General features: G+C 59.9%; 51 protein-coding genes (2 of these 51 cut by a window edge). 9 read left to right on the forward strand and 42 right to left on the reverse strand.

The window, feature by feature from the left end; translation table 11 throughout:
• Window positions 1-2,950, reverse strand: the 5' portion of a protein-coding gene (gene metH / locus ACW5XC_RS14105; RefSeq protein ID WP_042052576.1) for a methionine synthase. Its footprint begins 746 nt before the window's first position; the window shows 2,950 of its 3,696 coding nt (coding positions 1-2,950); the start codon lies at window positions 2,948-2,950; the stop codon falls past the left edge of the window.
• Between the two features lie 216 nt (window positions 2,951-3,166).
• Between metH and ACW5XC_RS14110 the strand changes: the two genes are divergently transcribed.
• Both ACW5XC_RS14110 and ACW5XC_RS14115 read left to right on the forward strand, forming a co-directional pair.
• Window positions 3,167-4,444, forward strand: a complete 1,278-nt coding sequence (locus ACW5XC_RS14110) for a cation:proton antiporter (protein WP_021231596.1) — start codon at window positions 3,167-3,169, stop codon at window positions 4,442-4,444.
• A 505-nt stretch (window positions 4,445-4,949) separates the two neighbouring features.
• The gene (locus ACW5XC_RS14115; RefSeq protein ID WP_005340085.1) at window positions 4,950-5,126 is read left to right on the forward strand and encodes a hypothetical protein; all 177 of its coding nucleotides are present in this window, start codon (window positions 4,950-4,952) and stop codon (window positions 5,124-5,126) included.
• A gap of 153 nt (window positions 5,127-5,279) precedes the next feature.
• Here ACW5XC_RS14115 and ACW5XC_RS14120 read toward each other — a convergent pair whose 3' ends face one another.
• The gene (locus ACW5XC_RS14120; RefSeq protein ID WP_042052574.1) at window positions 5,280-5,777 is read right to left on the reverse strand and encodes a GNAT family N-acetyltransferase; all 498 of its coding nucleotides are present in this window, start codon (window positions 5,775-5,777) and stop codon (window positions 5,280-5,282) included.
• Window positions 5,778-5,905: 128 nt separating this feature from the next.
• Complete coding sequence (locus tag ACW5XC_RS14125; protein WP_042052573.1) at window positions 5,906-6,727, reverse strand: HDOD domain-containing protein; 822 nt, start codon at window positions 6,725-6,727, stop codon at window positions 5,906-5,908.
• Window positions 6,728-6,896: 169 nt separating this feature from the next.
• Here ACW5XC_RS14125 and ACW5XC_RS14130 point away from each other — a divergent pair, with 169 nt between their 5' ends.
• A complete protein-coding gene (locus ACW5XC_RS14130) occupies window positions 6,897-7,163 on the forward strand; it encodes a hypothetical protein (protein ID WP_005348674.1) in 267 nt (88 codons plus the stop codon).
• 73 nt (window positions 7,164-7,236) lie between these two features.
• On the opposite strand, the gene aphA is transcribed toward ACW5XC_RS14130, so the two are convergent.
• Window positions 7,237-7,956, reverse strand: a complete 720-nt coding sequence (aphA, locus tag ACW5XC_RS14135) for an acid phosphatase AphA (RefSeq protein ID WP_005342927.1) — start codon at window positions 7,954-7,956, stop codon at window positions 7,237-7,239.
• A gap of 106 nt (window positions 7,957-8,062) precedes the next feature.
• Complete coding sequence (locus ACW5XC_RS14140) at window positions 8,063-8,737, reverse strand: Dph6-related ATP pyrophosphatase (RefSeq protein ID WP_042052571.1); 675 nt, start codon at window positions 8,735-8,737, stop codon at window positions 8,063-8,065.
• A 166-nt stretch (window positions 8,738-8,903) separates the two neighbouring features.
• Here ACW5XC_RS14140 and ACW5XC_RS14145 point away from each other — a divergent pair, with 166 nt between their 5' ends.
• From ACW5XC_RS14145 to ACW5XC_RS14155, 3 genes are all read left to right on the forward strand, one after another.
• The gene (locus ACW5XC_RS14145) at window positions 8,904-10,223 is read left to right on the forward strand and encodes an MFS transporter (RefSeq protein ID WP_042052570.1); all 1,320 of its coding nucleotides are present in this window, start codon (window positions 8,904-8,906) and stop codon (window positions 10,221-10,223) included.
• 138 nt (window positions 10,224-10,361) lie between these two features.
• On the forward strand, window positions 10,362-11,084 hold the full coding sequence (locus ACW5XC_RS14150) for a MarC family NAAT transporter (RefSeq protein WP_042052568.1): 723 nt from the start codon (window positions 10,362-10,364) through the stop codon (window positions 11,082-11,084).
• A 159-nt stretch (window positions 11,085-11,243) separates the two neighbouring features.
• Window positions 11,244-11,447, forward strand: a complete 204-nt coding sequence (locus ACW5XC_RS14155) for a hypothetical protein (protein ID WP_005340062.1) — start codon at window positions 11,244-11,246, stop codon at window positions 11,445-11,447.
• Between the two features lie 132 nt (window positions 11,448-11,579).
• Here the strand turns inward: ACW5XC_RS14155 and tldD are convergent, their stop codons facing one another.
• The 26 genes from tldD to ACW5XC_RS14285 form a co-directional block, all read right to left on the reverse strand.
• Window positions 11,580-13,028: a metalloprotease TldD gene (gene tldD, locus ACW5XC_RS14160; protein ID WP_042052567.1), complete on the reverse strand. Its 1,449-nt coding sequence runs from the start codon at window positions 13,026-13,028 to the stop codon at window positions 11,580-11,582.
• A gap of 133 nt (window positions 13,029-13,161) precedes the next feature.
• On the reverse strand, window positions 13,162-13,995 hold the full coding sequence (locus tag ACW5XC_RS14165; protein WP_042052566.1) for a carbon-nitrogen hydrolase family protein: 834 nt from the start codon (window positions 13,993-13,995) through the stop codon (window positions 13,162-13,164).
• A gap of 25 nt (window positions 13,996-14,020) precedes the next feature.
• Window positions 14,021-14,341 (reverse strand): Dabb family protein, encoded by a 321-nt coding sequence (locus ACW5XC_RS14170; protein WP_042052565.1) that lies wholly within the window; start codon window positions 14,339-14,341, stop codon window positions 14,021-14,023.
• Window positions 14,342-14,375: 34 nt separating this feature from the next.
• Complete coding sequence (locus ACW5XC_RS14175; protein ID WP_042052563.1) at window positions 14,376-18,269, reverse strand: YhdP family protein; 3,894 nt, start codon at window positions 18,267-18,269, stop codon at window positions 14,376-14,378.
• Window positions 18,270-19,739: a ribonuclease G gene (rng, locus tag ACW5XC_RS14180; RefSeq protein WP_005340056.1), complete on the reverse strand. Its 1,470-nt coding sequence runs from the start codon at window positions 19,737-19,739 to the stop codon at window positions 18,270-18,272.
• 95 nt (window positions 19,740-19,834) lie between these two features.
• Complete coding sequence (locus ACW5XC_RS14185) at window positions 19,835-20,422, reverse strand: Maf family protein (RefSeq protein WP_005340055.1); 588 nt, start codon at window positions 20,420-20,422, stop codon at window positions 19,835-19,837.
• Window positions 20,423-20,424: 2 nt separating this feature from the next.
• Entirely contained in the window at window positions 20,425-20,910 is a 486-nt protein-coding gene (mreD, locus tag ACW5XC_RS14190; RefSeq protein ID WP_005340054.1) for a rod shape-determining protein MreD, read from the reverse strand.
• Window positions 20,910-21,800 carry a rod shape-determining protein MreC gene (gene mreC / locus ACW5XC_RS14195; RefSeq protein ID WP_005340053.1) on the reverse strand — a complete coding sequence of 297 codons (891 nt, stop codon included), beginning with the start codon at window positions 21,798-21,800 and terminating at the stop codon, window positions 20,910-20,912. The genes mreD and mreC overlap by 1 nt, the downstream gene beginning before the upstream one ends.
• Before the next feature lie 42 nt (window positions 21,801-21,842).
• Window positions 21,843-22,883 (reverse strand): rod shape-determining protein, encoded by a 1,041-nt coding sequence (locus ACW5XC_RS14200; RefSeq protein WP_005340051.1) that lies wholly within the window; start codon window positions 22,881-22,883, stop codon window positions 21,843-21,845.
• Between the two features lie 204 nt (window positions 22,884-23,087).
• Window positions 23,088-26,771 carry a DUF6701 domain-containing protein gene (locus ACW5XC_RS14205; protein ID WP_042052562.1) on the reverse strand — a complete coding sequence of 1,228 codons (3,684 nt, stop codon included), beginning with the start codon at window positions 26,769-26,771 and terminating at the stop codon, window positions 23,088-23,090.
• Window positions 26,771-27,196, reverse strand: coding sequence for an MSHA biogenesis protein MshP (locus ACW5XC_RS14210; protein ID WP_408649414.1), 426 nt, complete (start codon window positions 27,194-27,196; stop codon window positions 26,771-26,773). The genes ACW5XC_RS14205 and ACW5XC_RS14210 overlap by 1 nt, the downstream gene beginning before the upstream one ends.
• Window positions 27,197-27,233: 37 nt before the next feature.
• Window positions 27,234-28,163: a PilW family protein gene (locus ACW5XC_RS14215; protein ID WP_178378377.1), complete on the reverse strand. Its 930-nt coding sequence runs from the start codon at window positions 28,161-28,163 to the stop codon at window positions 27,234-27,236.
• The gene (locus tag ACW5XC_RS14220) at window positions 28,163-28,723 is read right to left on the reverse strand and encodes a prepilin-type N-terminal cleavage/methylation domain-containing protein (RefSeq protein WP_042052557.1); all 561 of its coding nucleotides are present in this window, start codon (window positions 28,721-28,723) and stop codon (window positions 28,163-28,165) included. Before ACW5XC_RS14220 ends, ACW5XC_RS14215 begins: the two co-directional genes overlap by 1 nt.
• Window positions 28,710-29,201, reverse strand: coding sequence for a prepilin-type N-terminal cleavage/methylation domain-containing protein (locus tag ACW5XC_RS14225; protein ID WP_042052556.1), 492 nt, complete (start codon window positions 29,199-29,201; stop codon window positions 28,710-28,712). Before ACW5XC_RS14225 ends, ACW5XC_RS14220 begins: the two co-directional genes overlap by 14 nt.
• A gap of 58 nt (window positions 29,202-29,259) precedes the next feature.
• On the reverse strand, window positions 29,260-29,718 hold the full coding sequence (locus ACW5XC_RS14230) for a prepilin-type N-terminal cleavage/methylation domain-containing protein (protein WP_042052555.1): 459 nt from the start codon (window positions 29,716-29,718) through the stop codon (window positions 29,260-29,262).
• Window positions 29,719-29,732: 14 nt separating this feature from the next.
• Window positions 29,733-30,404: a prepilin-type N-terminal cleavage/methylation domain-containing protein gene (locus ACW5XC_RS14235; RefSeq protein WP_005348617.1), complete on the reverse strand. Its 672-nt coding sequence runs from the start codon at window positions 30,402-30,404 to the stop codon at window positions 29,733-29,735.
• 77 nt (window positions 30,405-30,481) lie between these two features.
• Entirely contained in the window at window positions 30,482-30,943 is a 462-nt protein-coding gene (locus tag ACW5XC_RS14240; RefSeq protein ID WP_042052553.1) for a hypothetical protein, read from the reverse strand.
• Window positions 30,944-31,031: 88 nt separating this feature from the next.
• Window positions 31,032-32,252, reverse strand: a complete 1,221-nt coding sequence (locus ACW5XC_RS14245) for a type II secretion system F family protein (RefSeq protein ID WP_042052551.1) — start codon at window positions 32,250-32,252, stop codon at window positions 31,032-31,034.
• A 3-nt stretch (window positions 32,253-32,255) separates the two neighbouring features.
• The gene (mshE, locus tag ACW5XC_RS14250) at window positions 32,256-33,965 is read right to left on the reverse strand and encodes an MSHA fimbrial ATPase MshE (RefSeq protein WP_005348611.1); all 1,710 of its coding nucleotides are present in this window, start codon (window positions 33,963-33,965) and stop codon (window positions 32,256-32,258) included.
• A gap of 74 nt (window positions 33,966-34,039) precedes the next feature.
• Entirely contained in the window at window positions 34,040-35,119 is a 1,080-nt protein-coding gene (locus ACW5XC_RS14255) for a tetratricopeptide repeat protein (RefSeq protein ID WP_042052549.1), read from the reverse strand.
• The gene (locus ACW5XC_RS14260; protein ID WP_042052548.1) at window positions 35,116-36,006 is read right to left on the reverse strand and encodes an ExeA family protein; all 891 of its coding nucleotides are present in this window, start codon (window positions 36,004-36,006) and stop codon (window positions 35,116-35,118) included. The genes ACW5XC_RS14255 and ACW5XC_RS14260 overlap by 4 nt, the downstream gene beginning before the upstream one ends.
• A 92-nt stretch (window positions 36,007-36,098) precedes the next feature.
• The gene (gene mshL, locus ACW5XC_RS14265) at window positions 36,099-37,766 is read right to left on the reverse strand and encodes a pilus (MSHA type) biogenesis protein MshL (protein ID WP_042052547.1); all 1,668 of its coding nucleotides are present in this window, start codon (window positions 37,764-37,766) and stop codon (window positions 36,099-36,101) included.
• Window positions 37,767-37,836: 70 nt separating this feature from the next.
• A complete protein-coding gene (locus ACW5XC_RS14270; protein ID WP_005342886.1) occupies window positions 37,837-38,166 on the reverse strand; it encodes a SctD/MshK family protein in 330 nt (109 codons plus the stop codon).
• Window positions 38,159-38,806 (reverse strand): hypothetical protein, encoded by a 648-nt coding sequence (locus tag ACW5XC_RS14275; protein ID WP_005340017.1) that lies wholly within the window; start codon window positions 38,804-38,806, stop codon window positions 38,159-38,161. The genes ACW5XC_RS14270 and ACW5XC_RS14275 overlap by 8 nt, the downstream gene beginning before the upstream one ends.
• On the reverse strand, window positions 38,806-39,399 hold the full coding sequence (locus tag ACW5XC_RS14280) for a PilN domain-containing protein (RefSeq protein ID WP_005348605.1): 594 nt from the start codon (window positions 39,397-39,399) through the stop codon (window positions 38,806-38,808). The genes ACW5XC_RS14275 and ACW5XC_RS14280 overlap by 1 nt, the downstream gene beginning before the upstream one ends.
• Window positions 39,399-40,262: a hypothetical protein gene (locus tag ACW5XC_RS14285; protein ID WP_005340015.1), complete on the reverse strand. Its 864-nt coding sequence runs from the start codon at window positions 40,260-40,262 to the stop codon at window positions 39,399-39,401. Before ACW5XC_RS14285 ends, ACW5XC_RS14280 begins: the two co-directional genes overlap by 1 nt.
• 87 nt (window positions 40,263-40,349) lie before the next feature.
• Here ACW5XC_RS14285 and ACW5XC_RS14290 point away from each other — a divergent pair, with 87 nt between their 5' ends.
• Window positions 40,350-41,273 carry a 1-aminocyclopropane-1-carboxylate deaminase/D-cysteine desulfhydrase gene (locus tag ACW5XC_RS14290; RefSeq protein ID WP_042052545.1) on the forward strand — a complete coding sequence of 308 codons (924 nt, stop codon included), beginning with the start codon at window positions 40,350-40,352 and terminating at the stop codon, window positions 41,271-41,273.
• Window positions 41,274-41,337: 64 nt separating this feature from the next.
• On the opposite strand, the gene ACW5XC_RS14295 is transcribed toward ACW5XC_RS14290, so the two are convergent.
• Window positions 41,338-43,266 carry an EAL domain-containing protein gene (locus ACW5XC_RS14295; RefSeq protein ID WP_042052544.1) on the reverse strand — a complete coding sequence of 643 codons (1,929 nt, stop codon included), beginning with the start codon at window positions 43,264-43,266 and terminating at the stop codon, window positions 41,338-41,340.
• A gap of 504 nt (window positions 43,267-43,770) precedes the next feature.
• Between ACW5XC_RS14295 and ACW5XC_RS14300 the strand changes: the two genes are divergently transcribed.
• Both ACW5XC_RS14300 and ACW5XC_RS14305 read left to right on the forward strand, forming a co-directional pair.
• Entirely contained in the window at window positions 43,771-45,297 is a 1,527-nt protein-coding gene (locus tag ACW5XC_RS14300) for an EAL domain-containing protein (protein ID WP_042052543.1), read from the forward strand.
• A gap of 300 nt (window positions 45,298-45,597) precedes the next feature.
• Entirely contained in the window at window positions 45,598-46,695 is a 1,098-nt protein-coding gene (locus ACW5XC_RS14305) for a calcium:proton antiporter (protein ID WP_042052542.1), read from the forward strand.
• A gap of 145 nt (window positions 46,696-46,840) precedes the next feature.
• Here the strand turns inward: ACW5XC_RS14305 and hutH are convergent, their stop codons facing one another.
• The 10 genes from hutH to ftsY all read right to left on the reverse strand — a co-directional run.
• The gene (hutH, locus tag ACW5XC_RS14310) at window positions 46,841-48,373 is read right to left on the reverse strand and encodes a histidine ammonia-lyase (RefSeq protein WP_042052541.1); all 1,533 of its coding nucleotides are present in this window, start codon (window positions 48,371-48,373) and stop codon (window positions 46,841-46,843) included.
• 4 nt (window positions 48,374-48,377) lie between these two features.
• Window positions 48,378-50,087 (reverse strand): urocanate hydratase, encoded by a 1,710-nt coding sequence (gene hutU, locus ACW5XC_RS14315; protein WP_042052540.1) that lies wholly within the window; start codon window positions 50,085-50,087, stop codon window positions 48,378-48,380.
• Between the two features lie 54 nt (window positions 50,088-50,141).
• A complete protein-coding gene (gene hutG / locus ACW5XC_RS14320; RefSeq protein WP_042052539.1) occupies window positions 50,142-51,086 on the reverse strand; it encodes a formimidoylglutamase in 945 nt (314 codons plus the stop codon).
• Window positions 51,079-52,314, reverse strand: a complete 1,236-nt coding sequence (gene hutI, locus ACW5XC_RS14325) for an imidazolonepropionase (RefSeq protein ID WP_042052538.1) — start codon at window positions 52,312-52,314, stop codon at window positions 51,079-51,081. The genes hutG and hutI overlap by 8 nt, the downstream gene beginning before the upstream one ends.
• A gap of 154 nt (window positions 52,315-52,468) precedes the next feature.
• Window positions 52,469-53,173: a histidine utilization repressor gene (gene hutC / locus ACW5XC_RS14330; protein ID WP_026035093.1), complete on the reverse strand. Its 705-nt coding sequence runs from the start codon at window positions 53,171-53,173 to the stop codon at window positions 52,469-52,471.
• 11 nt (window positions 53,174-53,184) lie between these two features.
• Window positions 53,185-53,844, reverse strand: coding sequence for a carbonate dehydratase (gene can / locus ACW5XC_RS14335; RefSeq protein WP_005339998.1), 660 nt, complete (start codon window positions 53,842-53,844; stop codon window positions 53,185-53,187).
• A 125-nt stretch (window positions 53,845-53,969) separates the two neighbouring features.
• Window positions 53,970-54,824 carry an RNA polymerase sigma factor RpoH gene (rpoH, locus tag ACW5XC_RS14340; protein WP_005339997.1) on the reverse strand — a complete coding sequence of 285 codons (855 nt, stop codon included), beginning with the start codon at window positions 54,822-54,824 and terminating at the stop codon, window positions 53,970-53,972.
• Between the two features lie 451 nt (window positions 54,825-55,275).
• The gene (ftsX, locus tag ACW5XC_RS14345; protein WP_042052537.1) at window positions 55,276-56,229 is read right to left on the reverse strand and encodes a permease-like cell division protein FtsX; all 954 of its coding nucleotides are present in this window, start codon (window positions 56,227-56,229) and stop codon (window positions 55,276-55,278) included.
• Window positions 56,229-56,897, reverse strand: a complete 669-nt coding sequence (ftsE, locus tag ACW5XC_RS14350) for a cell division ATP-binding protein FtsE (protein ID WP_005339995.1) — start codon at window positions 56,895-56,897, stop codon at window positions 56,229-56,231. The genes ftsX and ftsE overlap by 1 nt, the downstream gene beginning before the upstream one ends.
• An 89-nt stretch (window positions 56,898-56,986) precedes the next feature.
• Window positions 56,987-57,671, reverse strand: partial view of a signal recognition particle-docking protein FtsY gene (gene ftsY, locus ACW5XC_RS14355; protein ID WP_052451188.1) — the 3' portion only. It continues 1,178 nt past the right edge of the window; the window shows 685 of its 1,863 coding nt (coding positions 1,179-1,863); its start codon lies beyond the right edge, outside the window — the gene reads right to left on this strand; its stop codon occupies window positions 56,987-56,989.

Raw genomic sequence — 57,671 nt, forward strand, 5'->3', positions numbered from 1 at the left:
GTTTGGTTGCCTCCTCGCCGATGATCTCGTCCTCGAGGATGCGCGGATACTTGCCCGCCAGCTCCCAGCTGAGGAAGAACGGCGTCCAGTCGATGTAGGGACGCAGCACCGAAATGGCCACATCTTCGAACTTCTGCACCCCGAGCTCGCGGGGCTTGGGGGGCTGGTAGCCAACCCAATCCAGCTGGTGCCGGTTGGCGCGGGCATGGGCCAGACTGACCGGGCGGGAGCGCGGCTGCTTGCGGGCATGCTGATCCCGGGCGATCTCGTACTCCTTGTCGATGCGGGCGACAAACGCCTCCTTCAGATCCGGGCTGAGCAGGCTCTGGGCCACCCCCACCGCGCGGGAGGCGTTGGAGACATAGACCACAGGCTCCGAGTAGTTCTGCTCGATCTTCACCGCAGTGTGCGCCTTGGAGGTGGTAGCGCCGCCGATCAGCAACGGCAGCTTGAAGCCTTGACGCTCCATCTCTTTGGCCACGTGCACCATCTCGTCCAGCGACGGAGTGATAAGGCCCGACAACCCGATGATATCGGCGCCGACCTCCCGCGCAGTCTTGAGAATCGTCTCGCAGGAGACCATTACCCCGAGGTCGACAATCTCGAAGTTGTTGCACTGCAGCACCACCCCGACGATGTTCTTGCCGATGTCGTGCACATCCCCCTTCACGGTCGCCAGCACGATTTTGCCGTTGCTGGAGCCGCCCGATTTTTCCGCCTCGATATAGGGCTGCAGATAGGCCACCGCCCGCTTCATCACCCGGGCCGATTTCACCACCTGCGGCAGGAACATCTTGCCCGCGCCGAACAGGTCGCCGACCACGTTCATGCCATCCATCAACGGCCCTTCGATGACGTGCAGCGGCTTCTCGGCGCCAGCGCGTGCCTCTTCGGTATCCTCTTCGATAAAGTCGGTGATCCCCTTGACCAGCGCGTGCTCCAGCCGCTTGCCCACCGGCCAGCTGCGCCACTCCTGATCCCGCGGATCCTCAGCCTGGGCACCGGCACCGCGATACTTCTCGGCGATGGCCAGCAGCTCCTCGGTGGCATTGTCATTGAGGTTGAGCACCACCGCCTCGACCTTCTCTTTCAGCTCCGCCGGAATGTCTTCATAGATGGCGAGCTGACCGGCGTTGACGATCCCCATGTCCATGCCGTTCTTGATGGCGTGGTAGAGGAAGACGGCGTGAATGGCTTCGCGCACCGGCTCGTTGCCGCGAAACGAAAACGAGACGTTGGAGACGCCGCCGGAGATCATGGCATGGGGCAGGTGCGTCTTGATGTCCTTCACCGCCTCGATAAAGTCCACCGCGTAGTTGTTGTGTTCGTCGATGCCGGTCGCCACCGCGAAGATGTTGGGATCGAAGATGATGTCTTCCGGCGGGAAACCGACCTGATCCACCAGGATCCGGTAGGCACGCTGGCAGATTTCGAACTTGCGGGCGCGGGTGTCGGCCTGCCCCGCTTCATCGAACGCCATCACGATGACGGCGGCGCCGTAGCGACGCAGCAATCTGGCCTGCTGGATAAACTTCTCCTCCCCCTCTTTCATGGAGATGGAGTTGACCACCGGCTTGCCCTGCACGCACTTGAGGCCCACCTCCAGCACCTCCCACTTGGAGGAGTCGATCATCACAGGCACCCGGGCGATATCCGGCTCACCGGCGATGAGGTTCAGGAAGCGCACCATGGCCGCTTCGGCGTCCAGCATCCCCTCGTCCATGTTGATGTCGATGATCTGGGCGCCGTTCTCTACCTGCTGCTTGGCAACATCGAGCGCCTCGTCGTAGAGCCCCTCCTTGATCAGCCGCTTGAACTTGGCCGAACCGGTGACGTTGGTGCGCTCCCCCACGTTCACGAACATGGATTCAGGGGTGATGATCAGCGGCTCGAGACCCGACAGGCGGCAGGCCACCGGCAGTTCGGGTAGCACACGCGGCTTGATGCCCGCCACGGCATCGGCCATGGCGCGAATATGGGTCGGGGTAGTGCCGCAGCAACCGCCCACCAGGTTGAGGAAGCCGCTTTGGGCCCACTCGCGGATATGCTCCGCCATCTCGACGGCATCGAGATCGTACTCGCCGAACGCATTGGGCAGACCGGCGTTGGGGTGGGCGCTGACATGGGTCTCGCTAATGCGAGACAACTCCTCCACATACTGGCGCAGCTCGTCCGGCCCCAACGCACAGTTGAGGCCGAACGATACCGGTTTGACGTGGCGCAGCGAGTGATAAAAGGCTTCGGTGGTCTGGCCGGAGAGGGTACGACCGGAGGCATCGGTAATGGTGCCGGAGATCATCACAGGCAGGCTGTAACCCAGCACCTCGAACACCCCTTCCACCGCGAAGGCGGCGGCCTTGGCGTTGAGGGTGTCGAAGATGGTCTCGATCAGGATGATGTCGGCGCCGCCCTCGATCAGGGCGTGGGTCGATTCGGTATAGGCGGCCACCAGCTGGTCATAGGTGACGTTGCGCTTGCCGGGATCGTTCACATCCGGCGAGATGGAGGCGGTGCGGTTGGTGGGGCCCAACACCCCTGCCACGAAACGCGGCTTGGCGGGATCTTTTGCCGTCCACTCGTCGGCCACGGCGCGGGCCAGACGGGCGGCTTCCCGGTTGATCTCGGCCGAGAATTCTTCCATCTCGTAATCGGCCATGGCGATGCGAGTGGCGTTGAAGGTGTTGGTCTCGAGAATGTCGGCCCCGGCAGCGCAATACTGCTCGTGGATCTCGCGGATCACCGCCGGACGGGTCAGCACCAGCAGATCGTTGTTGCCCTTGATGTCGGTATGCCAGTCGGCAAACCGCTCACCCCGATAATCCGCCTCCCCGAGTTTGTAGCCCTGGATCATGGTGCCCATGGCCCCGTCGATGATCAGGATCCGCTCCCTGAGGCAGGCTTCCAGCTTCTTTGTTACGTCCGACTGCTTGCTCGGCTCTCTGCTCGACATTACGTTCGACACCGCGTGTTCCTCTTACATCCATGCAACTGCGTAAACAGCATCCTAACAGCAAACAAATAAAATGGAAATCTAGCCGTCTATCAGTCCAAATGCGCCACCATATACTCATTTATGGGTAATGAGTAACATAGGGCCCGAGAGTAACCTATGCCCGTCCTGCATAGGGATACGTGCTTGCTGTCTACCAACGAGAAAAAAATAACTATGAGCGTCTACTACACACTCTGTTTTCTGGCAGCGTTGGCGATTTTTATCGCCTTTGCCAACCAGTATGTTGTGAAGATCCAGACCACCATCGCCATTACTGCGGGCTCCATGCTGATCTCCGCACTGCTGGTGCTGTTTGGCAAACTGGGCTGGTTCAACCTGGAACCTCTTGCCGTCAAGACCATGGAGAGCATCGACTTCCAGAACTTCCTGCTGAAGGGGATTCTGGGCTTCCTGCTGTTCGCCGGTGGCCTTGGCATCAACCTCAAGGCGCTGCGTAGCCAGAAGTGGGAGATCACCATTCTGGCCATCATTGCCACCCTGCTCTCCACCTTCCTCATCGGCTACGGCTTCTGGTTTATCGCCAAGCTGCTGGGCTGGGAGTTGCCGCTGGTCTACTGCATGCTGTTCGGCGCGCTGATCTCCCCCACTGACCCGATTGCCGTACTGGCCATCGTCAAGAAGATGAAAGCGCCACCCCAGATCGCCATCCAGATCGAAGGGGAATCCCTGTTCAACGACGGTGTTGGCCTCGTCATCTTCGCTACCGTGTTTGCCGTCGCCTTTGGCGGTGTCGAGCCCACCTTCGGTAGCGTGGCCGGTCTGTTCCTGCACGAAGCCCTCGGTGGCATCCTGTTTGGCGCCGTGCTGGGCCTCATCGCCCACGTGATGATCAGCGCCACCGATGACGGTTCATTGGAGCTGCTGCTGACCCTCTGTATCCCGACCGCCGGTTTTGCCTTTGCCAACATGATCGGCGTCTCCGGCGCACTGGCCATGGTGGTCACCGGCATCATGATCGGCAACTGGACCCGTCACTCCGGCTTCTCCGAGCAGAGCAGCCATCACCTGGATCACTTCTGGGAGTTGATGGACCAGTTCCTCAACGCCCTGCTGTTCCTGCTGATCGGTCTGGCGCTGGTACTGCTGGATCTCGCCTGGCGTGACTGGATCCTGCTGGTCATTGCGGTGCCGCTCTGCCTGGGTGCCCGCTTTATCAGCGTGTCGCTGCCCTATGTGGCTTTCCGCCGATTCCGCAATTACAACACCTTCTCGGTGCGGATCCTCACCTGGGGTGGCCTGCGCGGTGGTCTGGCGATGGCGATGGCACTGGCACTCCCCTCCGGCGTCATGATGATCCCGGAACATGGCGTCGACCTGCGTCAGGTCATCCTGGTGATGACCTACTCGGTGGTGATGTTCTCCATCGTGGTGCAAGGCATGACCATCACCCCGATGATCACGGCTGCCAAAAAGGCCTGTGGCGACTACTGAGTCGGTCCACAGTGCTGATTGCAGAATGAGAGAGGGCTCCCGTCGGGAGCCCTCTTTTTATGACTGATAGCTGCGGATATTTGCTGCTGATAGCACCTTGATTACACAGAGGAAAAGCGTACTGACTTCAACATCGGCAAATTATTGTTTGCTTTTTATTCATTTCGAGGAGAGAATGCGCGTCGGCTAGTTAATCAGCCTGTTTATGTTTGCCCTGCAATGCTTCACCTCACGATGAATCCTGCCAGTACCCGCATAACCTTCTTCTGATTTACTCGCCTTGAGAACCGTCAGGCTGTCTGCCTGCGTTGCCCGGCTCTCACGGTGCAGACCCGATCTGCCCACCCAATTTGATTTATGCATCAGCATATTCCTTGAAAGTGCAGACGCCCCTTAACCGGGCTGGGTATTCCTGCGCGCTTGTCGTTCACCCAATCGACCGCGCCCATTGACCTGACATTTGCCAATACAAGGAGCAAACACCTAATTTATATAGAGAAATACCATGATGAAAGCAGTACAAACACACAAGCCCCTGCGTCGCAGCAAGCCCATCAACCTGCCTGTGCAAGAGCACGACAATGATGCGTTTCTGATCCAGTTCAGCACCCGCTTCAGCGGCGGTTTCGCCATCTCCTGTGATGGTATCGCTGGCGAGTTCTCCATCGAAGACCTCAACTGATCCTGCCTGCCCTCCGGCAGCGCCCGATGCAGACAGGCCGCAACTCACGGCGGCCTCTTTGCTTCTCTCACGCCTTTAGCCAGATCCAGCCTCTTGCTTGTCACTCAGCCTGACAGCTACCTCGCCATTTGCTTTTCAGCTCTCTGACCTTGATCACTGCTCCAGCAGCAGGCATTCGTCAGCATCTTCGCTCAATTTGACCAATCGACTGCGCACCAACCCCAGCTTGGCCAGCAGGCCGATGGATCGCTCGTTGCCCGGAGTGACGATGGCAACTACCTGCCCGATCCCCAATCGGCTTTTGCCATCGGCAAGGGCGGCCTGCGCCGCTTCGATGGCGTAGCCCTGACCGCGATATTGCGGCAGGAAGGCATAACCGATATCGACCTGCTCCAGGGTATCTCGCTTGATCAAACCGCAGATACCGAGGCTGGCACCGTCCTCCTTGCGCTCCACCAGATAGAGCCCGTGACCATAGCGGGCATAGCTGACCGCCGGTCCCTGCTGGATATACTCCTGCGCCTGCTCCAGGGTGCGAATGCCCCGATCACCGATGTAGCGATAAAAGTCGCCGTCATTGAGCAGCTCAAGGATGAAGGGGGCGTCGGTGACGATCATTTCGCGCAGGATCAGGCGGGAGGAGGTAATCATGGCAAGAGCTCTCAAACGGAAAGTGAAGGGCAAAGAGTGCCCCGTCACTCCCGGGCTGGCAAGCCAGTGGCACCATCGGCCATGAAAAAGGGGCCGCGTTGGCCCCTGATGAGATGGGATAAACGGGCTCAGGCGGCCAGCAACCCAGCGTAGCCATTACCCTGCTCGCGCAGCGCAGTGAACTGGGCGGCGCAATCGGCCCAGCTCAACCCCAGCGCATCTGCCACCTTGTGGGGCCACTCGGGGGGCGCCTCTTCCCCCACATCGGATTGCGCAGCCAGCACGATCGCCAGATGGATCAACCCGGCCTCGGCGGAGAACTCCTTGGCCAGCATGGGGTTGTAGTGATACTCCACCGCATTGCTGATGGTCTCGGGGAACTTCCAGTAGCGTGCCATAGCCGCCCCGACCTGGGCATAGTTGAAGCCGACCACCAGCTCTTCCGCCTTGGCCCGTCCCTTGTGCAACTCCAGATCGTGGATGTGATGGACGGTGTTTTCCGGCAGGCCCACATGCATCACCAGTCGGCCAAGATCGTAGAGCAGGGCGCAGGTAAAGACCTCATCCCCCTTCATCCCCTTCTTCACCGCCAGACGACGGGCCAGCTCCGCCACGTTGAACACGCTGCCCCAGAAGTGTTTGAGGTCAATGCCGGGCACCGCAGTGACCGATTCGGTGAGCCCGCAGGCCAGCACCATGTTGCGCACCATCGCCAACCCCAGCCGCACCGCGGCTTCATTGACGGTGCCGATCTGACGACTACTGCCGAATTTGGCCGAGTTGGCCAGCCGCAGCAACTTGGCGGAGATGACAGGGTCCTTGTTGATCAACTTGCTGATCTTGAGCAGATCCGGATCCTTTTCATTGAAGGTCTGGATCAAATCGCGCATCACTTCCGGGATCTGGGGCAGTAGCTTGGGCTCGGCCAGCAGGGAATCTATCGTGGGCATAGGCGTGTCCATCCATGTTATCTGTGTTCCAACCTGTTTGCCTTGGCAAACTCCTCCTAATTATGGGTAACAAATGGCCTCCCCATCGGATTGTTTATTCGCAGGCTGTTCAAGGTGTTAGCCCCATTCAGGCTATACTGGCCGCCACATTCACTGTTGCGGATATCCCATGAACGACACTCAGGAATTTTTTGATGAAGACGCGCTGCTGGAGATGGTGGAGAACCAGCTCAACGACGGTCACCCGCCCCATGTGAAGGCGACCCTGATGCGGCTGGTAATGAAGGGCACCCCGCGGGAAGAGGCACTGCAATATATCGCCTGCGCCCTCGGGGCCGAGCTGATGGCGATGGAGGCCGATCAGGGCCCCTTCAATCTGACCCGTTACGGCGAGTTCCTCGACAGCCTGCCCGAGATGCCGTGGGCAGACGACTGACCCGAGCTGGATGACGGATGCAAAAAGGGCGGGTGCCAATGGCCCCGCCCTTGTTGCATGGATCCGCTCCGGATCAGAACTGGGAGTTGATGATCACCTCTTCCCCCAGCGCCCCTGCCAAAGGCAGTGGCCGATAGCTGGAGTTGGCGGCCCGCAGCAGACGAATGCCGCGAATGCCGACCTCCTGCGCCGCCTTGATATCCCCGTCGGCGTCGCCGTAGAAGAGCTTCATCTGCTTATCCTTGAGCCACTGCACCTTGGTGTTCTGACCCGGCTGATCACCGGCGAAGATCACCGGATTGAGCTGGTCGGCCGGAATATTCATGGTCTGCTGCAAGGTCTGGCTCACGGTTTCGGTCTTGGTGGCCGAGCGGCCGGTGACGAAATAGATGTGGTCTCCGCGCTTGAGATGCATGGCGATGAGCGCCTTGCCCACCTCTTTCGGCATGCTGAACGCATCCCAGCCATTGTTCATCTTCTCCCAGAAGGCGGGGTTCTTCAGATAGCTCTCGTCGTTGGGCGAGAACTCCTGTTTGCCGCGATAAAAACCCGGGCTGGAGAAGAGCAGGGTATCGTCGATATCAAACCCGACTGCCATCGGGGGCAGGCCATCCAGACTCTTGGCAATCTGCTCCACCGACACCCAGTGGATTGGCGCCTGCTGGGCCAGAGTGACGGTGGTGACACCGGCAGGGATAGGCTGAACGGTAGCGGCTTGACCCGCCACGGCAGGCAGAGAGAGGGCGGCAGCCAGCAAGGAGGCAAGCAGCGCCGGACGAGAGATGTGTTTCATAAGGCAGGTTGTCATCTTCAATCAAAAGAGGGGGCCAATAGTGCCCCCATCCCGCCTCTCAAATCTGTGAATGCTCCAGCAAAAGGGAGCATTTGACGCCCGATAATTAATCTTCGATTGGCAGCAAATCGGTAAAGACAAAGCCGTCGCGCACCACTGTCTCGCCGACCCGAATGCCGAGCGGACGGGAGAACATGGGGCCATCATAGGCCAGGGTGTGAAACTCGCCGTTCTCGCCGCACGGATCGACCCCCTCCGGCAGCGCCGCCAGCAGTGCCTCGTCAAAATCGTGCCCCCCCAGGCTGGCATCCAGCTTGTTCGGGTCGAGAGCACTGATCCGCGCCTTCAATCCAGCGGCCACCATCTGCGGCGCCAGTTCACGGGTATTGCTGCCCCACAGCGGGAACAGTGGTTCGATGCCGGTACCTGCCAGCTGCTTTTCACGGTAGGCGCGCACATCCTCGAGGAACAAGTCGCCAAAGGCCATATGGCGGATCCCTTGTGCCACCACATCGGCGATAAAGCCGGTCATGATGCGGGCGTAATCCTCGTTGCTACAGGGCCAGGGCAGATCGATGGTGATAAGGGGCAGCCCAACGCAGGCGGCCTGCTCGGTCAACAGCTGCTTGCGCACCCCGTGCATCGCCACCCGCTCGAATGCCTGATTGAGGGTGGTAAACAGCCCCACCACCTCGATGGCGGGATCTTGCCGCAACTGATGCAGTGCCCATGCGCAATCCTTGCCGCTGCTCCAGGAGAGCAGTACCCGTTTCTTTTCCATCATTCCTCCGCCAGCGGGGCACTCGGATTGCCCCAAAAAGATGCAAGACAGTGTTGCGAATTGCGCGATTTACACACAAGAGGCAGGCAGCATACTCTCGATCACCTGTATATGCCCCTTGCACGGGGTGACAATAACTAAAAAAACCGATGGGAAACATACGGATATGACCACGACCACACAACAACATGATCACGCCCGCCCCCTCAATCGACAGGATTACAAAACCCTGAGTCTGGCTGCCCTCGGCGGCGCGCTGGAGTTTTACGACTTCATCATCTTCGTCTTCTTCGCCGTGGTCATCGGCGAGTTGTTCTTCCCGGCCGACATTCCCGAGTGGCTGCGCCAGTTTCAGACCTTCGGCATCTTCGCCGCCGGTTATCTGGCCCGCCCGCTTGGCGGCATCATCATGGCCCACTTTGGCGATCTCATCGGTCGCAAGCGGATGTTCACCCTCAGCATCATCATGATGGCGCTGCCAACCCTGTTGATCGGTCTGCTGCCCACCTATGCGGTGCTCGGCATCGGCGCCCCCATCGCCCTGCTGGGACTGCGGATCCTGCAAGGCGCCGCCATCGGCGGTGAAGTGCCCGGCGCCTGGGTATTTGTCGCCGAGCACGTCCCTGCCCGTCGGGTCGGGGTCGCCTGCGGCACGCTCACGGCGGGATTGACGGCTGGCATCCTGCTCGGCTCCCTCATCGCCACTGCGGTCAACAAGAGCCTGACCCCGGCCGAAGTGAGCGAGTGGGGCTGGCGAGTGCCCTTCCTGCTGGGCGGTATCTTCGGCATCGTCGCCATGTACCTGCGTCGTTGGTTGCACGAGACCCCGGTCTTCGCCGAGATGAAAGCCAACAAGACACTGGCTGACGAGCTCCCCCTCAAGTCGGTACTGCGCAACCACAAGAGCAGCGTGGTGGTCTCCATGCTGCTCACCTGGCTGCTCTCCGCCGGTATCGTGGTGGTGATCCTGATGACCCCCACCTATCTGCAGAAGGTTTATGGCATCAGCCCGGCCGACGCCCTGACCGCCAACTCGCTGGCCATCGTGGCCCTGACCCTCGGCTGCATCGTCTATGGTCGACTGATCGACCTGCTGGGCAGCGGTCTCACCTTCATGTTCGGCTCCCTGCTGCTGGCGGGCTCCAGCTACGCCTTCTATCACGGTCTGGCGGCCGGTACGAGCCAGCTGGTGCCGCTCTACATGCTGGCGGGCTTTGCGGTCGGGATTGTCGGTGCCGTGCCTTATGTGATGGTCAACGCATTCCCGCCGGTGGTGCGCTTCTCCGGTCTGTCGTTCTCCTACAACGTGGCCTACGCCATCTTCGGCGGCCTCACCCCGATGGCGGTGACCCTCTGGATGAAGAGCGACATGTTGGCCCCCTCCCACTATGTGGTGAGCCTGTCGGTGCTGGGTTTCGCCATCGGTCTCTGGCTCTGGTTCCAGCAACGAGCCATCCGGCAGCAGCAAGCGCCGCAAGCGGCCTGACCCGAACAACAAGCCTCGGCATCTGCCGGGGCTTTTTTGTACTGCTTATGTTCAGTTTCACCAGCATAAAATAGCCTCCCTCTGGGGCCTGCCACCCGCGTCGCCCCATGACGTCCAACTCTTTATCCGAGGCTCAAGATGTTCTTTCAGGTCGTATTACTCACCTTGCTGGCGCTGCTGCCCATGGTCAACCCGCCCACCACGGCCACCCTGCTGCTGGGGCTGAGCAAGGGGATGTCGCGCGAACACGTGCGCCGTCAGGTCAATCTGGCCGCCATCTATCTGTTCTGCACCCTCTGCATCACCTTCTTTATCGGATCCTCGATCCTGGATCTGTTCGGGATCTCCATTCCGGGCTTGCGCCTGGCCGGTGGCCTCATCATCGGCTTTATCGGCTTTCGCATGTTGTTCCCCGCCCCCAGCCAGCAGAGCGGGGTCGATATAAACCAGAGCATTGCCTTCGTACCGCTCACCATGCCCAGCATGTGCGGGCCAGGTACCATGGCGCTGGTAATAAGCGGGGCAGCCCAGATTGCCGAGCTGCCTGACGAGTACAACCGCCTCACCATCTACGCCGGTGTGGTAACGGCGTTTGCCCTGATGAGCCTGATCAGCTGGGGAGTATTGAAGCTGGCGGATCCGGTCTGCAAGATCCTGGGCGCCACCGGCATCGACGCCATGACCCGCATCATGGGCTTCCTTCTGGTCTGCATGGGTATGCAGTTTTGCATCAACGGCATCAAGGAAGTGGCACAGGATCCGGTCTTCCACGGCGGCCAGACCGTGCAAACCGCACCGGCGCTACCGCAGGCTTCCGGCACGTTTGATCAGTCGCCGCAGAAGCCCACCGGCTCTGATTGAAAACGGTATCAAAAAGTCCCTGACGATCTGCACTGATCTTGTTCCTGATCATGTTATTGACACACAAATGAGTTAGTTTGTTTTTCATACAGACTTTATTCAGATGGACGCTGATAGGTTTGTTGATGAATACCCACTCAACTTCAGGAGAGTATGCAGATGGACAAGATGCTGACCGAAATAGGGAGCCATAGCCTGTTTCACGAGTACCTGAACGTGGTTGGGATTGCGAGCCCATCCCTCGCCAAGATCGAGCAACGCTGGGAATATAAAGATCAGGAGCAACTGGTTGCCAAAATCCAGATCGACAAACAGGGTAACGCTCGCTATTTCATCGACGCCCGCGCCATATCCGTCAACTGATACCGCATAACCCGCCAGCCCCGGTCCACCGACCGGGGCTTTTTGTTGCCTGTGGCTCCCTGAATAGCAAAACCCCGGCAAGAGCCGGGGTTTGAATGCGTCGGGTTACGCTGCTGCGCAGCTAACCCAAACCTACGAAGTGCCACCCACGGTGAGCTGGTCCAGTTTGAGGGTGGGTTGGCCGACACCGACCGGTACGCTCTGCCCCTCCTTGCCGCAGATGCCGACACCGCGATCCAGCGCAAGGTCGCTACCCACCATGGAGACCTGGCTCATCGCCTCGGGGCCGTTGCCGATCAGGGTTGCGCCCTTGATGGGAGCGGTAATCTTGCCATCCTCGATGAGGTAAGCCTCGGAGGCGGAGAAGACAAACTTGCCGGAGGTGATGTCCACCTGACCGCCGCCAAAGTTGGGAGCATAAATGCCCTTCTTCACCGAGGCGATGATCTCGGCCGGATCGTACTGACCCGCCAGCATGTAGGTGTTGGTCATGCGCGGCATCGGCATGGCGGCGTAGGATTCGCGGCGACCGTTGCCGGTGAGCGGCACACCCATCAGGCGAGCGTTCTGTTTATCTTGCAGATAACCCTTGAGGATACCGTTCTCGATCAGCACGTTATAACCACCCGGCGTCCCCTCATCATCGATGGAGACGGAACCACGGCGACCCGGCAGGGTGCCATCATCGACGATGGTACAGTGCTTGGAGGCCACCTGCTCGCCGATGCGGCCAGCAAATGCGGAAGATCCCTTGCGGTTGAAATCCCCCTCCAGACCATGACCTACCGCCTCGTGCAGCAGCACGCCGGGCCAACCGGAGCCCAGCACCACCGGCATGGTGCCGGCTGGCGCGTCGATGGCTTCCAGATTGACCAGCGCCTGACGCACCGCTTCACGCACATAGCCAAAAGCGCGGCTCTCCAGCCCGTCCAGTTCGAGGAACCAGTCGTAACCAAAGCGCCCGCCGCCACCGGCACTGCCACGCTCGCGGCGATCGCCCTTCTCGGCAATCACGGTCACCGACAACCGCACCAGCGGACGCACATCGGCGGCCAGGGTGCCGTCGGTAGCGGCCACCAGCACCTCTTCGTAGACGCCGCTGATGGAGGCCATCACCTGATTGATGGCGGGATCCAGACTCCTGGCGAACTTGTCCATCTGCTCCAGCAGGGCAATCTTCTGGTGCTTGTCGAGGGTCTGCAGCGGATCCATGGCCGGATAGAGCAGGTTTGCGGAGGTTCTGGCCCATGCCTTCACCTTGCCGTGAGCACCGGCAGCGGCGATGCCACGGGCGGCAGTCACCGACTGTTGCAGCGCCAGCAGGCTCAGCTCGTCCGAGTAGGCAAAGCCGGTCTTCTCGCCGCTGACGGCGCGCACCCCCACACCCTGATCGATGTTGTAGCTGCCATCCTTGACGATGCCATCTTCCAGCATCCAGGACTCGTGCCAGCTGCGCTGGAAATAGAGATCGCCGAACTCCACCTGATGACTCATCAGGCTGCCGAGCAACTGCTGCAGGCGCCCTTCGTCGAGGTCGTTCGGGGCCAACAGGGAGGCACTAACCTGGCTCAATAGACTCAATCTTCTTCTCCACTCTCGTAGCGAGCTGTTTTAAATCGTCTTGCCGACGGGTTGGCAACAAGCCACACCATCACAACAAACGGGCATGCTCCAGCACGGGCAAACGGCTGCGTTTCAATTTTTCACCACACCATCAGAGCAAACGGGCGTGTTGCAGCACTGGCATGGTGCGTTTCAATTCGTCGATAAGCCCGGGCTCCATCTTCACCAGCACGGTGCCGCACCCGGACTCTTTGCTCGCCAGCACCCGACCCCAGGGGTCGATCACCATGCTGTGGCCCCAGGTCTGGCGCCCCGTCTCGTGGGTACCGCCCTGATTGGCCGCGACTACGTAGCACTGGTTTTCGATGGCGCGAGCCCGCAGCAGCGGCTCCCAGTGCGCCTCGCCTGTCACGGCGGTAAAGGCGGCAGGCACCAGCAGCACACGAGCTCCAACTCGGGCCAACTGGCGGTAGAGCTCGGGAAAGCGCAAATCATAACAGATCGAGAGGCCGAGGGGACCAAAGGGGGAGTCCACCAACACAGGAGCCTCCCCAGGGCTGAAGGTCTCCGACTCCCGATAGCGGCCGTGATTATCCGCCACATCCACGTCGAACAGGTGGATCTTGTGGTAGTAGCCCCTGAGCTCACCGCTTGGGTCAAACACCAGCGAGCTGGTGTGGATATGGTCAGAACCTGCGATGGTGGTCGGCATAGCCCCGGCCACCAGCCAGATGCCATAATCGCGGGCCCATTCGGCCAGTTGTTGTTGAATGGGCGTTGCTCCGCTCAGAGTGGCGCTGGGATCGGAGCCGATTGCCTCGGCCCCATCCAGATAACCCTGCCGTTCGCCAAACAGGGCAAAGTTCTCCGGCAACAGCACCAGCAGCGGCCGCTCTTTGGGCAAGGCGGCCAGCTCGGCGGCGATCTGCTCCCGGTTATCCTGCCAGTGACGGCCAGATACCAGCTGTATTGCGGCTAACCACATGACGTTCTCCTTGTCGCTTGGGCCATCAGACGGTGACAGCATCCCCTGCCTGCAGGGTGTAATCCAGCACTATGATGCGCGCCAGCACCGGGCGGAAGATGGCCTTGAGGGCATCGTGATCCGGATGGGGCAGATAGCGCTGGCGGGCTGCTTCGTCGGCGAAGGTCATCAGCACGCTGTGGGTAAAGCCATCATCCCTCCCCTCCGGGCTGTCATTCTCCCCCCACTCCACGGCGGTCACGCCGCTGACCTGATGGGGAATGGCGAGAAAGGCGGTACGCACCGCATCTACCCGGGCAGGCTGGGTGTCCGGCTTGAAGGCGATCAGCAGGATATGTCGGATCATGGCTCACTCCTTGTGATGGTGCCGGGCCGCTCGTTCAGCGCTGAGCGGGCCCTGCGTGTTTGGGGCTCAGCAGGAAAGGGGTCACCTCTTGGGTCGGCAGGCTGGGGGCAACGGCATCTACCGCCTCTTTCTGCTGCTGGTTGAGCTTGATGCGCGCGCGATCGCGCCCCGCCTCGATCAGCTTGGGTGCGTCGAGCGGGCCCGAGATGCGAAAATCGATGCGGGTCACCACATCCACCACCGGCTCCAGCAGTTTGGAGAGGGCCAGCACATAGAGACCCGTGACCGGCGTGATGGAGAAAGCCGCCACCACCGGCAGGGTGCCCCCCAGATTGGGGGAGAAGCTCAGCTCGTAGTCGAGCCGCCAGCGCACCAGATCGGCGATCCCCTCGCCGCGCAGGTTGCCGGCCGCCCCCTTCATGTAGAAGTCGCGGTTGTCCACCACCCCCTGCTTGATCTTGGCGGAGGCGGACATGGATTCGAAGTAGAAGCCCTTGTCGAACACATCGCGAAAATCGAGCCGCAGCTTGCGCAGCAGGGAGTCGAGGCTGAGCAGGGAGAGCAGCCGTGCCCCCTTGTCGTTGATCTCCCGCAGGGTGCCACCCTCCAGCTGATAGTTGGCACTTCCCCCCAGAGTCGGCAGGCTCGGGCGATAGGGCACATCCTGCCAGTTCAGATCAAAAGCGAGGGAGCCGGGGGCATCGCCGATGGGTGAGGTGTAGCCCAGCCGCTTGAGCAATAGCTCGCTGTTGTTGCTGGTCAGCTTGCCACGGGCACGGGTCTGCATCCGGTTGCCATCGGCCAGCCAGTCGACGCTGCCGGTGAGCTGACTCCCCGCCAGCCGCACATCCAGCCCCTTGAGTGTCACCTTGTTGGCGCCGGGCACCAGCTCGCCTTTCACTTCACCGAGCGGCAATGCGCCAAAGCGGCAATCGACACAGCTGAATGTCAGCCAGGGGATGGAGGCCATGATGGCGTTGTCCTGCTTGGCATCGGGATCCGGGCTGAGATCCGAACTCTTGCCGGACCAGTAGATACGGGCAAACTTGGCATCCACCGGACGATTGGCTACTGCAGGCAGGCGGATCACCCCCATCACGTCGGGACTGTCGATCATCACCTCGGTCGCCTGATTGGTCGGCCCCACGGTGAAACGCGCCGCCTTGAGGGTGGCACTGCCGATATAGGCGCGAGCCAGCTGTCCATCCACCCACCACTCCTGCGGCAGGAAGGCGGGTCCAACCACCGCATTGCCAGTCTGGTTCTGCGCTGGCAACCACTGCTTGAGTCTGGCCAGCCAGCCACCGACATCGGCCTCCTGCTGGTTGATGGCGAGCAGCATGGGGGCATCGCGCAGCACCCGGGCGCCCGGTTGGCCCACATCAACCCGCACCCGACTGAGATAAGGCACCCCCTCGCCGTAGACCAGCCGAGTCTGCATATCCACATCAGCCCCCAGCACGGCGCGAATGTCGGCGCTGCCATCCCGGCCACGGGCGATCACCTTGAGCGGCAGCCGGCTGGCGCTGCTCTTGGCCAGCGGCAGCGGCAGATCCAGCCCCATCCCCTGCAGGTTGGAGTCGAGCGCCAGCTGGAAGCTGAACGGCTTGCTGTCGGGCAGGGTCAACCCGAGCTTGCCGCCCCAGTTACTGCGGCCGTTGAGAATGCCGAATGAAGAGATGGCGGCGGGTTGGCGGCGACTATCCCACTGCCCCTTGAAATCGAGGTCGACCTGATAGTGATCCGGATGCTGGCGCCCCTGATAGTCGAGGGTCAGCGGCTGGTTCCACAGGCTCGCCTTGAGGTTGTTGAAACGGGTCTGCTGGTTGTCATATTCAAGGCGCCCCTGCACCTTCTCCAGCGGCAGGTCCAGACTGGCGACCCGCACCTTGTTGTTGCTGAAGGTGGCATCGCCGCTCGCCTTGACCTCGCTCTCGCCATCGAGAGGAATATCGAGCTTGACCGAACCGGCCATCGGGCCGCGGATCTCGATCTCCCGCAGCGCCTGTCCCACCGAACTGCCCAGCGGGGAATCCTGCAGGTAGTCGCTGATGGCCTTGCCCTCCCCCTGCACCTTGGCATCCACATAGAGGTGGGCGCCGGGGGAGAGATCCGGGATCCAGGCATGCACCGAGTCGGAGATCGCCTTGCCAAGTCGGGTGGAGCGGCTGCGCATATCGAGACCGGCATTCTGGAACAAGAGATCGATCTGCAGATCGGTAAGCGGTTGCCAACCGGGGAAGAACTCGTAGGTGGCCTGCTCGAGGGGCACCGCCACCTGGAAGATGCCATCACCTTTCTCATAAGGGAAATCCCGAAACTCCCCATACCAGAGCAGGTCGGCCCCCTTGGCCTTGCCCCCCTTGATGGCACCGCTCAGGTAATCCACCAGCCCCTTGTCCATCGCCTGCAGCGGGAAGTAGCGATCCGCATGGCCCGCATTCTTCACATCGATGCGACCGGTCAGGGCGAGGAAAGGGTGCTCGAACAGATCGAGGCGGAAACGGCTGGACAGGGTCAGATCCGGGTTATCCAGCGCGATATCCTGCCCGTACAGCACCCAGCCCTGTTCCTCGCGCCACCAGTCGAGGCGGGCCGAGAAGTGGTCGACCGGGATCGGCATCTTGAAGTGACGGGCGGGATCCACCTTGTCGTTCGCCAGCGCCACTCTGGCGCTGCCCCCCTTGGGGGTGAGCCAGAATTCACCGTTGAGATCCTGCATCCCGGGTATATCCTGCCACGCCTTGAGGCGCACCTTGCTGAAGCGGCCGCTGAGGGAGAGATCCTGCCAGTCGGCATTGGCCAGCAGCGTCAGATCCTGCACCGAACCCTGCGGATTGGTCTGGCGCAGGGTCTCGCAGAGAGTGGGGTAGAGCGCCGAGACCAGCTGACTGATCTGGGTGATCTTGTCGAACTCTATGCTGGGCAGATAGCCCTGCACCCGATCCCCGATCCGTTCCAGTTGCAAGCGGCTCTGCAACCAGGGTTTGCCATCCAGCTTGAAGGTGACGCCATGGCTGGCCAGTTGCCAGTTTTCACCATCGCGGCGTAGCTGAACCTTGCCGCCATCGAGGCCGAAACGGTGCATCTCCCCTTTCTTTGGATCCTTCCAGATCAGGTAGTTGTTGCCAAAGGCCAGTAGGGTGTTGCCCAGCTTGCCGCTGTCAAACTCGCTCCAGAGCTGGAAATCGAGCTGCCCGGCCACCTTGGGTTCACCAGCATGGATCCTGGCGAGGGTCGGGGTAATATCGAGCTGGCGGGCACCCATATAGAGCTGCCCCTTGAGGCGATCGAGCCGATCTTGTGGCGTATCTACATCGAGTATCAGGTCCAGGGTGCTCTCGCCTACCCCGTTGATGAGATAGGCCTTACCGACCCCCTGATGGCGCTTGCCACGATTCTGCCAGCGCAGTTGGGCAATGTCGAGTGCTCGCATGTCGCCCAGTGCGGTGGTGACATTGAGCCGGGTGTTGTGGATGTCAAAGGTGGAGAGCTGGGTCAGCAGAAAGCGCAGCAGGGCGCCCTGCTGGGGATCGCCGGAAGGGCTGTCGTCAGCCGGTTGGCGCAAGTCGAGGGTGATATCGCCATCGCTCAGGATCAGCTCGCCAAACACCGGCTTTAGCTCGTTAATGGTGCGCCAGAAGTCGAGATGCACCCAGGCCTTGCCGAGCTTGACGGTATAGCGTTTGGAGTCGGGGGCAACGGCGAGCTGTTGCAGTTCGAGGGCCGGGCCTGATTGTGTCCAGCTCAGTCCAATTTGATCGACGCTGACCTTGATTTGCGAATCGCCGAGCAGAGTGTGGATAAGGCTCTCTCGATACTGATTCAGCAAAGGGCCCCCAACCCGTACCAAGGTGACCAGCATGGCCATCAGTACGAACAGGACCCCCAGGGCCAACCAGCCCCGACTCAGCCAGCGAGAGACCAATTACATCATCACCACGTCGAACTGCTCCTGACCACAGAGGGGTTCGCTCACTACCCGCACCTGCTTGCCGATGAACACTTCCAGCTCAGCCAGACTGTGGGACTCCTCGCCATGGAGGTAGTCGGCCACGGCCGGGGCCGCATAGACGGTAAACTGATCCGCATCGTAGGCACGATTGACCCGAATGATCTCCCGCAGGATCTCGAAGCAGACCGACTCCACCGTCTTGACCCGGCCGCGCCCCTTACACTCGGGGCACTCGGAGCAGAGCACATGCTCCAGACTCTCGCGGGTGCGCTTGCGGGTCATCTCTACCAGACCCAGCTGGGAGAAGCCGTTGACGTTGGTCTTGGCTCTGTCCTTCGACAGCGCCTGCTCCAGACTGTGCAGCACCCGGCGGCGGTGATCTTCCGACTGCATGTCGATGAAGTCGATGATGATGATGCCGCCAAGGTTGCGCAGGCGCAGATGACGAGCGATGGCCGCCGTCGCCTCGACGTTGGTATTGAAGATGGTCTCTTCCAGATTGCGGTGGCCGACAAAGGCGCCGGTGTTGATATCCACCGTGGTCATGGCTTCGGTCTGGTCGATGATGAGGTAGCCGCCGGATTTCAGCTCCACCTTGCGCTCCAGCGCCCGCTGGATCTCGTTCTCCACGTCGTAGAGATCGAAGATGGGCGACTCGCCGGGATAGTACTCCAGCTTGCTGGCCAGCTCAGGCACGTACTCTTCGGTGAAGCGCTTGAGCTGATCGAAGCTCTGGCGCGAGTCGACGCGGATCTTGTCGAGTTCTGCACCGACGAAATCGCGCACCACCCGAAAGGCCAGACTGGGATCCTCGTAGAGGATCTTGCAGGGGGGATACTTCTGCTTGCGCTCGAGGATCTTGCGCCACAGCCGTTTCAGGAAGGCTGCATCCTGCTCCAGCTCCTGCTCCCCCACCCCTTCGGCGGCGGTGCGGATAATGTAACCACCCAGTTCATCCACATAGCCGGCCACGGTCCGCTTGAGGCGCTCGCGCTCGGCTTCCGACTCGATACGCTGGGAGACGCCGACGTGGGCACTGCCCGGCATAAAGACCAGATAGCGGGATGGCAGGGTGATGTCGGTGGTGAGACGGGCCCCCTTGGTGCCCAGCGGATCTTTCACCACCTGCACCATGATGTCCTGCCCCTGACGCACCAGCTCGGCGATGTTGCCGACCTGGAACTGCTCCTTCTCCTTCACCGCCACACACTCGGTGTGGGGGACGATATCGGAGGCATGCAAAAAGGCCGCCTTGTCCATGCCGATATCGACGAAGGCCGCCTGCATGCCCGGGAGTACCCGGCTGATCTTGCCTTTGTAGATGTTGCCGACAATGCCGCGCTTGGCCTGACGCTCTACGTGCACTTCCTGCAGCAGACCGTTTTCGACCAGAGCGACCCGGGTTTCGGAGGGGGTAACGTTAACCAGCAGTTCTACCGACATAAGTAACCTTGCCTGTTCCAGTTTTGAATTCTATAGAGCCAATCCGGTACAACGCGCGCAAGGGAGAAACGCAGCAGAGCACAGCTGACGGGAAATTATTTGAGCTGTTCCAGATGATGCTTGATCAGCAAGTCTGTCTCCAGCAGGGGCAGGCCGACCACGGCGCTATAGCTCCCTTCGATGCGGCTGACAAACTTGCCGGCAATACCCTGAATGCCATACGCCCCGGCCTTGTCACAGGGCTCACCGGTCTGCCAGTAGGCCTCGATCTCGGCCTCGTCCAGCTTGCGAAACGCCACGTTGGTGGTGACCAGACGCACGTCACAACGATCCTTGCTGGCCAGCGCTACCGCCGTCATTACCTGATGCACCTTGCCGGAGAGGGACTCCAGCATATCTTTGGCATCCAGCAGATCGGACGGTTTCTCCAGTACCCGGTCGCCCAGCACCACTATGGTGTCGGCACCCAGCACCGGCAACGCCGTCGGCGCACACGCCACGCCCGCCATCGCCTTGTCACGGGCGAGGCGGCAGACGTAATCCTGCGCCTTTTCACCCTCTTCCCGCTGCTCGGGCACATCCAGTTTCAGCACCTCGAAGCGGTAGCCAATCTGGGTCAGCAGTTCACGGCGACGGGGAGAAGCCGAGGCGAGATAGAGTTGTGGTTCGTTGTTTTTATTCATATTTACCTGATATTGAAGCGGCGCCGCACCTTGCGCAGCACCAGAAACACCCAGGGCCATATTAGCATCGTCGTCAACGTCGACCAAAAGTAGGAGAAGTTGAGACTGGCCTGGCTGAACAGATGCTCGGCCCAGAATACCGTCATTTTACCCACCAGCGAGAGGCCACCGATGATCAGCGCCTGCTGCCAGAGGGAGAAGTTGCGGATCTTCTGGAACTGGAAGGCCGCCAGATAGGTGGTGATGGCCATCGCCATCGCCCGCACGCCGAGGGTGCTGCCAAGCAGCACATCCAGCAGCAGGCCCGCCACCCAGGCGGTGCCGACGTTGGTCCGGTGCGGCAAGGCCAGCGCCCAGTAGATGAGCACCATGGCCAGCCAGTCCGGGCGGAAGGGGTCAAATTCGAAAGGAAGCGGCAGGATCGACAGGCTCAAGGCCAGCAGGATCGAGATCCAGATCCAGATCCTGCCGCTGGCGGGTTCTAGCATCAGCGGGTGGCTCCTGCGGCGGACGCAGCGGGAGCCGCCCGTTCGCCATCCTCATCGTGTACTTCAGGCTTCTTGTCGGTCCACAGCAGCAGCAGATAACGCAGTCTGTCCAGCTCCACCAGCGGCTTGGCCTCGACCTGGGCGAAGGGCTTGCCTTCCACATACTCGGAGCGGGTCACAGTCGCCACCGGATAGCCTTCCGGGAAACGGCCACCCAGACCCGAGGTAACCAGCAGGTCACCCACCTGAATATCGGTGTTGCGCGGCAGGTTGCGCAGCTCAAGCTTGTCGAGCTCGCCACTGCCGGAGGCAATGGCGCGCAAGTCGTTGCGCAGTACCCGCACCGGAATACCATGGCTGGAGTCGGTGATCAGCAGCACGCGACTGGTGGTGGAGCCCACGTGGAGCACCTGACCAATCACACCCTGATCGTTGATCACCGCCTGACCGTTGTAGACGCCATCCAGCGCCCCCTTGTTGATCAGCACCTGATGGCTGAAGGGGTCAGAATCCACCGACAGCAGCTCGGCCACCATCTTGCGGGACTCCTTGTGCACCGGCGAACCGAGCAGCTCACGCAGCCGCTGATTCTCGTGCTCCAGCTGATCCATTTTGAGCAGACGGGCACGCAGGGTAAACAGCTGTTGCTCCTGCTGCTTGGTCTGCTCGATGAGATCGGCGCGGGTCTGCACCTGGGTCGACATGGTGTCGAGCAGGGTACCCGGCGCATTGGCCATGTATTGCAGGGGACTGACTAACGAACTGAGGTAGACGCGGACATGGGTAAACACACCGAAGCGGGAATCCGCGACGATGGCAGCGATGGAGATGATGACGGCGAGAAACAACCGTAACTGAAGCGAAGGGCCTCTACCAAAAATGGGTTTCATGGGTCGTCAAAAAAGAGCCGGCACGCTGGCCGGCTTTGGGTCTTATTCGTAGTGGAACAGATCGCCACCGTGCATATCGATCAGCTCCAGCGCCTTGCCGCCGCCACGGGCCACACAGGTGAGGGGATCTTCGGCGACAACTACAGGAATGCCGGTCTCTTCCATCAGCAGACGGTCGATATCTTTCAACAGTGCGCCACCACCGGTCAGCACCATGCCGCGCTCGGAGATGTCGGAAGCCAGTTCCGGCGGAGACTGCTCCAGCGCCACCATGACGGCAGCCACGATACCGGACAGCGGCTCTTGCAGCGCTTCCAGGATTTCGTTGGAGTTGAGAGTGAAGCTGCGCGGCACACCTTCAGCCAGGTTGCGGCCACGCACTTCAATCTCGCGCACCTCTTCGCCCGGATAGGCGGAGCCGATCTCGTGCTTGATGCGCTCGGCAGTCGCTTCACCGATCAGGCTGCCGTAGTTGCGACGAACGTAGCTGATGATGGCTTCGTCAAACTTGTCGCCACCGATACGGACGGACTGGGAATAAACTACACCGTTCAGGGAGATGATGGCCACTTCAGTGGTACCACCACCGATATCAACCACCATGGAGCCGGTCGCTTCGGATACCGGCAGGCCGGCACCGATGGCAGCAGCCATAGGCTCGTCGATCAGGTAGACCTCACGGGCACCGGCGCCCAGTGCGGACTCCTTGATGGCGCGACGCTCAACCTGGGTTGAACCGCACGGTACACACACCAACACACGCGGGCTGGGGCGGAAATAGTTGTTGTCGTGAACCTGTTTGATGAAGTGCTGCAGCATCTTCTCGGTCACGTAGAAATCGGCGATCACGCCATCTTTCATCGGGCGGATTGCGGAAATGTTGCCCGGGGTACGGCCCAGCATCTGCTTGGCGGCATGACCGACAGCAGCGACCGATTTGGCGTTCCCGCGCTCTTGGCGAATGGCGACAACTGAGGGTTCGTTAAGGACGATCCCTTGATCTTTTACATAGATCAGGGTGTTGGCAGTTCCCAAATCGATCGACAGATCGTTGGAAAAGACGCCTCTGAGCTTTTTGAACATGGCTACGGGAAATCCTAAGAATTTGGAGGTGCAGAAAACCGGCTAACTTTACCAATGCCCACCCCAATGGGCAAGCGCTCAAACTGTCGCCAATCAATCAGGCGCGACAAAAATGCGAGTCATCACTCACTCGCACACGCTTGCAAACACTAATAAACAAGGATTTAGGGGGATGCTGTTGAGCCAGCCCCCCTTTCACATCATTTACTGCAATACTTCGCGCCGATAAATAATTCTGTCATTACCCCGGCTGGAGCCGAAAATGGCCTCACCTTGCAGGTTGCCGTCATTGGCACTCGTTGGGTCAGACAACCAGAGTGGCGATGATGGCTGTTTTGCCAAATCGACCTTGTAGGGGATGCGCACCGAGATGTCCGGCTTGGCAAAGTGGAACAGGATCTCCCCATCTTTAGCCAGTGCAGCATCCCCACCCGGTGCCGAACTGCCCAACCCCAGCTTGATCTTGCGACCTGCCCCCAGATTCAGCTCGCGAGTCGCCGCCTCAAAGGCGTGGCCCGGATTGAGGAAAGTGAACCCCTGATTGGCCAAAGAGAGCTGGGTACATTGATCTTCCTTGTTTTGCAGCCAGTTGCCCGCTTCGTAATATTGCATCTGCAGTGGAATGGCCAGCGGCGCCGAGGCAAGACCCGCCGCTGTACCAGCCTGCAGGCGGCCAAAATAGGCTTTCATAGGCACACTGTCTATCTGACGGGCATTACAACCGCTACCACTGCAGTTACCTACCACGGCATCATTGAAATTCGGGCTGGCAATCAGCGTTCTGTCGCCATCGTTATCCCTCATATACAGACCAAACAACAAAGACTTGTAGGGACCATCCGGTTGCGTGCCAGAGAGGCGCACAAACTCGCTGCTACCGGTAGTCAAGGCCGCACGGCCATCGAGCCATGGCAGCGGCTGCAGACTGCGCAAGCGGCTCGACAGGGATTTACCATCCTTATCATTGGCAACCGAGATATAGGCTTCGCCCTTGGCAAAGGGCCCAGTATAGTTGCGGGTCTGTACACCCGTCGTATTACGAGCCAGCACATCCAGCATGACACCAAAGGGTTGCCCCATATAGGAGAACGCATTGCAGGCCGGCACTATGTCGCCACTCACCAGATTGAAGTCGGCAGGAATAAAACGCCCCACCGGCTGGCTCTGGGCTGATGGGATGGTGTAATTGAAGTAGCCATTGGCTGGTGGTGTCGCCGTCATACGGAACACTCCCACCTCGCTCACGGTCTGGCTAACGCTATTGGCACTGTTGGCCGCAGCCACATGGTTATACGCGGTAGTACCCAGCGTTGCATTGATGCCCGGATTGGGTGCCACCAGCGCACTGCCCAGAGCAATATTGGGCAGGGCAAAGTTGGGCGTAGTCTGATTCCCGACGCAGATATCCCCATCATTGGCGGATTCCCAGGCCATCGCCTTGATATCTACCTGGAACGCCTCCCCCGCTTTTTTGAAGACCGGACAACTGCTATCACCAGCCGCGCAGACCCCTTGCGGGGGCGTGATGCACAGGCCGACCGGACGTGCCACAAACTGATCCGCGCCTAGCATCACCAGACCGGCTTCACTGCCAGTACCATCATAGCGGGCATCCAGTTGCACCTTGCCCGCATCCGGATAATTAACCGTGATGGTCGACTGCCCCTGCGCATCGAATACGAGGGAGAGAGGCGTTGCCGCTCCCTGACTGGCACCAATCGCACTGCTGTTGACGCTCATCTGGCTGTTGTAGGGGTTACTGGCGGGAGAAATATAGCTGCTCCAGAACTTGACGCTCTTGGTCTGGCTGGCAAACCCCGGCACACACAGCTTGGTCACATCGCTCTTTTTGACCGCCTTGATGGTCACCGTCTGTGGCTGATTGGAATAGGTATCAGGCACATCAAAGAAGAAGCCGCTATCGGCAAAGTTCAGGGTACAGGCTGCCGCACTGGGCGTACCGGCCCCGGCCTTGCACAAGGTGGTACTGAATGGCTTGGTCGTCGGAGTCGAGCCGGAAACGCCTATGGTCACCGCGGTCGGCGTATTGTTGCGCAACTGCACCTTGGTCGAACCGCCGCTAAAGGTCACCGTATTGCCACCAATCCAACCATTGCTGGCAGAAGTAGGGATAAGACTCAGGGTCGCAGTAACCGGGTCTGTGATAAGCGTGTTACAAGCGGCATCGGCGCACGCCTTGACCGTCACCGTCTCGGGGTTGCAGGTCAGTGGCTGACCGGAGTGATCAAGTTGGAAATGATCAATCTGCACCCCGATCGGGTTGGAGCGCAGGGCGCAGATCTGGATATCATCCAACTCATGGTTATTGTTGGCACCTCCGGTTGACCCTGTAAGCGACAGCAAAAAATCTGCAGGAACCTGCTCCTGCCCAGCAGTCGCCATCGCATTGAATGGGGCAACAAGGTTACTAAATCCTAAGCCACTGTCTCTATCGAGCGAGACCATGGAGCGGCCAGCCACGCGTGAATCAATCCTTAACCGATAGAGATGGCCGGGCTGGGCGGAACTGGTGCCACTCACATCAATCTTGGGATTAAGATTGGCCGCCGTGCCTGCCAAATAGCGATAACTTGAACCGACGCCCCCCCGAATCGCAATTGCTTGAGCACGGAATCCCGGGCCACCAACTTTTCCTTCATTACCGTTGGAAAAGTTTCCATATTCGTCAAGCCCGACGCCAAGCCAACCACCGGCAAAACCGGGCGTTCCATTATCACGTTGAGCATAACCGAGCGCGCCACCAAAACTACCAGGCTGCGGGGTTACTGTCGCATCAGAAAGAATCACCGCTAATCCATCCCCCCCGGTATTAAACCAAGTGGGTGACCATGCATAATAACGAAAGGTTACTTCAACCAAGTTGTTTGCAGCCGGGAATAAACGCTGATAGGTAGCAGAGGTGGCCTGATTGCCAATATTTCGGGTCATCCGCAAGCGACCGCTCTGAATAGATGGCAACTCACTATTATTTCTCTGAGATACAACCCAGTTATCGCCCAGACTTGGTCTCGAAAAATCGTCACTGAAACATTGTGATAATGGGGTATCAGCACTTATATTTATCACTGCATTGTTATACATCAATAAATTGCGAGCGCTGACTCGACCATTGATAACAGAACTACCTTCCATTGTTAGCGTTTGATTGCTGTAAACATAGCCATCAACACGACTGCTGCTATTCATAGTTATACTGTTATAGCCAAATAATAGAATAGAACCACCGTTTGCACGTAACAAGCTGGCATTTTCAAGTGATGTAGAGTTATTGACAAATATTCTTACCTGTCCAAGAGCCTCAATGAGGCTACCACTAAATAGATTCAACGAGTTTATATAATAATCACCAGCCGGAAGAATGGCCTTGCCACCATTATTGATTGTTAATGTCCGTAGTCGGTATTCACTCTGGCTATCTGAAAAAGTGAGCCTGCAGCCATTATTGAGAGTGAGGTCTCGAAACTGACTTTGCACATTTGAACCAATGAGCAGTGAAGAGTTACAGGTTACGTTACCGCCTGCGTTAGAACTGGTTAAAAATACGTTTTCACCGGTGATGGGTAATGCAAGCTCCCGGGAGCCCGCGATGGTACAACGCCGATCTCCACTATCAACTGTATCGCAACCTCTTTCTGGTAATGGGGAGTTTGAAGAACAAAAATTTAAATCAGCCCCTTGTGTACCATTGATACGAGCATTGCCATATTGTTCCAGACGCCCCCCACTACCGGTTGAGCAGGTACCTCCACCATCACCTCGATGCCCTTGCGCCACCGCGGGAAAAAAGGTTTCACTATCAATCTGCTGAAACGCCCCTGCTGCGCCACTAAATAGCCACACGGCTACGACGATCCATAAATTGCGCATCAGGGAGTTCCTCCATCATAAGCTTCGACCATCAGGGTTCGGCTCACGGCAAAATCAGGATTGGCACTGTTAAGGTCGGAGCTGCCACAGGTTCCGACACTCTCGAGACGATAGCCATTGGTCACAGCTCCGTTATAGGTCACTGGCACCGTGACGCAGCGAACCACTGCCTGACAGTTGGTCAGCCCTGGATTGCTGGCAAAGCTCAGTGGGCTGCTTGCCAGGCAGACCGCAGGTGGGGTCGGTTGGGCAAGCGTGCGCTTGGGGAACAACCGATAAAGTGCCACTTCCAGCCCGCTCTGGGCGGCCAGCAGGGCACGCACGCTGCGCACCTCCACGGTATTTTTCTCATCGCTATCGACCAGAAAACGGCCCATAGCCGCCGCCAGCAGTGCCATCACCACAATCACAAACAGGGCGATCATCAAGGCACTGCCTCGCATCCGTCCGAAAGCCTGTGGATCAGGGTACATTGAACACCTCTATCTTGTGGTTGAAGGTGACCGACTCCCCCTTGCGTTCGAACACAAAGCGCATACCAAACTCCCCTTCGGCGTTAAACGCCGAGGTTTCCCGATAGAAGGTGCCAATACGAAGGGAATCCGCCATCAACACACCCTGTGCAGGTAAGGATGCACCAATGGGGGCCGTGGCACGGGTCAGCGTGTTTCCTTCCACACAGTAGCGAACCTGCTGGTTGGCAAAGTAGACCCGGCTGCCTGGAGAGAGGCCAGTCAGGCTCTCGGTGCTGGTATAGCGGATAGTTTGCGCTCCGGATACGGGCGTCAGCACATCCGTGACCCTGGCTACGCAGCGGCCATAATCGCAGCCTGCCGTAAGCGAACCGACTTTTTTGTCCGGCACGGGGAAGACGATCAGCTGATCGTCTTTTTTAACGGCGGTGGCATCCACATCCAGCGGATTAGCAGCAGAAGCCGGGGTCGCCATCACCAGCTCAAGGGTGGCCGTGCTCCCCGACATGGCGCGGTTAAGTGCCAGATAGCGGCTCGAGGTGCTGATGGGCCAGAACCGCAAACAGGCGCCGGTGTCGACCCATGTCCCGCCAGTCGTCTCGATCCGCTCCGATCCCGGCACCGCATCGCGCAGTTCGCGGTTAAGCCGCTCCATGGCGAAGCGGGCATCGCTCATCAGCTGCTCACGGCTGCTGGCATCGCCATAAATCTGGGTACCGATACCGATAAACTGGCTGGTAAAGGTCGCCATTATCCCGAGTAGCAGGATGACCATCACCAGCTCGACCAGGGTAAAGCCACGGTTACCCCGAGGTTTGCGGTAGGTTCGATTAGCCGCCAGGCGTAATCTGGCGCCGGAGTTGGCTAGGGGCGCTGAAATTCTGGTAGACAGGCAACACCTGATAGCGGAGCGATCCATCAGTAATTCCCCCGATAGAAGGAGAAGTCGAGCACGCTCTGATCCGGTAGCTTGATCTGCAGATCAATACGCTTGCCCACCGAGCAGGGCGCGGCACAACTCCTGAAGGTGCCATCGCTGAAATCGGCACCACTCACCGCAATTTTCACCTGATAGTTGCGATACTCCTCGCTGCTGACTCCCGCCGCAGTCTGGGTCAGGGTGTTGGCATCCACCCAGTTACCTGCGGTATCGAAATCATCCACATCGTTATAGGCATAGGATGCGGGCTCGCCATCCGGGCCATAACTGGTGGAGCAGGAAGAGATGGTCACCCCTGCCACCTGCTCGCCACAACGATAACGACCACCGTTATGATCCGAATGTTCATCAAACGACTTTTGCAAGATCTCGCCGGAGAGGCGCTGGGCCAGCTGGGCGGCCCGCACCTGCTGCACCGGGTCTACCGCCTGCGGCGCCTGATTGATAAGCAACCCCAAAATGCCGGTCAAAGCCACCGCCAGCAGCACTATGCCAACGATCAGCTCAATCAGCGTAAAACCACGCTTAAGGGATCTCATGGATATATCCCTCTGACTCAATCTGGATACGGCTGGTTTCGCGACCATCACTCACCAGCAAGGTACAACCGTTGGCACAGCTGCCTAGCGGTCTGCCCATCTGATCGAAGCGGAGTACGAAGCTTTTGTTGCTGTTCAGGGAAAGAGTGATTCCGTCAGAGGCGGTCACCAACCGACCACGGGTGCGCAGATTATCAGTCCAGCCAATGCTCAGATCATCGCTGGCAGGACACGCAGCATAAGTACGATGGGCAAAACGGGGAGAGGCAACCACCAGCTGGGTACAACGGCTGGCTGGCTCATGCATATTAACGGTCTGTACCAGCCGCAAGCGGGTCAGCAGTTCGTCACGCACGGTTTGAGTTTCAAAGCCGCCTTTGCCCAGCCATTTGGGCACGGCAAAGGCGGCCAGAATCCCGAGTAACAGGATCACTAGTACCAGTTCAATCAGGGTAAAGCCTCGATTTTGTTCTGGCATATCTAGCCCTTTAAAAAGATGGAGAGACAGTCGCTCTCCATCTTTGTGTGTATCAGGCTTATTTACAATCTTTAACTTCTGTAGTTGGCAAAGAGCCAGATGCTGCTTGGGTATAAGTAACAAAACAATTTGTCGCAGTACCAGCAGAAACTCCAGCTGGGAAAATTTTGATACTACTTGATGCCGGGGTACCAAAACTCCAATCGCCGGCACTCAAATCGAGCACCTTTTTCAGGTCTGCCTCAGTTGCTTTCGGGTAGCCATAAGCAATCGCGACATTGACACCGTTGCCTATATCCAAGGTCGTATCAGGCAACTTATCATTACCGGCGATAACTGATTTGCTATAAACCATCGCACCTGCGGAGTTCAGAGAACCCTCCACACCTTTTAGAGTTGATGTACGTGCATCATCCTGCAGATTCAGGAACTTGGGTGCAGCGGTGACCGCCAGAATACCCAGAATGATGATCACGATAACCAGTTCGATCAGGGTAAAACCCGCCTGTTTTTTCATTTCACTTTCCTCTGTTAATTAATATTTGTGGTCACCTGACCGGACGCCGGGCGGTAACTGAAACTCATAAATGCATCAGTCTTGCCTTGCGGATCCTGATACTTGCCATCACTACCCTTACTCAAACTATTGACCAAATAGTAACGGCAGACCGAATCCAGTCCATTACTGCTCACTGTGGCATAGTATTTCAGGTCATTGCCGCTACCGCGCACTTCATTGAAGCTGGCCGTAGCCTTGGGCGGGTTTTGCAGTAACCCTTCCCAAATATTGAGACAACGTTCGGCGGTCAGATTAGCGGGATCCACATCCGGATTACCGCTTGCAACGGTATCCATGGGATAGCCGGGCGACAGCTCGCCGTTGCTGATCTGGGTATCGGTCGGAGTGGTCAGATAGAAGCGGCTGCCGTCATAGAGCACGGTATTGAGGCTGTCCTGTTTGGCGCGACCTTCCGCCTCCCATTGAGCACGCACCAGCGAAACGCCGGTAGCAAAACCGCCGGAGACTCCCTCGACGCTGGCCTTTTTCGCTTCATCTGTCACATCGAGAAAGCGTGGCAGCGCAGTCACCGCCAGGATCCCCAGGATCACGATAACGATCACCAGCTCAATGAGGGAGAAGCCGGCAGACCGTCTCCTCATCCCGTTTTCCGGCATTGTTGGTGCCATTGGTTTCATTGTCATGCTCCCTCCGTAATGCCCCGCATTATTTCATGCAGGCCCAAAAAAATCATGTAGTTGGGTCATATGATTAGTTTCATTCAAGGCTTTTTCATCACCCGCCCGTCAGAAAACTGATAAACCAGCCAATAACCATCCCACCCCATCTCGCAGCCATTGCCATCGGGGCGGGCCAGAACCTGCAGAGGAGGCATGCCCCCCTTCGTCTCACCCATCAGAGCCAGCCACAACTGACGGCAATTTTCCGAAGGGGATTGCAGCGGCACTAACCCCAGGGGCCACCCTCGGGCATCAAACTGCCACCCCTTGCCGGCGACATGCAGTGTCTGCGGGCGCCGCTCATCGAGCCAAATGCCGTGCAAACGCTGTGCCCGCTCGGCAAATTGCTCCCCCAGCAAGGTGAGAGTGAGCTGCTGCACCTCTTCCCGGTGGCCCTGATAGCTACGCACCAACGTAGCAACAATCACCATCAACAGGATGATCACGGCAATCCGCCGATATCCGGTCAGCCAGCGATCATCTTGCTGCGTCTGTCTGTTCATCCAGCCCTCGACTCCACCGCTCACTTGCCTCTTACGGCTCGCATCATGTCCCACCACTCAGGCGTGAAGATATCCAGTTCCAGCAAGATTACTTGCCGCGAACTGCGCGCATCATGTCCCACATGGGGGTGAAGATACCCAGCGCCAGGATCAACACCATTACTGCCACGATCCCGATCAGGATCGGCTCGATCCGAGCGGTGAGACTCTTGAGGTCATAATCCACCTCCCGCTCGTAATACTCGGCCGCTTCGTGTAGCAGGTCATCGACCTGACCGGTCTCCTCACCCACGGCGATCATCTGCATCACCAGCGGGGTGAACAGGCCGCTGCTGCTGGCAGTACGCAGCAGGCTCTCGCCCCGCTCGATACCGGCGCGCATATCCCGCACCCGCCCCGCCATATAGGCGTTATCCACCGCATCGGCCACCAGGGTCAGCGCGGTGTTCAGCGGCACCCCTGCCTTGAGCATCATGGAAAAACTGCGGGCCAAACGGGCCAGCAGGGAGCGCTCTATGATGGTGCCGACGATCGGCAACTTGAGCTGCCAGCGGTGCCAGGTCAGCTTGCCCTTGGTGGTGGCGACCCAGCGGCGCCAACCGAACACCATCCCAGCCAGAATGGCGAGCAGCAGCCACCAATAGTTGACAAAAAAGTGCGAGGTTGCGAGCAGAATGCGGGTCGCCAGCGGCAACTCCACCCCGAATTTGGCGAACATGCCGGCAAACACCGGGATCACCATGATATTGAGGATCACCATGGCGATACCGATGGCGATCATCACGAAGCTGGGGTAGCGCATCGCGGTCTTGATCCGCTTGCGAGTCTCCAGCTCCAGCTCGAAATAGTTGGCGAGCTGCAAAAAGGACTCTTCCAGCTGACCTGTGTTCTCACCCACATGGATGATGGCGACGAACAGGCTGCTGAATACCTTGGGGTGCGCCTGCATCGAGCTGGAGAGCGGGCGACCGTTGCCGAGATCTTCCCCCAGCGAGTGCAACGCCCGCTTGAGCGGCTTGCTGTGAGTGCTCTCCTCCAGCCCGGCAATGGCGCGCAGGATCGGGATCCCGGCCCGGGTCAGGGCATACATCTGGCGGCTGAAGATCACCAGCTCGTCCAGCTTGACGCCCCCTTCCAGCAACAATGACCAGTCTATGGCAGCGGATTTGGCCTTGCCCGGTTTAAGCTCGGTGGGCATCACCCCACGGCGCATCAGCTGTTCGGCGGCCGCCATCTCGTTGGCCGCTTCTACCACGCCACTGGTGGCGTTGCCCAGGCTGTCACGTCCCTTGTAGGCAAAGTTAGCCATCGCTTACCCCAAATCCTCGGCCAGTCGCAGCACCTCGTCCACCGAGGTGATCCCCTGACGGGCATAATCGAGGGCTGTGAGGGCCAGCGGCCGATAGTGTTCATGTTGACGGGCCGCCTTGGCGAACCCTTCCGCATCGTTGCGGCGCAGGGCATCCATCATCGGCTGATCCAGCTCCAGCAGCTCGTAGACCCCGATCCGGCCGGAATAACCGGTAAAGTTGCAGCTCTGGCAACCCCGGCCCTTGTGATAGGTGTGTTGGCCGGGCGCCTCGCCGGAGAGTACGGTGAGCCAGGTGGCCTGCCCTTCGTCGGGCGCCTTCTCCTCGACGCAGTGCTCACATACCCGCCGCACCAGCCGCTGGGCGACCACCGCCCGCAGGGCGCTCGCCACCAGATAGCCGGGCGCCCCCATGTCGATGAGGCGCAAGGCACTGGTCACCGCATCGTTGGTGTGCAGTGTGGTCAGCACCAGGTGACCTGTGATGGCGCCACGCAAGCCGATCTCCACCGTCTCGTTGTCACGCATCTCCCCCACCAGCAGGATGTCCGGATCCTGACGCAGGGTGGAGCGCAGCACGTTGGAGAAGGTGAGGCCGATCTTGGGGTTGACCTGCACCTGATTGACGCGGGAGAGACGATACTCCACCGGGTCTTCTACCGTGATGATCTTGTTGCTGGACTGGTTGAGCTCGGAGAGGGCGCCATAGAGGGTGGTGGTCTTGCCGCTACCGGTCGGGCCGGTCACCAGAATCATCCCGTGCGGGCGTTTGAGCTGGCGACGGAAACGGGTCAGGATCTCCGGCGGCATCCCGGTCTCGGTCAACGACAGGATGCCGGAGGATTGATCCAGCAGACGCATCACCACAGACTCGCCATACTGCACCGGCATGGTGGACATCCGCACATCCACATCGCGACCGCGCACCTTCATGTTGAAACGGCCATCCTGCGGCAAGCGCTTCTCGGAGATATCGAGCCCCGCCACCAGCTTGAGGCGCAGCACCAGCGCCTGGGCGATGCGCACCTCGTTGAGGATGTTCTCGTGGAGGATACCGTCGATCCGCTGGCGAATGCGCAGCACTTTCTCGTCCGGCTCGATGTGGATATCCGACGCCCCCACCTGCACCGCATCCTCGAACAGGGAGCGCAGCAGCTTGGCCACCGTCGCCTCCCCCTCGTCATTGGCTCCCAGATTGCTGGAGCCCAGCTCGAAGCCGGAGTCCTGATACTCCTCCTGCAGCTGTTCGGCGAAACTCTCAATCTCGCGGGTACGGCGATAGAGGCGATCGAAATATTCCAGCAGCTGCCCTTCCCGCGCCACCGCCAACACCATGATGCGCGGGCTGAGCAGGGCGGCGACGGCATCAAGTGCGCTCAGATCGGCCGGATCCGACATCGCCACCGTCACCTTGTCGTCGGTAAGGTTGACCGCCAACGCCCGATAACGGCGCGCCTGCACTTCGGGCAGCAGCGGCACCGCGGCGGCGTCGATGGTGAGGTTGTTGAGATCAAAGAAGGGCACATCCAGCTGGCGGGCGAGGAACTGCAACAGCTGCACCTCGCTGATAAAGCCGAGGTCGATGAGAGTGGTGCCCAGCTTGCGGCCGGTCTGACGCTGCTGCTGCAGGGCAAGCTGCAACTGATCATCAGAGATGATCTGCTCTTGTACCAGCAAGTCGCCGAGGCGCATTTTCAGTCTGGGTTGTGCCATGTTTGCTCCGATCTCTGTTACTTCACACCCGTTGCCGCATCCGATTAGGCTTTGCTAATCGAACCTGCTGTTTATCAAGGGGTTAGTTGGCCAATTCGTTGTTCCAGCCAGTTGGTCGACGCCTCGCCGAGGTTGCCGTGCAACAAAGCGTTGCGATAGGCATCGAGCGCCCGCTGGCTGTGGCCCTGACCATCCTCGGCCACGCCGAGGCCAAGCCACCAGCGGCCCTGATCCGGCTGCTGGCGCAGCAGCTTCACATAGAGCGCCGCCGCATCGGCATTCTGGCCCAGCTCCTGAGTCAGCCCGGCCCAGGTCGCGTAGTAGTCCATGTTGCTGGCGAGATCCGGTTGATAACCGGACAACCAGCCAAGCGCCTGTTGCTGCCGCCCCTCGCTGATGGCAAGGCGGGCCAGTAACAGACGAAAATCGGCCTGCTGGGGATCGAGCCGGATCCCCTCTTCCAGCAGCTGACGCGCCTCGGTCAGGCGGCCCTCGCCGTAGAGCAGCCCCGCCAGCTGCTCGCGCGCCCCCTGATTGTAGGGATCGTGGGCCAGCACCTGATAGTAGTTGTCCTGCGCATCCCGCAGGCTTCCCTTGGCCATGGCGGTAGTCGCCTTGCGCTCCGCCAGTGCCGCCAGCTCCTTGGCCGATAGCTCCACCGTCTCGATCTTCAATACGCTCGGCTTGCGCGGCGCGCTGGCGACGGCCTGCTGCTCTGCCGCCAGTTCGGCGTAAAGCTCGGGCTGCAGCTCTTCATCGGTCGGCTCGGACTCGTCAACATCGCTGGAGGCATCAAAGGGCGCACCGTCGGCCATGCCATCCGAGTCACTCTCGCCTGCCTCATCATTCACCTCGTCCTGACTTGGCAACGGCAGCGCGGCCGCCACCTCGACCGGCTCGGGCTGGCTGACTGGCGAGGCGGCCCTTGCCACCACATCGGGGGCGATCACTTCACTGGCAGCCGTCACGGTATGGGTCTGCTGCCAGTAGATCCAGGTTCGCCAACCGAGGATCCCCAGTGCCAGACCGCAGATCAAGGTCAACAGCAACATCCACCATCCCTGCTGGCGCGCAGGGGCAATATAGACGGCAGCACCTTCGGATCCTTGCTGGCGCCGATCCAGATCTTTCAGCATCTGGTTGATAACGCTCATGGCCAGACTCCATAAGCCAGGGCGCACCCCAGCAACAGTAACAGGAGCCACCAGCGCCGTGGCGCAAAGCGGCTGGCATCGTCGGTATCGCGAATGGCGAGCCGTACCAGACGGCTATCGACCTGACGCACACCCTGACCATAGGCCAGCATCAGGCACTTCTGCGCCAGGATATTGATAAGTCTCGGGATCCCTCGCGATGCGCGCCACAACAGACGCATGGCGCGACCTGCAAACAGCGGTGCCCCGCGGTAACCGGAGACCTGCAATCTGTGCTCCAGATAGGCGCGGGTCTCGTCAAAACGCAGCGGCCGCAGGCAGTAGGAGAAGCCAATCCGCTGACGCAATTGGCGCAGATGCGGCTTGGCCAGCCTGGCATCCAGCTCCGGCTGGCCGAACAGCACGATCTGCAGCAGCTTGCTCGATTCGGTCTCGAGATTGCCGAACAGGCGGATCGCCTCCAGGGTCTCGTCCGGCAGCGCTTGCGCCTCGTCGATCAGCACCACCACCCTGCAGCCCTGCTGGTGCAGGCTGATCAGGTGACGATGGATACGATCGGTCAGATCCAGCTCGCTCTGATCCCGTACCGCCAACCCCAGCTCCAGCGCCAGCGCGATGCGCAGTTCGGCCGGAGTGAGGTGGGGATTGGGCAACCAGGCAAGCCGCACCGGACGCGCTTCCGAACCCAGCTCGCTGAGCAACTTGCGGCAGAGCAGGGTCTTGCCGGTACCCACCTCGCCGGTCACCTTGATAAAGCCCTCCCCCTGCGCCAGCGCCCAGTTGAGCACCTGCAGCGCCTCTTCGTGAGGCGGCAGGCCGTAGTAGAAGCCGGTATTGGGAGTGAGGCTGAACGGTGCCTCCTGCAGGCCGAAGTGGGTCAGGTACATGAGACCTCACCTGCCACGGCAAGCAAGCAGCCTGTGCTGGCAAGGCAGCACAGGCCGTTCGGGATAAGGGTGACCGCATCTAGTGTCATGGGTCAGCCCTTGGCCGGATACCACTTGTCGAGCAGCTCGGAGGAGCGTTGCAGCTCGTTTTGCCAGGTATCTTTCTCCACCACGGTCGGTTTGAGCATGATCACCAGCTCCACCTTCTTGGTGCTCTCGCGGCGGTTGGTAAAGGCTTCACCCACCCAGGGAATATCCCCCAGCAGCGGCACCTTGCTGACGATCTCCTGCTTGTCGGTCTTCATCAGACCGCCAATAACGATGATGTCACCGTTATTGGCCTGCACCACGGTATCGGATTCGCGTATCGAGCTTTTCGCCAACGGCAACACCAGCGTATCGCTGTCTGTCACCTTTATGGTCTTGGTTTGCTCTTCAGTATCGATAACGGAGGGATGGATATGCAGCAGCACCTTCCCCTCTTCATCGATCTGTGGTGTTACATCCAAAGAAATACCTGAGAAGAAAGGGGTCAACTCTACATTGGGCGTTGTTCGATCACCGCTCGTCGTGCTCACGGTTGTTGTCGATGCATTGGTGACGAAATATTCGTCCGTCCCCACCTTGATCACCGCCTTCTGGTTGTTGGTCGCGGTGACACGGGGGCTGGAGAGGGTATTCACATCGCCCTGAGTCTTGAGCAGGTTGACCGCTACATTGAAGTTGCCGTCAGAGACCTTGAAACCGGCGCCGCCACCCAGTGCAGTGAAGATCTGGTTAGGGGTGGTGGGTAACTGGGTATTGGCCAGTGAACCGCCACCGGTAATCCCCTTGTTGCCATCCCAGCTGGCGGAAAGACCGCTCCAGTCCACTCCCTGCTCATACCCTTCGTTGAGGGCAACTTCGATGATCCGCGCCTCCAGCACCACCTGCCGCTTGAGGTGACTATCGGATTGATTCAGGAATTCACGCACTGCCTTGAGCTCTTTCGGGTAGGCGCGAATGGTGACCAGACCCGCCTGCGGGCTGGTGATCACCGCGCGACCATCACCCGTGCCAATCAGGGTCTGTAGAGAGTCGCGCAGATCAGTCCAGTAGTCGCTGTTGGTATCGGTCTCGATACGGGTGCCATTGCTGCTGTTGCCGTTCGAGTTGTTGCCGGAGGAGTTATTGGTGCTGTTGTTGTTCGATGCACTGTCAAAACTGCTGTCGCTGCTGTTATTGCTGTCATTGGCGGTCACCCCGCCGGTGCTGACCGAGGTGCGGGAGAGGCCACGACGGGACATCATCAGGTAGTTGACCGGGATGGTTTCGGTACGCAGACCCGCCGGATAGATATGGAAGACATTGCCCTTGCGCTGCACGTCGAAGCCGTACATGTCGCCCACCACCGCCAGCACTTCCGGCAGAGTCACATCCTTGAGCTCGACGGAAACCAGCCCGGCCACCCCGGGGTGAACCGCCACGCTGTAGCGGGAGCCCTTGAACAGGGAACCGAAAAACTCCACCGCCTCCACGTCGTGAGCCGCGATACGCAGCCGCTTCTCCGGCATGCCGACCGGCATCTGCGGCCGGTTCAGCTGCAGCAATTCACTTTGCACCGATTTGGGCAACGCGGTCAGAGGGGCAGCCTGTTTCTGCTGTTCGTTCATGGCCTGTTTGAGGGCATCCTTGGCCTGGGTCGGCTCGGGGTGCTGATACGTGGTACAGCCTGCAGCCATCATGGCCACGGAGATCAGACAGAGACGGTGTTTATTCATGTAATTAGGGCACCCTGACTTGCAATTAAACTCGATAAAGCCGATTCACCTCTCGAGAGGCAAGCACGACTCAAACCCGGATCTTGCTGGCAAACAGTGTTACCGCATGGCGTTTTCCCGCCTTTTCCAGCACCACGGCATCGGCATTGATGGCCACCAGCGTATAGCCGTCCACCTGTTGTCCGACCCGATAACTCTTGCCATTGAGTACCGCCAGTGCCGGGCCATTGCCCAGCACCACACTCTGCAGCTTCGGCAAACCGGCACTGCTCTCGCCGGTTGCACGGGCGCCAACCGCCACGTCCGCCAGCGGCGCGGTGGGATCCTGCAATACCTCGACCTGCTCCGCCTGTACCAGCAAGCTGAACAGGCAACAGCACAACGCAAACACTCTAGCCACGGATAAACTCCTTGCTGGTACTCAGGGTGTAGATCTCCATCTCCACCACAGCGCCGGGATAGGCTTTGACCTGATAGTCGAACTGCTTCCAGTAAAAGTGTCGCGGCAAGGCTTCCAGCGCTTTAAGATATTGATACACATCGAAATAGCCGCCTTCAAGCTGAAGCCGGATACCATGCTTGTAGAGATTGACCTTCTGCTCTCCCGCCATCAGCGGGGTCGGCTCCAGCGAACTGAGGGCCAGCATGTGAAGGTTGGCGGAGCGGGAGAGCAGCGCCTCCAGCACCAGCGGCATCTCGTGCGCCGGGATCAGATCGACGGTCTGGGCCTTCAGTTCATCGTCGATCCGGGCCAGATCCGCTTCGACCTGCGCCAGCTGGTCGCGAACTCCCTGGTTGGGATCCCGCTTGAGCCGGGCCTGTTTGCCGAGGTTTTCCAGCTCCATGATCTCGAGGTCACGCTCGGCGGCGCTCAGGGCCATGCGATCCTGCTGCAGGCGAGTATCGGCGCCATCGAGCCAGCCGTAGAGTCCGGCCGCGCCCAGCAGCACCAGACCGGTCAGCAGGATCAACACCCGCTCCCGCTGGCTCAACACGGCGATACGCTGGCCCCATGCCTGCCATTGTGCTTTCAGGTTCATCAGGGTTTCTCCCGCGCAATGCCGCTCAACTGGAAGGTCAGGCGACCCTCCTTGTCACGGCCGAGGGTCAGTTCACCAAACTCCTTGCCCACCAGACTCGGGGTCTGCTTGAAGCGATTGACCCAGGCCGGCACATCCTGACTGCGCCCGGCAAAGCCGGAGAGGTTGATCCGCCCTTCGTTGATCTCGATGCGCTGCAACGAGAGGTTGCTGTTGCGAATGCGGGAGAGATCCGCCATCACGCTGGCGTAGCCCTGGGATTTTTGCAGGGTCAAGCTGCCCAATTGGCGCATCAGCCCCTGCTTGGCCGTCAGCTCATCCTGCTTGTTGACCAGTTGCTGTTGCAGCCTGGGATCTGCCTGATGGCGCGCCAGCTCGGCATCGAGCCGCTGTGCCTCGCTGCGCTTGAGTTCCAGCTCGGCAGAGCGCTGCGCCAGCGCCCGGCTGACCTGCTGCTGTTGCCAGCTGTAACCAACACCCGTCAACAGGATCAGCAGCAGCGCAAAGCCCCATACCAGCGCCATCTGATTGAGGCTGGCCCACTGCCGCTTGGGGCGAAACTCGGCGCCATAGAGGTTTATCTGACGTTTCATCACGCATCCTCCCCGATGGCGGCTGCGTAGGCCGAGAGGTATTCGACGCCGGCCAGGACCGCCTTGTTGGCCATGGCGGAGACGGCAAAGCCGAAGGTCTGCTCCATGTGGCGCACCAGGGTACCGATAAAGGGCGAGGCGACGGCAAACTGCATCTGCCCCAGCTCGGGCAATTTCAGCTGGCCCGCCAGATAGTCGAGGGAGCGCTGGATCTCCAGCGCCAGTGAATCGAGCAGCATGCTGTCCGGCTCATGTTCGCCAGTCAGGCTGGTAAAACCGCGCAACTGGCGGGAGAAGCAGAGCCCGCCCTGATGGAAGACCAGCAGTTGCAGATCCTGCCCCTTGGGCTGCCACAGCAGCATGCGCACCGTCTCGTCAGCATCGTAGAGAGAGGTGAGCGCCAATTCGTCGCTGATGATGGATTGCAGGGTCGCGATGCCGTTGATGGCATCGGCCAGCTGCTGCACCCGGCTCTTGGGCAAGCAGATCACATTGATGCGCGGGCGACCGGCAGGCGGGGTGGGCAAGTCCACATAATCCATCGCCAGTTGCAGCACGGGTTCGCTGACATAATCCTTGATGGCCCAGGGGAGCGCCCCCGCCATCTCGGCGTCAGGCACGGCAGGCTTGTCGATCTGGATCTGTTGATAAAGGCTGGCGGCGAGGGCCACCCGCACCGTAGACTTGGCCAGCCCATGACGGCTGAACAGCTCGTTCATGGCCACAGCCCACTCCTGTGGGCCGTTGATGGTGCGCGTCGCGAAGACGGGGGGATTGCCCACCGCAGCCAGCATGATCCTGTCATTGGCCAGCAAGAGCCCGACCTGGCGGCTTGGCGTCGACCGTCTGAACAGTTGTTTCATGTAAGCCCGCCCATCAATAGTGATTAAATGTATGAAATATTAACATAAACAGCAGATTAGCCTCCAGATTAAAAGACGGACTCACCATTGCAAGCCATCCTTTCCGCCGAGTCAGAGGGTCAAGCCATCCTCCCTTCCCCCCTGCAACGCCTCCACCATCCGTTGCTGACCCGCTATGGCGTCGAGCTGTGGTGCAAGCGGGATGATCTGATCCATCCGGCCATCTCCGGCAACAAGTGGCGCAAGCTCAAGTACCACCTGCTGCATGCCAAAGAGCATGGCAAACAGCATCTGCTCTCGTTTGGCGGCGCCTACTCCAATCATATCCACGCGCTGGCGGCAGCGGGGTGCCAATCTGGTCTTCGTACTACCGGTATCATACGGGGCGAATATGACGCCGTCAGTAACTCTACCCTGCGGGATGCCCGGCGCTGGGGCATGGATCTCGTTTTCGTCGACCGCCAGAGTTACCGGCGACGGCAGGATCCCGACTGGCTGGCCCAATTCGATGCACCCGATACCCTGATCGTGCCGGAAGGGGGTAGCAGCCCGCTGGCCATCCCCGGCGTGGCGGAACTGGTCGGCGAAGTGCCCTTCTCGCCGGATCTCTGGGTACTGCCCTGCGCCAGCGGCGGCACTCTGGCGGGCCTGATCGCTGGCAAACGGGAGCGGGAGCAGATCCTCGCCATTGCGGTACTGAAAGGTGGCGGCTTTATCGCTGACGAGGTGTGTCGCCTCCATCCCGCGGCTGCCAATATCCCCGGCTGGCGCATCGCGCTCGATCACCACGATGGTGGCTATGCCAAGTTCAGCCCGGCCCTCTGGCAGTGGGTGCAGAATTTCAGCGCAACGACCGATCTGCCCCTTGAGCCTATCTACAGCGGCAAGGCGATGTGGGGGCTGTTTCGCGAGCTGGCGGCAGGCCGTATCGCCCCCGGCAGCAAAATCGTCTTTATCCACACTGGCGGCATGCAGGGGCTCGCCGGGCTGCGTGAGCAGGGGCGACTGTGACCCCCATCTGACGGCAACCACAAACAACAGAGGGTCGCCCCAAGGCGACCCTCTGTTGTTTATCTCAATCACCAGCCGGTTCCAGCACCAGACGCTGGGGTTCGGCAAACCAGGGCCCCTGCCCGGCATGCACCCCGAGGTGGCGCAGCATCTTCCACTCGTCGCCACTCTCGACTCCCACTGCCAGCACCCGGGTGCGGGTATTGGCGCAACCGCCTACCAGACTGCGGACCGCCATCTGGTTGACCTGACGGGCATGGATCTCCCGCACCAGACTGGGGTGCAGCTTGAGGAAGTTGATCTCGAACTCCTTGATGTACTGGGTGCTCACCACATCCTGACCGGCATGATCGATGGCCAGCTGGCAGCCCAGCATCCGCAAAGAGCGCAGCGGCCGCTTGAGCGCCTCGAAGTGGCGGGTCACCTGGGATTCGGAAAGTTGCAGGATCAGCCGCTCGTTGGTGCTGCGCGGCAGCTGGAACAGTGCGAAGAAGAGCCAGCGCTGGAACTCGCGGTTGAGCAGGCTCTGGGCACTGAGGGTCAGGCTGATGGGGCAGCTCTGCTCGGAGCGCTGGCGCAGCAGGGCGAGGGTCTGCTCCGCCACCAGCCGATCCAGTTGCAGCAACAAGCCCACCTTCTCCGCCATCGGCATGAAGATCCCCGCCTGCAAAGCCCGTCCCTGCTCGTCGTGCAGATAGGTAAGCAGCTCCTGCTGCAACACCACCTGCCCCCGATCCTGCTGGATCGGCTGAGTGTAAAATTCGATGCCGTGCTCTTCGAGACGGCGGCTGATCAGGGTTCGCCAGCGTACCGTCCCCTTGCTGCTCTGCTCCTCATCCAGCTGCTTCTCGTAGAGGAACCAGCCGTTGTGGCCCTGCAAGCGGGCGCTCTTGAGGGCCAGCTCTGCCTCCTCCTGCACCTTGAGCAGGCTGTCTTGTGCCTGATAACAGACGGCGCCGAGATAGACCGCCGTCTCGGGGTTGACCTCCTGCGGCCAGTGCAGCCGTTGCAGGCTCTTGAGCAGCTGGCTGGCGCTATCCACCATCTCGCTCTCGGACATATTGGGCAGCAACACCGCAAAGACCTGACCGGCGTAGCGGGCCTGCAGGGCGCCGTTATGCTTGCGCACGAAGGCACCTATGGTGGCGCTCGCCTCCATCATCAAATCGTGCCCCAGCAGCTCGAACTGATCGGCCTCCAGCTCCTCCAGACAGGCGAGATCGATCAGCAGCACGCCGCCGCTCATCACGCTCGCCTCCATGATGGCGCTCTCCAGCCGGTTGTCGAAAAACAGCCGGTTGCCGATGCCGGTCATCTTGTCGACGAAGGCGTTGCTGCGAATGAAGTTGTCGAAGCGGCTGCGCTCCTTGCGGGCATCCGCCAGCTCGGCGAGCAGATGATCGAGGGCCTGACTGGCGGCCACCGGCCACTCTTCGCCGGGGTCATGGCTCAGTTTGGAGAGTTTGTCATCGAGGATCAGCTGGGCGCGAATGCCCAGCAGCTCGGCCCCGCGCAGCTGCTGGCGCAGCCAGCGGATGGAGTACCAGAGACCGAACACCACGATAAAGATCCCCAGCGAGATGCCGGACATCGCCTTGATGGAGTATTCCGCCTCCTTGAAGGGGCGCTCCAGTTTGAAGTTGGCCTGCATGCCGGCCTGATGGGGCAGCGGGTGGCTGTATGGCACCAGCAGCTGCTCGTCGACCGGATTACGCACATCGCGGAACCAGTAGACCCGCTGGTTATTCTGGCGCACCTCCAGCTCTACCACATGGGCAGCCCGTAGCAGGGTGGGCAGCCAGTGACTCATATCTTCCATGTCGTGAGCAACATCGAGCTGCTTGTCGATCACTTCGACCAGTGCATCGACCTTCTTTTGCTGCAACTCCATGCCCAGCTCGCGAAAGCTGAACACCCCGCCAATCAGCACGGTCGCCATGGCTGCGATCACGCAAAGGGTGATAAATGAGACAAGCTGTGTAGTGAGTTTCATGCGCCTTTCCGTATGCCCAGCATCATCCATGTCGCCTCATGGTAGCAGCGGCGATCGGGCCACAGCTATGGATGAAGATCCCGCTTCTGCAATTTAAGCGGGCAAGCATAACCCAAAGCAGAGGGAGAATACCAAGGATGACGGGCTACAGACGCGGGAAAGGGCGGGATGACAGACAGAAAAATGGTCCCTCAAAGGGGACCAAAAGGAACACTCATATCAAAACTAACACTCTGTGCTACTGACAAAAAACAGATACAGGAGTATTGAACACACGGTGAGTCAAACCGCAGGGCTACTCTAATGCAGTTCGGATAAGCTGAGCAATTGTCATTTATGACAGGTCAGCGATTGAATCTAGCCAAAGTTAATAATAAACACATTTAAAATCATGCAGTTAAAAAATCCATCAACAAGTGTGACAACTCGGACTCAAATTGATTGCACTAATGCTCTATGATGGCTAAGTCCATTTGTGTCTCATGAAACTGGCAGGTACTTCCTTTGCGTAAATCACCCGTCTGGATCGCTCTGTTGCTGTTCGCCCTGCCTGTCGTGGGCAGCCAGTTTCTCGGCCTGTGGTTTGCCAAACCGATGGCCTTTCATCTGCTGGAAAAGAAGGTTGCCGAGCTCAAGGGAGCCATGGCCGTACGCCACCGGGAGCTGGATGCTGCCATCAACAAACAACTGGCACAATTTGAGTTCAACTGTGGCGCCAAAGACATGGAGCTGCTGCGCGATCCGAGCTTCTACAGCGCTCATATCCGCCTGCAAGGGTTGGAGCTCGCCTCCGGCAACAGTTGCTCCAGCCTGGGGGTGGAGATCCCGCTGCTCAAAGAGCTCCAGAATAGCGGGCAGACGTTCGGCAAACTGGGGATTACCGCCACAGTGGCCAAATACAATACCGAACAGGAGCTGGTGGCCTTTTACCGATCCGGTGACAACCTCGCCTACTGGGTGCTGGATAACAGCTGGAGCCACGAGCTGCTGCAACACCCTTGTAGCCACTGCTTCTATCTGGAGTTCAGCCGACAGGATACCGCTGCAAGCACAGTCCACTTTCCCCGTGGCGACAAGGAGATCAAACAGGAAGAGAGCAATATCAGCCTCAGTTTCTTCGATCCCAATGAACTCACCAAACAGACGGTCTGGGCGGGAAAAGCACTGGAGCAATATGCCCATGACCAACTCAATCACTACGGTCTCTGGTTCGGAATCGCGCTCGGCGCCCTGTTAAGCGTCACATACTGGCTGCTGCGCAGCTATCGGCGCTCCCTCAAGGGACTGCTGCAAACAGGGTTGATACGCAAGGAATTTATTCCCCTCTACCAACCGATAGTGGATGCCCGTACCCACCAAGTGGTGGGATTCGAGGCGCTGCTGCGCTGGCAGCGGGGAAACGAGCTGATCCCCCCGGGCACCTTTATCGAGTATGCAGAGGAGCAGGGACTGATCCTGCCTATGACCGAACAGTTGCTGGAGCAGGTGATCACCGACCTGCCGCAGCTGGCGCCAGAGCAGTGGGTCAGCGTCAATCTGGTGGCGGCCCATATCGAGCAGCCCCTGCTGCGCACCCTGCTCGCTCACAGCCAAAACCCCTCACCCACCCGGCTCACCTTCGAGCTGACGGAGCGCAAGCCGATCCTCGACATCAAGGCGGCCACCGAGGAGATCACCCTGCTGCAACAGATGGGGTATCACTTCAAGCTGGATGATTTTGGTACCGGCTACGGCGGCTTTGCCTACCTGCAGAGCCTGGGGATCCGCCAGATCAAGATCGACAAGATGTTCGTCGATACCATAGGCACCAACGACCTCAAGCGCAGCGTACTGGATGCCATCATCGTCTTCGGTCGGGAATCGGGCATGGAGATGATCGCCGAAGGGGTCGAGAGCCAGCTGCAGGTCGACTATCTGAGCCAGCACGGCGTCTATCTGATCCAGGGCTACTTCTTCGGCAAACCCATGCCGCTGAAGATACTGACCCACTGGCAACGGGAGTGGCAGTTGCAACACCAGAAGGCCAGCTAACGCAGATCTGGCAGGATTTGGCCGCGAAACGGTTTGGCCAGCGGCTCGACATCATCAGGTTGATGCTGGCGGTAGCGCTTCGGCCATCAGGCGGGTAAATCCCCCTACTGGCCTTAGCCCGGCGCCATGGTGAAATCAAACCGTCTCCTGCCACCCTTTATTTACATTCAGCAACAAAATGATCTGCCCTGACAGGGATAACAACCCTTATCATAAGGAGCCGGTTATTGCGCAACCGATAACCGTGCAGCCTGTTTATGTCATCCGGTCGTCAAGACCCCCAATAGAGAACCATTGCCTATGAAGACAGTTATCCGGCAAGAGATTGCCCTGCCCGTTGGCCTGCTGACCCTGCTCTTTTTCAAGACCCTGGGCAGTGACCTGCTGACAGAGACAACTCCGCTCGTGATCTATCTTCCGGTTTCTGCGGCATTACTGGCCATCGTCACCTGGGCCATCTTCTCGGTCGTGCGTCACTCCGATGCCCTCGCCATCAAGCTGGGCGAGCCCTTCGGCACCCTGATCCTCACCCTCTCGGTCATCTCGCTGGAGGTGGTGATGATCTCCTCGGTGATGCTGACCGGCGAGCCCAACCCCACCATGGCCCGCGATACCATGTTTGCGGTAGTGATGCTGGTGAGTACCGGTCTGGTGGGCTTCACCCTGCTGTTTGGCGGCTGGCGCTACCACACCCAGAGCTTCAATCTGGACGGGGTGAAATCCTATCTGGTGGCCATCATCCCGCTGGCCCTGCTCTGTCTGGTGCTGCCCAACTTCACCGAGGGTGGTGCAATCGGCAGTATGTCGCGCGCCATGTCGTGGATGTTGATCATCATCTCGATCCTGCTCTACGGGGTCTTTCTGCTGATCCAGACCCGCAGCCACAGCCACTTCTTCGTCGACAGCGATCACGAGGATTACGAGGAGCACCACGGCCCGCTGCAGAGCAACGTCTATCACACCATCCTGCTGCTCGCCTACCTGCTGGTAGTGATCCTGCTGGCCAAGACCCTGGCCATCCCCATCAACTACGGGGTGCATGTCATGGACGCGCCCGCAGCACTGGGCGGCTTTATCGTGGCCTGCATCGTGCTGGCCCCCGAAGCAGTCGGCGCCATCAAGGCGGCCTTCAATAATCAGCTGCAGCGGGCCATGAACCTTTACTTCGGCTCTGTGCTGGCCACCATCGCCCTCACCGTGCCTGCCGTGCTCTTTATCGGCTCCATGCTGGATCAGGAGGTACGCCTCGGCCTCTCCCCCGCCGATATGGTGCTGCTGGTCACGACCCTGATGGTCTGTAAAGTGACCTTCAGCAGCGGCCGCACCAATGTGCTCCATGGAGCGACCCATCTGGTGTTGTTTGTGGTCTATCTGTTCCTGATGTTCGAACACGAATAACCGCGTTCAACCAACGTCAGAAACGCAAAGACCACCCGATTGGGCGGTCTTTTATCATCTGCTCCCGGCGGTCACCGGCGCCAGTGAAGCGGCCTCCCCCTCATCCCCCCCCCTTCTCCCGCCAGGGGAGAAAGGGGATCAAGGCTTACAGGCTGGGCAGCACCCCGGCCGGGATCAGGTCGTTGTAGCTGGCACGGCCCAGCAGGGCGGCGGCCGCCTCGATATCCGGCGCGAAGTACCTGTCTTTGTCGTAGAAGCTCACCTCTGCCCGCAGTCGTCCCTTGGCCAGCTCGATCAGCTCGGTACTACGCAACGGCGCGCGAAAATCGAGCCCCTGTGCCGCCGCCAGCAGTTCGACCGCCAGAATGCCGCGGGTATTCTCGGCCATATCGGCAAGCCGGCGGCCAGCGAAGGTCGCCATGGAGACGTGATCCTCCTGATTGGCCGACGTAGGCAGGCTGTCCACCGATGCGGGATGGGCCAGAGTCTTGTTCTCGGAGGCCAGCGCCGCCGAGGTAACCTGAGCGATCATAAAGCCCGAATTCACTCCACCGTTGTTGACCAGAAACGCCGGCAGACCGGACATACGCGAGTCAATCAGCAGTGCCATCCGCCGCTCTGAAAGTGAGCCGATTTCGGCGATGGCCAGCGCCAGATTATCGGCGGCAAAAGCGACCGGCTCGGCATGGAAGTTGCCACCGGAGAGGATCTCCTCGTCATCGGCAAACACCAGCGGGTTGTCGGAGACCGCGTTGGCCTCGCACACCAACACCTCAGCGGCGTGGCGGATCTGGGTCAGGCAAGCCCCCATCACCTGCGGCTGGCAGCGCAATGAGTAGGGATCCTGCACCTTCTCGCAATTGTGGTGGGACATGCCGATCTCGCTGCCATCCACCAGCAGGTGGCGATAGCAGGCGGCCGCGTCGATCTGGCCACGCTGACCGCGCACCGCGTGGATGCGGGCATCAAACGGCCGACGGCTGCCAAGGGCCGCCTCCACACTCATGGCACCTATGGTGATAGCACCGGCGTAGAGATCCTCGGCATGGAACAACCCTTCCAGCGCAAAGGCGGTGCTCGCCTGAGTGCCGTTGAGCAGCGCCAATCCTTCTTTGGGCGCCAGTGCGATGGGCTCGAGCCCGGCAATTTTCAGCGCCATGGCGGCGTCGATCAGCTCGCCCTTGTGGCGGGCCTTGCCTTCACCGATCAGCAGGCAGCTCATATGAGCAAGCGGCGCCAGATCACCGGAGGCACCGACGGATCCCTTCTTCGGCACCACCGGATAGACTTCGGCGTTGATGAGGGTCATCAAGGCCTCAAGCACCGTCAGCCGGATACCGGAGAAACCCCGCGCCAACGAGTTGAGCTTGAGCACCATCATCAGCCGTACGGTGGCGTCATCCATGTACTCGCCAATCCCTGCCGCATGGGAAAGCACGATGGAACGCTGAAGCTCATCCAGCTGCTCCACCGGAATGCGGGTGTTGGCCAGCAGGCCAAAACCGGTGTTGATACCATACACCACTCGGTTCTGCTCGATCACCTTGGTAACCACGGCGGCGGAGGCGTGGATCCCCGGCAGGGCGGCCGGATCCAGTGAAACATGTACCGGCTCGCGGCTGACGCGGCGCAGGGTGGCAAGATCCAGCTCGCCCGGAGTAATAGTCAATTCAAACATGGTGTTACACCTTTCCTTTGACACCGTTGGCGCCGTCAATCATCGGCAGATCCAGTTTCGCCTCATGGGCACAGTTGATGGCAATCTCGTAGCCGGCATCGGCATGGCGCATCACCCCGGTGGCCGGATCGTTGCGCAGCACCCGACCGACCCGCTTGGCAGCGTCATCGGAGCCGTCGCAGACGATCACCACGCCGGAGTGCTGGGAGAAGCCCATACCGACCCCGCCGCCGTGGTGCAGCGACACCCAGGTCGCGCCACCGGCGGTGTTGAGCAGGGCGTTGAGCAGCGGCCAGTCGGAGACGGCATCGGAGCCATCCATCATCGACTCGGTCTCGCGGTTCGGGCTCGCCACCGAGCCGGAATCCAGATGGTCGCGGCCAATCACGATGGGGGCTTTCAGTTCACCGTTTTTCACCATCTCGTTGAAGGCCAGACCAAGGCGTACCCGATCCTTGACCCCGACCCAGCAGATCCGCGCCGGCAGCCCCTGAAACGCGATGCGCTCGCGGGCCATGTCGAGCCAGTTGTGCAGGTGAGGATCATCCGGGATCAGCTCTTTCACCTTCTGATCGGTCTTGTAGATATCTTCCGGATCGCCGGAGAGGGCCACCCAGCGGAACGGGCCAATCCCCTCGCAGAACAGCGGTCGAATGTAGGCGGGGACGAAGCCGGGGAAGTCGAAGGCGTTTTTCACCCCCTCCTCAAGCGCCATCTGACGGATGTTGTTGCCATAATCCAGCGTGGCCGCACCGCGGGCTTGCAGGGTCAGCATGGCTTCGACCTGACGGGCCATGGAGTGGCGAGCGGCCTGGTTCACTTCCTGGGGCGCGGATTTTTGCAGCGCGCGCCACTGGGCCACGCTCCAGCCCTGCGGCAGGTAGCCGTGCACCGGGTCATGAGCCGAGGTCTGGTCGGTCACCACATCCGGTGTGATGCCACGGGCCACCAGCTCGGCGAACACATCGGCGGCGTTGCCGAGCAGGCCGACGGAGACGGCGCTGCCGCTCTGCTTGGCCTCTTCGATCATGGCCAGCGCCTCATCCAGGCTGTGGGCCTTCTTGTCCACGTAGCGGGTACGCAGACGAAAATCGATGCGGGTCTCGTCGCACTCCACCGCGATCATCGAGAAGCCGGCCATGGTAGCGGCCAGCGGCTGGGCGCCACCCATGCCACCCAGACCGCCGGTCAGGATCCAGCGCCCCTTGGGCTCGCCGTTGAAGTGCTGGTTGGCCACCGCGAAGAAGGTTTCGTAGGTGCCCTGCACGATCCCCTGGGTGCCAATATAGATCCACGAACCCGCGGTCATCTGGCCGTACATCATCAAGCCCTTCTTATCGAGCTCGTTGAAGTGCTCCCAGTTGGCCCAGTGCGGCACCAGATTGGAGTTGGCGATCAGCACCCGCGGTGCGTCCTTGTGGGTCTGGAACACCCCGACCGGCTTGCCGGACTGTACCAGCAGAGTCTGATCCTCCTCGAGCCGGGTCAGCACCTCGACGATCTTGTCAAAGCAGGCCCAGTTGCGGGCAGCGCGACCGATGCCGCCATAGACCACCAGCGACTGGGGATGTTCGGCCACCTCGGGATCCAGGTTGTTCATCAGCATCCGCAGCGGCGCTTCGGTAAGCCAGCTCTTGGCGGTCAGTTCGGTGCCGCGCGGGGCACGGATCACGCGGTTCGGATCATGACGGGGATCCTGCTGTTGCACAGACATACACACTCCTTGTTGTATCAATAGGGTGCCTTCGGCGACGGGCGGCCAAAGGGGTTAACGGGTCAACAGATGAACCAGTCGCGCGGCCACGCGGGCACTGCGGTTGTCCTGATCCAGCGTCGGGTTGTACTCGGCCAGATCGGCAAGCCTGAGCTTGCCGCTGGCCCGGATATGGGCGATCAGTGGTTCGATCACCGCCAGCTCCACACCGCGGGCGGCGGGGGCGCTCACTCCCGGCATCACGGAGCCAGGCAGCACATCGAGATCGATGGTCAGATAGAGGTGATCACAATGGGCGATAAAGGCGTCCAGCCCACTTAGCAAGGTGGGCAGAGCACGCTCGCTCATGGCTTCATCTTTCACATACCAGACCCCCAACTCGTCGGCCCGTGCAAACAGCGCCTGGGTATTAGCTGTCTCGGCCACCCCAAGGCAGGCGTAGTGAAACGGCGTGCCCTGAGCGGTGCACTGCTCGGCGATCTGGAAGAAGGGGGTACCGGAGCTGGCCTGCTCCTGTTTCATCCGCAGGTCGAAGTGGGCATCGAGGTTGATGATGCCTATCTTGCCATTGCCGCCCAGATGATTGTTAAGGCCGCTCCAGCTACCGAAAGCCACCTCGTGACCGCCCCCCAGCACCAGCGGGAAGTGGCCCAGATCAAGCGCAGCGGCGACCCGCTCGGCCAGATAGCCGTGGGCGGCGTCGAGATTGCCATCGGGGCAACTCACATCCCCACCATCGTAGACGGGGCGACTCAGGTGCCAAGCGGTGTTGGCCAGCAGCTTGCGCACCGCCAGCGGCGCACCGGCAGCACCAATGCGCCCCTTGTTGCGGCGAACCCCTTCATCGCAGGCAAAACCGAGCAGCACTACACCAGCTGCTTCTTGTGCCCCGGCGGCCCAGGGCTGCACCTTGTCGTGCCAACGCAGGGCCAGTTCGCCATCTTCCGGATCCTGTCGTCCCTGCCAGAGCGACATATCGACCGGGTTGAACTTATCCATGGAGGGTCTCCTCGCCGTTGAAGATGCGGCCTGCCAGCTGATCGACACCGACCATGTAACTCAGCTCTGCCGGATGGGCGCAGTGCCAGATCAGGAAATCGGCCGCCATGCCCACCCTGAGCTGGCCAAGGCGATCCTGCTCGCCGAGCGCTTTGGCGGCGTGACGGGTCACCCCAACCATGGCCTCCACCGGCGTCAGACCAAACAGGGTACAAGCCATGTTCATCGCCATCCGCAGCGAGACGATGGGGGCGGTACCCGGGTTGATGTCGGAGGAGACCGCCATCGCTACCCCCGCCTTGCGCAAGGCGGCAACCGGCGGCAGCTTGGTCTCTTTGAGGAAGTAGAAGGCGGTGGGCAGCAGGGTGGCGACCACACCACGGTGGGCCAGCGCCAGGATCCCTTCCGGATCCAGATACTCCAGATGATCCACCGAGAGGGCGCCAAAGTGGGCGGCGAGCGTGCTGCCGCCGAGATTGGAGAGCTGATCCATATGCCCCTTCACCGGCAGGCCGTACTGCTCCGCCGCCAGATAGACCTGCTCGGTCTGGGCCAGCGAGAAGCCGATGTGCTCGCAGAAGACATCCACCGCATCGGCCAGACCCGCCTCGGCGGCGGCCGGAATGATCTCCTGACAGATGGTCTCGACCCAGCTGTCGGGATCGTCGCGATACTCCGGCGGCACCGCATGGGCCGCCAGCAGAGTGGTTTTGACCCGGATCGGCAACGCCTCACCCAGCCTGCGGGCCACCCGCAGCATCTTGAGTTCATCATCCAGCGTCAGGCCATAGCCGGACTTGATCTCCACCGTGGTGACCCCTTCGCGGATCAGGGATTTCACCCTCGGCAGCGCCAGCTCAAAGAGCTGCTCTTCGCTGGCGGCGCGGGTGGCACGCACCGTGCTGATGATGCCACCGCCCCGACGGGCGATCTCGGCATAGGGCACCCCCTGCTGGCGCAGCTCGAACTCCTCGGCACGGCTGCCGGCAAAGATGAGGTGGGTGTGGCAATCGATAAGGCCGGGGGTGACCAGCTTGCCCCGCATATCCTGCCAGTGAGCAGGATACGGCCCCTTCAGTTCGGTCATCGGCACCAGCGCGTGGATCTTGCCATCCTTCACGCCGATGGCGTGGAGCGGCAGCAGGCCGTAGTCGGCCAGCTCATCATTCAGGGTAGCGGGCGTCACGTTGAGCCAGACCCGCTCGCAGTTCAACAGTTCCTTGTTCATAGCGACCTCAAATGTATATACATATTCTTATAGTCGATCTCTATGACGAAAGGAAGAGCGAAATTCACATCCTGATAACAGCATCAAACTTAGAGTTTAAGCACAAAAAAGCCCACCAAGAGGTGGGCTTTGCAAAATCAAGTTGTATAGACATTTATTCCAGCTGAGTCTTGGAGCTGAGCTTGTAGCGGGAACCGGGGGAGAGCAAACGGGCGTAGGAGACCAGATGCCCCTCCGACCAGGTACGCCGGTGCAACAACAGACAGGGGGAATCTACGCGGATCTGCAACAATCCCGCCTCACCGGCGCTGGGCAACACGGCTTCCACCACGTGCTCCATCTCGGAGAGGGGGCAGACATCCATCAGATAGCGGTTGGGGGTCTGTTGGGTAAAATCCTGCTCGCCATAGCCAGGCAAGCGCCCGGCATCGACGAAGCGCTCCTCCAATTGCAACGGCTCCCCATCGGCCTGATGGACGATCAGGCTGTGAAAGATGGGGGCGCCCACCCGCAGCCCCAGTTGTACCGCCACCTTCTCGTCAGCGGCCAGTCGCTGCAGCCGGATCACTCGGGCGCTGTATTCACTGCCACGCTCGGCGATCTCGTCGGCAATATTGCGAATAGCCAGCAGCGGCGACTCGGTGCGCCTGTCCGCCACGAAGCTGCCGGAACCTGCGGTACGCACCAGCCACCCTTCCGCCACCAGTTCCCGCAACGCCCGGTTGACCGTCATCCGGCTCACGGTGAACTGCTCGCACAGGGCAGCTTCGGTCGGGATCCTGTCCCCCGCCTGATAGTGGCGTTCGCGGATCCCGTCCAGAATATGCTGTTTGATCTGCAGATAGAGGGCTGGCGCCACCATGAAGCTCCCTAGCGCCGACGGTGGGGCGGACGCATGTCCGGCCAGGCGCGGTAGACATCGGGGATCTGATCCGGCCCGCTGATGCAGAGATCGAGATCATGCAGCAAGCCATCCTTGATCCCGTAGATCCAGCCGTGAACGGCCAACTCCTGCCCCTTGCGCCAGGCGTTCTGGATGATGGTGGTGTGGCAGACGTTGGCGACCTGCTCGGCCACGTTCAGCTCGCACAGGTAGTCGAAGCGCTCGTGCTCATCCTCGATGGCCTCGAGCTCTTCACCGTATTTGAAGTAGACATCCTTGATGTTGCGCAGCCAGTTGTCGATGAGACCCAGCTCCTGATTCTGCATCGCGGCCTTGACGCCACCGCAACCGTAGTGGCCGCAGACGATGATGTGCTTCACCTTGAGCACTTCTACCGCGTATTGCAGCACGGAGAGGCAGTTGAAATCGGTATGTACCACCAGATTGGCGACGTTGCGGTGGACGAAGACATCCCCCGGCAGCAAGCCCATCAGCTGGTTGGCGGGGACCCGGCTGTCGGAACAACCAATCCAGAGGTATTCGGGGGCCTGCTGGGCAGAAAGAGTGGCAAAGAAAGCGGGATCTTCGGCTTTGATCCGTTCGGCCCACTCACGGTTGTTGGTAAACAGGTCGTTCAACAGTTTCACTTCTGCTCTCCCTAATGTGGCAGTGGCGGCAACATAACACACTCAAGGGTAACCAAAGCAAGGCCGACCAGATCCCTGCGAAACAAAAACAGGGCCATCAGGCCCTGTTTTTATGAGAGGAAGCATCAGGCTTCCATGGCATCTTTCAGCTTCTTGAGTGCGTTTTTCTCAAGCTGACGCACACGCTCGGCAGAGACGCCGTAGGTATCGGCCAGCTCCTGCAGAGTGGTCTTGCTGTCATCATCGAGCCAGCGGGCGCGGATGATGTGCTGGCTGCGCTCATCCAGAGTGGCGAGGGCCGAGCTCAGACGACGGGTCGCATGATCGTCCCAGTTGTCGTTCTCGATGGTCGCGGCCAGATCGGAGGATTTGTCCTCCAGATAGTGAACAGGAGCGAAACCGCCTTCTTCTTCATCATCACCCACCAGATCGAACGCCTGATCGTAGTTGGCCATCCGCGCTTCCATCTCGGTCACGTCAGCGGCAGAGACGCCGAGATCGGCCGCCACGGCCTGAACCTCTTCGTGGTTCAGCCAGCCCAGACGCTTTTTGGATTTGCGCAGGTTGAAGAAGAGCTTGCGCTGGGCCTTGGTGGTCGCCACCTTGACCATGCGCCAGTTGCGCAGGACATATTCGTGGATTTCGGCCTTGATCCAGTGCACGGCAAAGGAGACCAGACGCACGCCGACCGTCGGGTCGAAGCGCTTGACCGCCTTCATCAGGCCGATGTTGCCTTCCTGAACCAGATCGGCCTGAGGCAGGCCGTAACCGGCATAACTCTTGGCGACATGAACGACAAAGCGCAGGTGCGACATAACAAGCTGACGGGCAGCCTCGAGATCGCCATCCTGCTGCAAACGCTCAGCCAGTTCACGCTCTTCCTCTGCGCTCAGCACAGGAATAGAGTTTACTGCCTGGATATAGCCTTCCAGACTACCTTGCGGAATCAGAGCCATAGTGCGCTGCAATGAAGTTCCCATCTGTTACCTCTTACTTTTCAATCGAATCAGTCTAACACCCTGAGAGGGTCTGTCTACTGACCGGATGCCATTCTGCGGCGTGTATCAAAGAACATGCCCAGTTTTAGACCGGCTTATCTTAAGCCTGCAGGATGAATCATGAATGAACAGTCAAAAAAAGGGGGTCACAATGAAGGACCCCCGAAAAGTAGCATGCTAAGTCCATTGTTGCGGAGCTCGCAACCTTCACATGCTTGCCAAGTCTGACGAGCAAGGCAGAGGGGCCACACCCGTATAAATGCTTCAGCTTTAATAGACTGCTTATAAATCAGAAGGTTCACTGGATCTAGCGAAGATCCGGAAGATCATTGTTATTCAGAATACTCTGACTATGGGGGCCAAGCCAGAAACGGCCCCTCTTTTACTTGATCCGCCTCTCAAAATCCAGCGATTTACTTTGATGACAAAGTAATCAGGATGGTTCGATGTCGCGAATGTGGCGATGGACCGAGAACCAGGAGGCAATCAGCCCCAGCAGGGCGCCCAGCAGGATCAGATTGATCCCGTCTACCGCCCCCATGCCAACCAACCGGAAGTTACTGTTATACAAGCCCGCCAGCTCCTTCACCACCCCTTCGCTCCAGATCACCATCACTTCGGTCAGCCACCAGGCCAGCATGCCGCCGATCACCCCGAACCAGATGCCGGTATAGAGGAAAGGGCGATGAATGAAGGAGTCGGTCGCCCCCACCAGCTTGAGCACTTCAATCTCGGAACGCTGGTTGAGGATGTTGAGACGCAGGGTATTGCCGACGATCAGCAACACGGCGGAGAGTAGCAGCACCGCGATACCGGTAATGGTGTGGCGCAGCAGGTTCATGATCCCCTGCAGCCGGGTCAGCCACTGCAGATCCAGCTTGCCCTGTTCGACCCCCACCTCGTTGTTGAGTTTGCTGAGCAGCTCGGCGGCCCCTTCAGGGTTCTGCCAGCGTGGATCCGGAATGACGCTCAGCACCGGCGGTAGCGGGTTGCTGTCCAGATAATCGAGCGCATCGCCGAAGCCGGAGATCTCGCGAAACTCCCGCAACGCATCGTCACGGCTCAGGTAAGTGACCGAATCCACCTCGGGATAGAGCAGGATCCTGTGCTGCAGATCGAGAATGCTCTGCTCCGGCAGATCCTTGCGCAGATAGAGGGAGATCTGGGAGCTGTTCTGCCAGCTCCCCTCCACCACCTCGGCGTTTTTCAACAATACGTGGAAGCAGGAGGGCAACGCCAGACTGACACCGAGCACCGCCAGCGTCATCAGGGAGGCGAGCGGATTTCGCCACAGCTCCCCGAGACTGGCAAACGCCTGCCGCACATGGTCAACCCCGTACATCATCAGACGACGCAGCGGTGGTTGTTTATGACGAACAATAGCCATCAGAGCTCCTCCCCGGCCGAATACATGCGACCCGCCTTGAGGGTCAGGGTGCGATAGCGCATGCGGGCGATCAGCCCCAGATCGTGAGTAGCAATCAGTACAGAGACCCCAAAATTGTTGAACTCCTGAAATAGCCGCATGATATCCATGGAGAGCTGGGGATCCAGGTTGCCGGTCGGTTCATCCGCCAGCAGCAGCGGCGGCTTGTTGACGATGGCACGGGCGATGCCGACCCGCTGTTGTTCACCACCGGAGAGCATGCGCGGCTGGTAACGCTCCTTGCCGAGCAGCCCCACCTTGTCCAGCGCCGCCGCCACCCGCTTGTTGATGTCCGCATGACTGTAACCATCGATCACCAGCGGCAGCGCCACGTTGTCGAACACGGTTCTGTCCATCAGCAGGCGGTGATCCTGAAAGATCATCCCGATCTGGCGGCGAACATAGGGGATCTGGCTGCGCTGGATATGGCTGACATCATCACCATGAAAGAAGACGCGACCATCGGTCGGACGCTCCATCACGCTGATCAGTTTGAGGAGGGTACTCTTGCCCGCCCCCGAGTGCCCGGTCAGAAAAGCCATCTCCCCCTTGCGCAGGTGAAAGCTGACCTTTTGCAGCGCCTGATGGCCGCCGCTGTATACCTTGCTGACCTTGTCAAAACGAATCATAACGGTTCCCTGAAATTGACAAACCCCGACCGGAGTCGGGGCATGGAACACTTACTCATCACGGCTGAGCTGACTCATCACGGCCGGACTTATTCATCGCGGCTGAAGAGCGCCTCGATGAAGTCGTTGGCAACGAAGGGACGCAGATCGTCGATCCCCTCGCCCACCCCGATGTAGCGGATCGGGATCTGGAACTTGTCGGCCACCGCGAAGATGACGCCGCCCTTGGCCGTGCCATCCAGCTTGGTGAGGGTGATGCCGGTCAGGCCAACCGCCTCGCTGAACAGCTTGGCCTGGCTCAGCGCGTTCTGGCCGGTGCCGGCGTCCAGCGTCAGCATGATCTCGTGGGGCGCCTCTTCATCCAGCTTCTTCATCACCCGCACCACCTTCTTGAGCTCTTCCATCAGGTTGCTCTTGTTCTGCAGGCGACCGGCGGTGTCGGCGATCAGCACATCAGCCCCGCGGGAGCGGGCGGCCTCGATGGCGTCATAAATGACGGAAGCGGAGTCGGCACCGGTATGCTGGGCAATCACCGGAATATTGTTGCGCTGGCCCCATACCTGCAGCTGCTCGACCGCAGCGGCACGGAAGGTGTCACCCGCTGCCAGCATCACGCTCTTGCCTTCAGCCTGGAACTGCTTGGCCAGCTTGCCGATGGTGGTAGTCTTGCCGACGCCATTCACGCCGACCATCAGGATCACGTAAGGCTTCTTGCTGGTGTCGATCATCAGCGGCTGCTCGACCTTGGCCAGCATCTCGCCCATATCCTGTTTG

This window comes from Aeromonas sp. 25-AL00135 (assembly GCF_054052385.1).

Bases quoted from the DNA above. Each gene is read 5' to 3' on its own strand.
- ACW5XC_RS14125 (WP_042052573.1), bottom strand. From the start codon at position 6,727: ATGCCCACGATAGATTCCCTGCTGGCCGAGCCCAAGCTACTGCCCCAG.
- ACW5XC_RS14145 (WP_042052570.1), top strand. From the start codon at position 8,904: ATGACCACGACCACACAACAACATGATCACGCCCGCCCCCTCAATCGA.
- ACW5XC_RS14245 (WP_042052551.1), bottom strand. From the start codon at position 32,252: ATGGCTAACTTTGCCTACAAGGGACGTGACAGCCTGGGCAACGCCACC.
- hutU (WP_042052540.1), bottom strand. From the start codon at position 50,087: ATGTCTGTGCAACAGCAGGATCCCCGTCATGATCCGAACCGCGTGATC.
- ACW5XC_RS14230 (WP_042052555.1), bottom strand. From the start codon at position 29,718: ATGAAAAAACAGGCGGGTTTTACCCTGATCGAACTGGTTATCGTGATC.
- ACW5XC_RS14275 (WP_005340017.1), bottom strand. From the start codon at position 38,806: ATGAACCTGAAAGCACAATGGCAGGCATGGGGCCAGCGTATCGCCGTG.
- ACW5XC_RS14305 (WP_042052542.1), top strand. From the start codon at position 45,598: ATGAAGACAGTTATCCGGCAAGAGATTGCCCTGCCCGTTGGCCTGCTG.
- ACW5XC_RS14200 (WP_005340051.1), bottom strand. From the start codon at position 22,883: ATGTTCAAAAAGCTCAGAGGCGTCTTTTCCAACGATCTGTCGATCGAT.
- ACW5XC_RS14280 (WP_005348605.1), bottom strand. From the start codon at position 39,399: ATGAAACGTCAGATAAACCTCTATGGCGCCGAGTTTCGCCCCAAGCGG.
- ACW5XC_RS14110 (WP_021231596.1), top strand. From the start codon at position 3,167: ATGAGCGTCTACTACACACTCTGTTTTCTGGCAGCGTTGGCGATTTTT.
- mshL (WP_042052547.1), bottom strand. From the start codon at position 37,766: ATGAATAAACACCGTCTCTGTCTGATCTCCGTGGCCATGATGGCTGCA.
- ACW5XC_RS14120 (WP_042052574.1), bottom strand. From the start codon at position 5,777: ATGATTACCTCCTCCCGCCTGATCCTGCGCGAAATGATCGTCACCGAC.
- ACW5XC_RS14295 (WP_042052544.1), bottom strand. From the start codon at position 43,266: ATGAAACTCACTACACAGCTTGTCTCATTTATCACCCTTTGCGTGATC.
- aphA (WP_005342927.1), bottom strand. From the start codon at position 7,956: ATGAAACACATCTCTCGTCCGGCGCTGCTTGCCTCCTTGCTGGCTGCC.
- ACW5XC_RS14225 (WP_042052556.1), bottom strand. From the start codon at position 29,201: ATGCCAGAACAAAATCGAGGCTTTACCCTGATTGAACTGGTACTAGTG.
- ACW5XC_RS14260 (WP_042052548.1), bottom strand. From the start codon at position 36,006: ATGTACCTGACCCACTTCGGCCTGCAGGAGGCACCGTTCAGCCTCACT.
- ACW5XC_RS14235 (WP_005348617.1), bottom strand. From the start codon at position 30,404: ATGACAATGAAACCAATGGCACCAACAATGCCGGAAAACGGGATGAGG.
- ACW5XC_RS14115 (WP_005340085.1), top strand. From the start codon at position 4,950: ATGATGAAAGCAGTACAAACACACAAGCCCCTGCGTCGCAGCAAGCCC.
- ftsE (WP_005339995.1), bottom strand. From the start codon at position 56,897: ATGATTCGTTTTGACAAGGTCAGCAAGGTATACAGCGGCGGCCATCAG.
- rpoH (WP_005339997.1), bottom strand. From the start codon at position 54,824: ATGGGAACTTCATTGCAGCGCACTATGGCTCTGATTCCGCAAGGTAGT.
- ACW5XC_RS14210 (WP_408649414.1), bottom strand. From the start codon at position 27,196: ATGATCGCCCTGTTTGTGATTGTGGTGATGGCACTGCTGGCGGCGGCT.
- ACW5XC_RS14185 (WP_005340055.1), bottom strand. From the start codon at position 20,422: ATGAATAAAAACAACGAACCACAACTCTATCTCGCCTCGGCTTCTCCC.
- hutI (WP_042052538.1), bottom strand. From the start codon at position 52,314: ATGAACAAGGAACTGTTGAACTGCGAGCGGGTCTGGCTCAACGTGACG.
- ACW5XC_RS14205 (WP_042052562.1), bottom strand. From the start codon at position 26,771: ATGCGCAATTTATGGATCGTCGTAGCCGTGTGGCTATTTAGTGGCGCA.
- ACW5XC_RS14220 (WP_042052557.1), bottom strand. From the start codon at position 28,723: ATGAGATCCCTTAAGCGTGGTTTTACGCTGATTGAGCTGATCGTTGGC.
- ACW5XC_RS14255 (WP_042052549.1), bottom strand. From the start codon at position 35,119: ATGAGCGTTATCAACCAGATGCTGAAAGATCTGGATCGGCGCCAGCAA.
- ACW5XC_RS14130 (WP_005348674.1), top strand. From the start codon at position 6,897: ATGAACGACACTCAGGAATTTTTTGATGAAGACGCGCTGCTGGAGATG.
- ACW5XC_RS14170 (WP_042052565.1), bottom strand. From the start codon at position 14,341: ATGATCCGACATATCCTGCTGATCGCCTTCAAGCCGGACACCCAGCCT.
- hutG (WP_042052539.1), bottom strand. From the start codon at position 51,086: ATGGATAAGTTCAACCCGGTCGATATGTCGCTCTGGCAGGGACGACAG.
- ACW5XC_RS14140 (WP_042052571.1), bottom strand. From the start codon at position 8,737: ATGGAAAAGAAACGGGTACTGCTCTCCTGGAGCAGCGGCAAGGATTGC.
- ACW5XC_RS14285 (WP_005340015.1), bottom strand. From the start codon at position 40,262: ATGAAACAACTGTTCAGACGGTCGACGCCAAGCCGCCAGGTCGGGCTC.
- ACW5XC_RS14150 (WP_042052568.1), top strand. From the start codon at position 10,362: ATGTTCTTTCAGGTCGTATTACTCACCTTGCTGGCGCTGCTGCCCATG.
- ACW5XC_RS14165 (WP_042052566.1), bottom strand. From the start codon at position 13,995: ATGTGGTTAGCCGCAATACAGCTGGTATCTGGCCGTCACTGGCAGGAT.
- mshE (WP_005348611.1), bottom strand. From the start codon at position 33,965: ATGGCACAACCCAGACTGAAAATGCGCCTCGGCGACTTGCTGGTACAA.
- hutH (WP_042052541.1), bottom strand. From the start codon at position 48,373: ATGTTTGAATTGACTATTACTCCGGGCGAGCTGGATCTTGCCACCCTG.
- rng (WP_005340056.1), bottom strand. From the start codon at position 19,739: ATGTCGGTAGAACTGCTGGTTAACGTTACCCCCTCCGAAACCCGGGTC.
- ACW5XC_RS14240 (WP_042052553.1), bottom strand. From the start codon at position 30,943: ATGAACAGACAGACGCAGCAAGATGATCGCTGGCTGACCGGATATCGG.
- ACW5XC_RS14215 (WP_178378377.1), bottom strand. From the start codon at position 28,163: ATGGATCGCTCCGCTATCAGGTGTTGCCTGTCTACCAGAATTTCAGCG.
- ACW5XC_RS14155 (WP_005340062.1), top strand. From the start codon at position 11,244: ATGGACAAGATGCTGACCGAAATAGGGAGCCATAGCCTGTTTCACGAG.
- mreC (WP_005340053.1), bottom strand. From the start codon at position 21,800: ATGAAACCCATTTTTGGTAGAGGCCCTTCGCTTCAGTTACGGTTGTTT.
- mreD (WP_005340054.1), bottom strand. From the start codon at position 20,910: ATGCTAGAACCCGCCAGCGGCAGGATCTGGATCTGGATCTCGATCCTG.
- ftsX (WP_042052537.1), bottom strand. From the start codon at position 56,229: ATGGCTATTGTTCGTCATAAACAACCACCGCTGCGTCGTCTGATGATG.